Origin of the sequence: Streptomyces sp. 8L, from assembly GCF_020176795.1 — a bacterium.
Lineage (GTDB): Bacteria > Actinomycetota > Actinomycetes > Streptomycetales > Streptomycetaceae > Streptomyces.
The window spans coordinates 1-51148 of the sequence record NZ_JAIUKE010000027.1; the positions used below are offsets into that span (position 1 = coordinate 1).

Below are 51148 nucleotides of genomic sequence, written 5' to 3' on the forward strand. Positions count from 1 at the left end.
CCGCGCGGGGCCGCGGCGGGGGCGAGCAGGACGGCGCGCCGCCGGCGGGTGGTGAGCAGCATCCCTCACCGCTACCGGGGCGCGCGGGGGGGGGGGGGGCGGCGCGCGATCCCCTCAGCCGAAAGGGGTCGGCCCGGGGCCGTAGGTGGACGCGCGGGGCGGGCCGGCAGGCCGGTGGCGGTCCGCCCGGTTCACGCCTCCGCGGACTGCTGGGCGCGGCTGACGTCGTAGACGCCCGGCACGTCCCGCATGGCGCTCATCAGGCCGGGCAGCATGGCGGCATCGGGGAGTTGGACGGTGTACGTGTGCTTGACGCGCTGCCGGCTCGGCGGTTCCACGGTGGCCGAGATGATCGCGGCGCCGGCCGTCGACATGGCGTCCGTCAGGTCGGCCATCAGCCGGGGGCGGCCGAACGACTCGGCATGCAAAGTGACTTGGCATTCAGCGGTGTCGCCCGCGGCCCAGTCGACCGCGACGGGCGAGCGTTTGAGGGTCATCCGCCCGACAGCGGGGCACTCGCTGCGGTGCACGGTGACGGTGCCGCCACGCACCTGGAAAGCGGTGATCTCGTCGGGCGGCACCGGTGTACAGCAGCCGGCGAGCCGTACGGGCGCGTCCGGCAGTTCGCTGACGACGCCGACCGCGCCGCGCGGTCCCGCGGAGACGGCCGCGGGCGGCCGGGGCGAGGCGTCCGGGAGGGCGGCCGCGTCGGGGTGCGCGGCGAGCCAGCCGGTGATCGCGATCCGCGCGGCGGGCGTACGGGCGTGCTCAAGCCACTCGGGCGAAGGCCCGGAGGACGCGTCGTGGGCGAGCAGGATCTGTACGGTGTCGCCGTCCTTGAGGACGGTGCCCAGCGCGACGAGCCTGCCGCCGACGCGGGCGCCGAGACATCGGTGGGCGGCCTCGCCGTACTGCGCGTACGCGGCGTCCACGCAGGTCGCCCCGGCGGGCAGGCCGAGCATGCCGCCCTCGGCGCGGAAGACCGTGATCTCGCGGTCCTGCGCGAGGTCGGCGCGCAGCGTCGTCCAGAAGGTGTCCGGGTCGGGCGCGGACTGCTGCCACTCCAGCAGCCGGGAGAGCCAGCCGGGCCGCGTCGGGTCGACGCGCTCGCCGTCCGGCCCCTCCACCCCCGGGTCGCCGGCGGCGGGGCCGGGCGCGTACGGGTTGCCGAGCGCGACGACGCCCGCCTCCGCGACCTTGTGCATCTGGTGCGTGCGGATCAGCACCTCGGCGACGGCGCCGTCGGGCCCCACGACGGCGGTGTGCAGCGACTGGTACAGGTTGAACTTGGGCGCGGCGACGAAGTCCTTGAACTCGGAGATCACCGGCGTGAAGCAGGTGTGGAGCTCGCCGAGGACGGCGTAGCAGTCCGCGTCCTCCGCGACGAGGACGAGGAGCCGGCCGAAGTCGGTGCCGCGCAGCTCGCCGCGTTTGAGGCGCGAGCGGTGCACGGAGACCAGGTGGCGCGGCCTGACCAGGACTTCGGCGGAGATGTCGGCCTCGCGCAGTACTCGCCGCATGTCGTCGGCGGTCGCGGCGAGCGCGTCGCCAGCCGAGGCGTTCTCGGAGATGAGGGCCCGGGTACGGGCCGCGTCCTCGCGGCAGAGGATGGCGAAGACGAGGTCCTCCAGCTCGGACTTGATGGCCTGCACGCCGAGCCGTTCCGCGAGGGGGACGAGGACGTCGCGGGTGACCTTGGCGATCCGCTCCTGCTTCTCGGGGCGCATCACGCCGAGCGTGCGCATGTTGTGGAGCCGGTCCGCGAGTTTGATCGACATGACCCGGACGTCGTTGCCGGTGGCGACGAGCATCTTCCGGAACGTCTCGGGCTCGGCGGCGGCCCCGTAGTCGACCTTCTCCAGCTTGGTCACGCCGTCGACGAGATAGCGGACCTCCTCGCCGAACTCGGCGCGGACCTGGTCGAGGGTCACGTCCGTGTCCTCGACGGTGTCGTGCAGGATCGCGGCGGTCAGCGTGGTGGTCTCGGCGCCCAGCTCGGCGAGGATCAGCGTCACCGCGAGCGGATGTGTGATGTACGGCTCGCCGCTCTTGCGGTACTGGCCGCGGTGCGACGCCTCCGCGAGCACGTACGCCCGGCGCAGCACCGACAGGTCGGCGTCCGGGAAATGCGCCCGGTGTGCCTCGGCGACATGCCCTATGGCGTCGGGCAGCCGGTCGCGCGAGGCGGGGCCGAGCAGCGCCGCCCTGCCCAGCCTGCGGAGGTCGATACGGGGCAGGCCGCGCCTGCGGCCGTGGACACCAGGGCTGGTGGCCTCTGCACTCATGGGCACCTCCGGGCAGGATCGACCGGCGGTACGAGGGACAGGGCTACGCCCTCCGGGCCGGTGCTTGATGCTATCGAGCCCACCACGTGGACCAGACCCGCACTCGTTCAGCGTGAAACGGATCACCCGTTCAAGCGAACACCCGCATAACTCAACCGAAGGACGATTCGAGCCATTCCGCGGTGATGTGTCCTTCGGCCACGATGACGGCGGGCCCCGTCATCTCGATCTCGCCGTCGGGGTGTTCCGTGATCAGGAGCCGGCCGCCCGGCAGGTCCACCGTGTACGTGACGGGCGTGCCGCTCAGGGCCGGGTCGGCGCCGTCCCTGCGGGCCGCCGCGACGGCCACGGCGCACGCGCCGGTGCCGCAGGACCGGGTCTCGCCCGAACCGCGCTCATGGACCCGCATCGCGACATGGCGCGGGCCGCGGTCGACCACGAACTCGACATTGACGCCGTCGGGATAGGCGCTCCCCGGGGCGTACGCGGGCGCGGTGAGCAGGTCTCCCGCATGGGCCAGGTCCGCCACGAAGGCGACCGCGTGCGGATTGCCCATGTTGACGTTGTAGGCGGGCCAGCGGCGGTCGCCCACGGTGACCTCCACGCCGTCGTCCGGGAGGACGGCACGGCCCATGCGGACCGTGACGTCACCGTCCTTGGCGAGGTGGACGCGCTTGACGCCACCGCGGGTGGCGATGGCGAGGTCGCCCGGGGTGACGTGTCCCGCCCGCTGGAGATGGCGGGCGAAGACGCGGACGCCGTTGCCGCACATCTCCGCGACCGACCCGTCCCCGTTGCGGTAGTCCATGAACCACTCGGCCTCGTCCGCCATCGCGCGGGCCTCGGGGTGGGCCGCGGACCGCACCACGTGCAGCACGCCGTCCGCGCCGATGCCCGCCCTGCGGTCGCAGAGCGCGGCCACGACGCGCGCGGGCAGATCGAGGGCGTTGTCCGGGTCGGGCAGGATCACGAAGTCGTTCTCCGTGCCGTGTCCCTTGAGGAAGGCCAGGGGCGTGGTCGGTGTGGTGGTCACGCCTTCCATCGTAGAAGGCACCGCCGACAACCGGCGACGTCACCCTCGCACGCAGAACCGCCGCAGCCGGAAGCGGAGCGCCCGGCGCGGGTGTCGCTCAGCGCAGTCGGGCGACGCGCCACACGGCCAGCGCGACGATGATCGCGGCGATCGCCGTGTACAGCACCACGAAGCGCCAGTCGGCGCGCTCGCCGGAGGCCTTGGAGGGCAGGCCGGGCCAGGTGTAGCCGACCTTGCGGGCGGCCGCCATGCCCCAGCCCGCGGCGCAGCAGCCGAGGAGCAGGCCGAGCATGGCCGTCACGGAGCCGCCGTCCCCGGTGCCGAAGGCGAGCGGGAAGGCGAACATCAGGGAGCCGACGCCCGCCAGTACCACGATGGGCGCGATCTGCCAGATCCGGAACTTGCCCTGCGGTCTGAGCTCGACCTCGATCTCGGGGGTGGCCTGCTCGGCCGAATCCTCTTCGTCGGGGCCGTCCGAGGTGAGGCCGTCGGAGGTGAGGCCTCCTGAGGCGCCGCCCCCTGCGAGCGGCCCGCCGTCGCCAGGACCGTCGGACGCCGGGCCGTCCTGGACAAGACCGTCAGAGAGAGGGCCGCCGTCGGGAAGGCGGCCGCCCCGCGGGAGGGATTCGCAGTCCGCGTGCGGGCCGCTCTGCGGCGGAGCGTCGCCGTCCGCGTGCGGGCCGTCCTGCGAGGGGTCACCGACGGGAGGCGACGTCTCCGACGGGGCCGGGACGGACGGCGGGACGGCAGAAGGACCCGAGCCGTCCTCGTCGGACGCTCCCGGCACGTCCCGCGTCGCCGACTGAGGATTGCGAGGGCCGGCCTCCATAGCCACGCGCCCTCCCAACTCGGACTCCACGGGTGGATAGATGCTCGATGATGGCACGCCCCCAGGGGCCGGAATGACGGCCGGAGCGTCCCGATGCCATCACGTGATCAGCCTGTGACCGCTCGTTCGATCAACGCCAGAGCGCCGTCGCGCAGTTCCCCCGCGGACCCTTCCGCGCCGCCGAGCCAGTGCACGCGCGAGTCCCTGCGGAACCACGAGTCCTGGCGCCGGGCGAAGCGCTTCGTCGCCCGTACGGTCTCCGCGCGCGCCTCGTCCTCCGTGCAGTCACCTGCGAGCGCGGCCAGCACCTGCTGGTAGCCCAGGGCGCGGGACGCCGTGCGGCCGTCCCGCAGGCCGCGCCCCTCCAAGGCGCGCACCTCCTCGACGAGGCCCGCCTCCCACATCCGGTCGACGCGGAGCGCGATCCGCGCGTCCAGTTCGGGGCGCGGCACGTCGACCCCGATCTGCACGGTGTCGTAGACCGCGTCGTGACCCGGCAGGTTGGCCGTGAAGGGCCGCCCGGTGATCTTGATCACCTCCAGCGCCCGCACGATGCGGCGGCCGTTGCTCGGCAGGATGGCCCGGGCCGCGGGGGGATCGGCGGCGGCGAGGCGCGCGTGCATCACGCCCGAGCCGCGGAGCGTCAGTTCGGCCTCAAGACGCGCGCGTACCGCCGGGTCCGTGCCGGGGAAGTCGAGCGCGTCGATCACCCCGCGTACGTACAGGCCAGAGCCGCCCACCAGGACCGGGACGCGGTCGGCGGCCAGCAGGCGGTCGATCTCGGCGCGCGCGAGCCGCTGGTACTCGGCGACGCTGGCGGTCTCCGTGACGTCCCAGATGTCCAGCAGGTGGTGCGGCACGCCGCCACGCTCCCCGTGGGCCAGTTTGGCGGTACCGATGTCCATGCCCCGGTAGAGCTGCATGGAATCGGCGTTGACCACCACGCCGCCGAGATGACGGGCGAGGTGGACGCCGAGATCCGACTTGCCCGCCGCGGTGGGACCGACGACGGCGATGACCCGGGGGGCGGGAGCTGCGCTTGTCACCGCACCAGTCTCGCAAACGCGCCGGGCAGGTCAGGACCGGCTTCGTCCCTGTGCGTGGCACACCTCGCGGTCGTACCCTTTGGTCGTGTATGGAGTGTTTCACCGATCTTCGGGACGGATGGTGCCGCGATGGGCTTGAAGGATTCACTGATGGCGAGGCTCGCGCCGGCGCGGGACAAGGTGTCCGACCTCGCGGCACAGCACGGTGACCGGATCGGCCAGGGACTCGAGAAGGTCGCCCGTACGGTCGACGAGAGGACCAACGGCAAGTACAGCGACCGCATCGACGCGGGTACGGACAAGACCAAGGACGCGATCAACCGCATGTCCCAGAAGGGCGACGAGGGCGGGTCCGGCGGCGTCCAGCACCCCGACGAGCCGCGCTAGCCGGTCGCTTGGGGCGCGGACGCGCGTACGTGCGTCACGACCAGGCCGCACCCGTACGCTCGTTACGACCAGGCCGCGACGAAGTAGCCGACGCCATAGGGCGCGTCCTCGTACAGCAGCCGTCCGCCGAGGCCGGTGCCCTCGGCGGCGCCCGCCAGCAGCTGCCAGGGCGCGCGCCCGACGGCCCCCAGCTCACGGGCGAGGGTCACGTCGAGGCCGGCGAGGGCGCCGATGTCGGCGGTGGCCAGGGCCGCCGCGACGGACGCGTCGAAGCCCTCCGCCCGTTCATCGAGGTAGCCGGGCGCCTTCAGGGTGCGGCAGGCGCTGCCGTCCCCCATCACCAGCAGGGCCGTACGCGGTGCCTCGGCCGCGATCTCGCGGCCCGCGCGCAGGCAGGCCTCCGGGTCCAGGTCGTCGGCCACCGCCAGTGCGCCGGACACCGGCAGGGGCCGGCCGGCGTGGCCGAGGAGCCAGGCCGCGACGGCGAGGGACGGGGGCAGTTCCCCGGCGGGCGGCGGGCTCGCGTCCGGCGTCGGGAGGACCACGTCGACCGGTACGCCGAAGCCGCGGAAGGAACCCGTGGCGCCGGGCCGGCGGGGCCCGGGTGCCGCGGAGCCCGCGGGGCCCACCACGACGAAGCGGTCCGCCCGAGCGGCGGCCAGCACGGCCAGCGCGTCGGAGGCGGCCGTGCGCGCGGCGTCCAGTTCGGGCGCGGCACCCGCGGCGACCTCGGGCACGAGCAGCGGCGGGCAGGGGCATACGGCGGCGGCGACCAGCATGCTGCGACCCTAACCCGCGACGATCACCCGGAGACGGGCACCTGGGACGGTCGGGGGGACACGGCCACCAGGGGTCAGGGCGCCGCGCAGCCGTGTGCGGCGGCCGGGAGCGGGGCAGGGGCCCCGACCGTGGGCAGTCCGAGCATCACGCCCTTGCGCTCGGTCTCCTGCGTCGTACGGCGCTGCCAGGCATCACCCGCGGCGGTCCTTCGCACCGCGGTTGTCGGCCCCTCGGCCAGCAGGTGGTGGGGGGCCGCGTAGGTGATGTCCACGGTGGCCATGTCACCGGGGCGCACCTCCTGCTCCGGCTTGGTGAAGTGCACGAGGCGGTTGTCCGGCGCACGGCCGGAGAGCCGGTGGGTGGCGTCGTCCTTGCGGCCCTCGCCCTCCGCGACCAGGACTTCCAGGGTGCGTCCGACCTGCTTCTTGTTCTCGTTCCAGGAGATCTCCTCCTGGAGGGCGACGAGCCGCTCGTAGCGTTCCTGGACGGTCCGCTTGGGGATCTGGCCGTCCATGCCGGCGGCCGGGGTGCCGGGCCGCTTGGAGTACTGGAAGGTGAACGCCTGCGCGAACCTGGCCTCGCGCACGACGTGCAGCGTCTGCTCGAAGTCCGCGTCGCTCTCGCCGGGGAAGCCCACGATGATGTCGGTGGAGATGGCGGCGTGCGGGATGGCGGCGCGGACCTTCTCGATGATGCCGAGGTAGCGGTCCTGCCGGTAGGAGCGGCGCATGGCGCGCAGCACCGCGTCCGAGCCGGACTGGAGCGGCATGTGCAGCTGCGGCATCACGTTCGGGGTCTCGGCCATCGCGGCGATCACGTCGTCGGTGAAGTCGCGGGGGTGCGGCGAGGTGAACCGCACGCGCTCCAGGCCCTCGATGGTGCCGCAGGCACGCAGCAGCTTGGAGAACGCCTGCCGGTCGCCGATGTCGGAGCCGTACGCGTTCACGTTCTGGCCGAGCAGGGTGATCTCCGAGACGCCCTCGCCGACCAGGGCCTCGATCTCGGCGAGGATGTCCCCGGGGCGGCGGTCCTTCTCCTTGCCGCGCAGCGCGGGCACGATGCAGAAGGTGCAGGTGTTGTTGCAGCCGACGGAGATCGAGACCCACGCGGCATAGGCGGACTCGCGACGGGTGGGCAGCGTGGAGGGGAAGGCCTCCAGCGACTCGGCGATCTCGATCTGCGCCTCTTCCTGGACGCGGGCGCGCTCCAGCAGGACGGGCAGCTTGCCGATGTTGTGCGTGCCGAAGACGACGTCCACCCAGGGCGCCCTCTTCAAGATGGTGTCGCGGTCCTTCTGGGCGAGGCACCCGCCGACGGCGATCTGCATGCCCGCCCTGCGGGTCTTGGCGGGGGCGAGCCGGCCGAGGTTTCCGTACAGCTTGTTGTCGGCGTTCTCCCGCACGGCGCAGGTGTTGAAGACGACGACGTCGGCCTCCTCCTCGCCCTCGGGGGCGCGGACGTAGCCGGCGTCCTCCAGCAGTCCTGAGAGCCGTTCCGAGTCGTGGACGTTCATCTGGCACCCGTAGGTACGGATCGCATAGCTTCGGTTGGCGCCCACGGTCTGGACCGGCTCACTGCTGCTCATACGAACAAGGGTAGGCGGTACGGGTGGCTGCCCCCGCCGGGGCGGGCGGAGGGCCGCTCCGGCCCGCCGACGCGGCGGCTGACGGGACGGCCGGGCTGTCTGCCGGCTGTCCACCTGGCGCAGCCCCAACCCGGGACCGCACTCGTTGGAGTGAACTTCAGGGCGTTGTCGGGGAGGCCGTCCGCGTCGCTGAGCCGGACAGGGCGGCCGGTTCCGTCGGCAGTGCGACCGCGACGCCCCGCCGGTCCGGACGTACGCCTCGCCGCCTCGCGAGTAGGCTGACGGTTTTCGCGGCCCGGCTGTGACCGGGCCTCGGCGCGGAACCGTCCGACGTACGGTCGTCCGGAGCGGCGCGGTCGCCGCCCGGGCGGGGCCGCACGCACCGACCGGTCCGGCGGGGCCGCACGCACAGAACCGGACGATCACAGTCGACCAGGTACGAGGGGCACCGCCACCCGCACCGTCAGCGCGACGCCGTACATGCGTCCCGGCTCCTCCCGCCCGGCCTCCCCGAACGGGGTGGCTGAGAGAGAAGTGACGGGGGATCACTTCCGGGTCTGGCCGAGGGTGTACGCGCCGCCGAGGCTGTCGCTTGACGCGAGATCGCCCAGTCGGTTGCATACGTTCTGTGATCACTCACCGGGCGCCAGCAGCCACCGACCGCAAGACCGCACGGGCCCGGGAGGCGACCCCGTGGACCCGGTGATCATCGTCGGAGCGGGCCCCGTGGGCCTCACGCTCGCCCTGGCTCTCGCGGCGGCGGAGGTCCCGTCCGTGGTGCTCGACGAGACCGCCGGCGCGGACGACGCCCGCGCGGCGCGGACAGTGGTGCTCCGGCCGGACACGGCGGCACTGACGGCACGTCTCGGATGCACCACCCTCAGTGACGAGGGGGCCCGGTGGGACGGCTGGCGGCTGATGCGGCGCAAGCAGCCGGTACGGGCTCTGCCGCTCGGCGTCGAGGGCTTCCCCTCTCCCGTCCACATCGCGCAGCACGTACTCGTCCGGGGCCTGCGCGAGGCGATCGCGAAGACCTCGCTCGTGAAGGTCGTCACCGAAAGCCGCCTCGACTCGCTGGAGCAGGACGGCACGGGCGTGACCGCGCACACCCGCGGCCCCGGCACGTCCTACTGGCGCGGCAGTTACCTGGTGGGCTGCGACGGCGCCAGGTCCACGGTCCGCAAACTGCTCGCCGTCCGGTTCCCCGGACGTACGGCCGTCGAACGGTACGCGGTCGCCGCGCTGCGCGTCGAGCTGCCGTGGCCCCGTGAGGCGGTGCTGCACCGGCAGCCGCCGTGGCGCTCGGGCGGCGACGAGGTGTCGGCGCGGCCCCTGCCAGGCGGTACCTGGCGGCTGGACTGGCTGCTGCCGCCGCGCGGGGACCTGGTCACACCCGACGCGCTGGTGGCGCGCGTGAGGGAGGCCCTCGCGGGCTGGTGCGGCGAGACCCCGCCGTACGAACTGCTGGACACCGGCGTCCACACGATCCACCACCGGCTGGCGCAGCGGTGGCGGGTCGACCGGGCCTTCCTCGCGGGCGAGGCGGCGCATCTGCTGGGCGCCGTCGGCACCCAGGGTCTCGACGAAGGGGTCAGGGACGCCGAGAACCTCGCCTGGAAGCTGGCGCTCGCGTGGCACCACGGCGAGACGAAGGCCCTCCTCGACAGCTATCAGGCGGAGCGGCGGACGGCGGTCGCGGCCCGGCTGCGCGCGGCGGACCAGTCGCTGCCGATACTGCGCGGCGGAGGCGGTCTGCGCGGTCTGCTGCCGGGTTCCGCGAGCGGGCGCGAGACCCTGCTCGCCGACGGGCACCTGGGCCAGGGGCCGCTGGGCGCGCCCCCCTCGTACCCGCACTCCCCGCTCGCCGCGCCGCCCGGGGAGGCGTGGGCCGCCGTCGGCACGGCGGTGGGCGGCCCCGTCACGGATGTGCGCGTGACGACCCCCGACGGCACGGCGGGCAGGCTGCGCGACCGGCTCGGGCGGGGCAGGCTCCTGGTGGTGCTGGTGGCGCCGGGCACGGCCGTATGGGACCGGCGGCACTGGCTGAAGGCCGGCGTGATGCCCCGCCTCGCCTCGGCCGTCGCGGACCTGCCGGTGGACGCGGAGCTGCTGGTGACGGAGGCCTATCCGGGCGCGTCCGCGCACAACGTGCTGCTCGTACGGCCCGACGGACACCTGGCGGCGGCCTTCGGCGGCGTGCGGCCCGAGGAGCTGCGGGCCGCCGCGGCGGCGGTCCGCGGCGGAACGCCGTCGGACGCGCGCGCGAACGCCGAGGACCGTGCCGCGCACATGAATTGACCGATCCGGGCACCCGTGGTGTACTCCGGAACGTGACCGACACCTGTGTGCGCCTGTGGCGGAGGGTCCATATGGACCTCCTCCGCTATGCGGGCTGCGTGTGTCGCCCGTCCTGCTGATTCGCCTCTCTTCCCTCTTTTCGCGCACCGCGCCGCCTCCGTGTGCCCCGAGCCGGGCAGCGGCGGCCCGAGCGCGTACCCGCGAACCTCATCAGGACGGCGCCATGTCTGTTTCCGCTTCTCCCGCCTCACCCTCCGTCTCCCCCGGCACCACCACCGCTCCCGCGGGCCCGTCGCCGGCCGAACTCCTCGCTTTCGTACGGGCGACGGCCGCGGACACCGCGCTCGTCGCCTCGCTGCCCCTGGACCCCGAGGGCCGCACCTGGACCCGTCTCGACGGCCCCGCGGGCAGCGAGGCGTGGCTCATCGGCTGGCCGCCCGGCACCGGCACCGGCTGGCACGACCACGGCGGTTCGCACGGCGCGTTCGCCACTGCGGCGGGCGTGCTGAAGGAGGACTCGCTCGCCGCACGACTGCCCACCGAGGGCTGGAAGACACTCGAACTCGCCGAGGACGTCGACCGCCACCGGGTGCTGGAGGCGGGTGACGCCCGCGCCTTCGGCGAGCACCATGTGCACGAGGTGCGCAACGAGTCGGACGCGGCACACGCCGTGTCGGTGCACGCGTACTACCCGCCGCTGCCGCTGATGCGCCGTTACAGCAGGACGGGCCCCGTGCTGCGGCTCGAAGAGGTCGAACTTCCCGAGGAGTGGCAGTGAGCGAGCCCACCGGCACCGCGGACCCCGCCGCACCGGCCGGCCCCGCGTCCATAGAGGAGGTCCTGGACAGGGCCAGGACCGGCCTGCGCCGGATCGGCCCCGTCGAGGCGCGGCGCGCGGTGCGGGAGGACGGCGCGCTGCTCGTCGACATCCGCTACCAGCAGCAGCGCGAGCGCGACGGAACGATCCCCGGCGCGCTGCAAATTGAGCGCAATGAGCTGGAGTGGCGCCTCGACCCGCGGGGCAGCCACAAGATCCCGGAGGCGACGGACCACGACCGCAGGATCGTCGTGTTCTGCAACGAGGGATACGCGTCCTCGCTGGCCGCCGCCTCCCTCCAGCAGCTGGGTCTGCACCGCGCGACGGACCTGGAGGGCGGTTTCCAGGCCTGGCGCGAGGCGGGCCTCCCCGTCGAGCACTGAGGCGCACGGCGAGGTTTGGCGGAGGCAGGCCTCATCGAGCACTGACGTGCACCGCCGGGATGGGCATGGCCGGGTGGGCACGTTCGGATACGGCGCGACCACACCTCCGCGCACGCCCGGTCCGCGTCCGCCCGGTACGCACGCCCGTCCGCGCGCCCGGTTCGCGCATGCCGGGCCCCCGAGGCCGTGAGCCCTGGACGGGGCGAGGTCGTTCCCGGGTGGTCAGTCCGGGAACGCCTCGTCCAGGCCGTCCGCGTCCTCCCCCTCCTCTTCCAGTGCCTGGCGCACCACCCGCAGCGCCAGCCCCTGGCCGTATCCCTTCCGCGCCAGCATGCCGACCAGGCGGCGCAGCCGGCGGTCGCGGTCCAGGCCCCGTGTCGAGCGGAGCTTCGAGGCAACCAGGTCGCGCGCCGTGGCCTCCTCACGCTCCGCGTCGAGCTGCCCGACCGCCTCGTCGATGACCGCGGACTCGACCCCCTTGGTGCGCAGTTCGCGGGCGAGCGCGCGGCGGGCGAGGCCCCGGCCGTGGTGGCGTGACTCCACCCAGGCCCCCGCGAACGCCGCGTCGTCGATCAGTCCCACGTCCTCGAAGCGGGAGAGCACCTCTTCCGCGACGTCGTCGGGGATCTCCCGCTTCCTCAGCGCGTCCGCGAGCTGCTTGCGCGTCCGCGGCATGCCGGTGAGCTGGCGCAGGCAGATCGCCCGCGCCCGCTCGGCCGGGTCCTGGGGCGGCAGCTCCTGCCCGGCCCTCGACGGGTCGGAGCTCCCCCCCGGCCGTGCCGTCCGTCCCCGCTTCCCGGCCCGGCGTCCGGCTCCGGCGCGGGAAGGCTCCTCCTCGGGCACGGACGGATCAGCTCTTGGCCGCCGCGGCCTTGGCCGTCTTGGCCCTGCCCGCGGGCGCCGCCGAAGCCGGGGCCGCCGCGGGGGCGGGCACCGCCTTGGCCGCGTCGCCGGCCGGGGCCGCCGGATCGGCCGCCGCCTCGGTGGCGGGCTCCTCGGGCCGGACCCCGACCCCCAGCTTTTCGAGGATCTTCTTCTCGATCTCGTTCGCCAGGTCGGGGTTGTCCTTGAGGAAGTTGCGCGCGTTCTCCTTGCCCTGGCCGAGCTGGTCGCCCTCGTACGTGTACCAGGCACCGGCCTTGCGCACGAAGCCGTGCTCCACGCCCATGTCGATCAGACCGCCCTCGCGACTGATCCCCTGCCCGTAGAGGATGTCGAACTCGGCCTGCTTGAACGGCGGCGCGACCTTGTTCTTGACGACCTTGACGCGGGTGCGGTTGCCGACCGCGTCCGTGCCGTCCTTCAGCGTCTCGATGCGCCGGATGTCGAGGCGGACCGACGCGTAGAACTTGAGCGCCCGGCCACCCGTCGTGGTCTCCGGCGAGCCGAACATCACACCGATCTTCTCGCGGAGCTGGTTGATGAAGATCGCCGTCGTCTTCGACTGGTTGAGCGCGCTCGTGATCTTCCGCAGCGCCTGGCTCATCAGCCGGGCCTGGAGGCCCACGTGCGAGTCGCCCATCTCGCCCTCGATCTCCGCGCGCGGCACGAGCGCAGCGACGGAGTCGATGACGATCAGGTCGAGCGCGCCGGAGCGGACCAGCATGTCCACGATCTCCAGCGCCTGCTCGCCGTTGTCCGGCTGCGAGAGGATCAGATTGTCGATGTCGACGCCCAGTTTCTTGGCGTACTCGGGGTCGAGGGCGTGCTCCGCGTCCACGAAGGCCACCGCTCCGCCCGCCCGCTGCGCGTTCGCCACGGCGTGCAGCGTGAGGGTCGTCTTGCCGGAGGACTCCGGGCCGTACACCTCGACCACGCGGCCGCGGGGCAGCCCGCCGACACCGAGCGCGACATCGAGTGCGGTCGATCCCGTGGGGATGACCTCGACCGGCTCATTGGGCCGCTCGCCCAGCCGCATCACGGCGCCCTTGCCGAACTGCCGCTCAATCTGTGCGAGTGCGGCGTCCAGCGCCTTCTCGCGGTCCGTTCCTGCCATGGGTTCCACCCGATTTGCTTGAGTCGATCGCTTCACGTCAACGACGCTATCCCCTGCCACTGACAATGGGTCCCGACGACCGGCAGTGCCTGTGGGGTCCGCACTCACATAAGAATGGATGTTCGATTTTGATGTCAAGCGCACCACGCGGCGCGAGCGCGGCCGTCGTACTCGGCGGCACCCTGAGCGTCCCGCGTATCGGTTTCGGCGCCATGCACCTGCCGGGGCGGTGGGGAGGCCCCGTCCGCCCGCCCGAGGAGGCGATCGCCGTCGCCCGCCGCGCCGTCGGGCTCGGCGCCCTCCACATCGACACCGCCGCCTTCTACTTCGCGGGCGACGTCCGCGCGAACGACCTGCTCCGCCGCGCGCTCCACCCGTACGCGGACGGCGTGTCCATCGCCACCAAGGTCGGGCCCATCCGCAACCGGGACGGCGAGATGATCGGCGAGGCGGAGCCGGGCCAGTTGCGCGCCGCCGTGCGGCAGAACCTCACGGACCTGGACCTCGATGTACTCGACCTCGTCTATCTGCGGGTCGGCAGGCTCAGCGGCTCCGCCGCCGCCCCGCTCGGCGACCGCTTCGCCGCCCTCGCGGAGCTGCGCGAGGAGGGTCTGATCCGGCATCTCGGCGTCAGCAATGTGACGGGGCCGCAGCTCGCCGAGGCCCGCGCGATCGCACCGGTGGCGGCCGTGCAGAACCGCTACAGCGTGCTCGACCGCGCGGACGACGCCCTGGTCGGCACCTGCGCGGCGGCCGGGATCGCCTTCATGCCGTTCTTCGCCCTCGGCGGGGCCGGCGGGTCCCTCGCGAGCGACGCTCTCGGCAAGGTCGCGGAGCGGCACGGCGCCACCGTGCGTCAGATCGCCCTCGCCTGGGGGCTGGCGCGCTCGCCCTCGATCGTGCAGATTCCGGGCACCGCGTCGCTCGCGCACTTGGAGGAGAACATGGCGGCCGCGGACATCGCCCTGACGGACGAGGACATGGCGATGCTGGCCGCCTGACGGTCTCCTGCCGGGAAGAGCGGTCTCCCGCTGGGAAGAGCGCTCTTCTGACGGGAAGAAACGGTCACCTGCCGCCTGCCGGAAGGAAGCGGTCTTTTATCGGGAAGTTCGGGAAGTTCGGGAAGCCCAGGAAGAAGGGCCTTGTGTCAGAAGACGCGGATCGCGGTCTCCGCCGGGTCCTCCAGCAGCCCGGTGATCTCGTCGTCCAGCCGTACCAGGGTCAGGGAGCAGCCCGCCATGTCGAGCGAGGTGCAGTACTCGCCGACGTACGAGCGGCCGATCTCGATGCCCCGGGCCGCGAGTTGCCGGTGGGCGAGGCCGTAGACCAGGTACAGCTCGCCGACCGGCGTGCCGCCGAGACCGTTGATCATCAGCGCGACCCGGTCGCCCGACGTGTACGGCAGGTCGTCCGCGACCGCCGACACGAGTTCCGTCACGATGTCGTTCGCGGAGCGCAGCTTCTCCCGCCGCCTGCCCGGCTCGCCGTGGATGCCGACGCCCATCTCGATCTCGTCGTCGGACAGTTCGAACAGCGGCGAGCCCTTGGCGGGCGGCGTGCACGCGGTCAGCGCCATGCCCATGGTGCGGGTGACGGAGTTGACCTTCTCGCCGATCCGGTACACCTCGTCGAGGTCGGCACCGCGCTCGGCCGCCGCGCCGCAGGCCTTCATCACGAAGAAGTTGCCCGCGACGCCCCTGCGGCCGACGGTGTACGTCGAGTCCTGGACGGACACGTCGTCGTCGATGAACAGGGTGCGCGCGACGATGCCGTCGGCCTCGGACAGCTCCTGTGCCATCTCGAAGGCCATCCGGTCTCCCGTGTAGTTGTTGACCAGCAGCAGCACGCCCTTGGGGGACGCCACCAGCTTGACCGTCTCGTACACGTAGTCGGTGGGAGGCGCGGAGAAGACGTCGCCGGGGCAGGCGGCGTCCAGCATGCCCTTCCCCACGGACATCACATGGGACGGCTCGTGCCCGGAGCCCGAGCCCTGGACCAGAGCCACCTTGTCGAGGTCGGGAGCGTCGGACCGCATGATCAGGTTGAATTCGGGGACGTACCTGAGGCTGTCGGGGTTGGCGAGCGCCAGCCCTTCCAGCATCTCGGACACGTAGTCCTTGGGATCGTTGACGAACTTCTTCATGCGATCGCTCCTGTGTCTCGTCATCGAGGTGGGAAGCTGAATGCCCTTGCGGGGAAGCCCTGTCGGGGCACACCCCGCGGCGGGACTGGCTGCCGCGGGAGATCCGGTCCGCGGAGCCCGGCCGGGAAAGCCCGTTCAGGGGCGGTCCGGCCACGCGTCGGCGATCCGCTCCGCCATGACGGCCACCGCCACCGCGCCCGCGTCGGGCGAGCCGATGCTGCGCTCCCCCGTGTAGCTGGGCCGGCCCCGCAGGGCCTGCATGGTGGTGGTCGCGTCGGCGGCGGTACGGGCGGTGGACGCGGCGACCCGGGCGAGTTCCGCGGGGGTGCGCGCGGTGTCGGCGGTCCCGCCGCGCACCTGCTTGTCGAGCGCTTCCGTCATCGGGATCAAGGCGTCGAGCAGGGTCTTGTCCCCGAGGTCGGACTTGCCGCGCGCCTTGATGCCCTCGATGGCGGCGCCCAGCATCGCCACCGCGTCGTGGGCGGTGAGGGACTCCATGTCGGGGCGGTCGTTCACGGCGGACGCCGCCCGCAGGAAGGCCGTCCCCCACAGGGGTCCTGACGTCCCGCCGACCCGCTTGGAGATGATCAGCGCGACCTTCTTCAGGAACTGCGCGGGCGTGCTGCGGTCGAGTTCGTCCCAGTCGGCCAGGACGATCTCGAAGCCGCGTGCCAGTGAGAAGCCGAAGTCGCCGTCTCCCACGACGCCGTCGAGGTCACAGAAGTACCGCTCGTTGTCGACGGCCGTGCCGGCGATGGTCCTGACGACGTATTCGAGATCACTGACTGTGGACGGCATATCGCTCTGTCTCCCTTGGATTCTCGCCCTTCGCCACGCGACCGCGGACGGGGGCGTACTCAACTCCTGCCGCGTACGCCTCCCTCTCCGAGCAGTGCCGCCAGGTCGGCGAGCCGTACGTACGGCTCGGGGCGCAGGCCGAGCGGGTCGGCCCGTACCTCCGTCACGGTCTCGTCGGGCGGTGGATCGCCGAGCGAGGAGACGACGAGCGAGGCGCCCGTGAAGTCCTCCTCCGCCGTGTACGTACTGGTCGTGACGGCGCAGCCGAGGCCGGCCGCGAGCGCCGCCAGCATGCCGTTCCTGCTGTCCTCGACCACGACGGCGTCGGCGGGGCCGAGCCCGAGGCTCGAAACGGTCAGCTCGTAGATGTCGGGGGCGGGCTTCTTGTGGGCGACGATGTCCCCGGCGAAGACGCCGAAGCGGAGGGCGAGGGCCTTGCCGACAGCGAGGTCGAGCACGCCGCGCACGGACGGCTCCGCCGAGGTGGAGGCGACCGCGAGGACCCAGCCGGCGTCGGCGGCCTCCTCCGCGACACGCCGGACGCCGGGCCGGAGCCGGATGGCGCCGCTCGCGATGATCCCGGTGTAGATCTCGGTCTTGCGCCGGTGCCACTTCGCGACCTCGGCGTCCAGCGCTGCCGGATCGTCCGGCAGCCCGGCCTCGGCCACGAACTCGGGGGTCAGCAGCGTCTTCATCCGCTCCTTGCCTCCGCCGACCTTGACCCGCCGCGCATACTCGGCGTCGCTCCAGCGGGCCGGAAGCCCGAATTCCGCGAAGGTCCTGTTGAAGGCGGGCAGATGGCCGTCGCGCTCCGTGTCGGCGAGGACGCCGTCGCAGTCGAAGATGAGGGCGGGCACGGTCCTCACCCGGCCTTCCCGGCGGCGACCGGGGCGTGGCCCGCGCTGCCGAACAGCGTCATCAGAGATCCGGCCAGCTCACTGACGTCCCCGCGCACGGCGCGGAACAGCGACGGAGGGTCCCACTTCCGCCGCTGTTCCGCCTCCTTGAGGAAGGCGAGGTTGGACTGCATGTACGTCTCTTTGAGCGCGGTCGAGATGTTCACCTTGGCGCACCCCCGCGAGATCAGTTCGCGGAACTGCTCGTTCGACATGCCGCTGCCGCCGTGCAGGGCGATGGGCAGCGGATGGGCGGCGACGATGTCGGAGACCCGGTCGAAGTCGAGGACGGGTGCCCGCTTGTAGTGGCCGTGGGCGTTGCCGATGGCCGGGGCGAAGACGTCGACGCCGGTGGTGGTGAGGAACTCGAGGGCGACGGCCAGATCCTGCCGCGCCGCCTCCGTGTCGCTGCCGACGCCGTCCTCGACGCCGGTGATCGACTCGATCTCGCCCTCGACGTCCGCGCCGTGGCGGCGGGCCTCCGCGACGACCTCGACGGTCTGCCGCATATTCTCCTCGACGGGCAGGTGGGAGGCGTCGAACAGGACCGAGTTCCAGCCGGCGCGCAGGCATTCGGTGATCACCTCGCGCTCGGGGCAGTGGTCGAGATGGAGGGTGACGGGCACCTCGATGCCCGCGGTCATCGCCTCCCACATCGCGTAGAGCACGTCGCTCCCGATGGATTTCACGGTCTTGACGGAGGTCTGCACGATGAGGGGCGACGCCTTCTCCACGGCGGCGCCGAGGACCGCCTCCAGCGTCAGGTCGTTGACGATGTTGATCGCGGGGACGCCGTAACGCTGGTCGAAGGCGTCGGACAGGATGTCGGTCAGCGGTACGACGGGCACGGCACGCTCCAGGGTTCTTGCGCCGCGTCGCGCGCGACGGGTCGAGATCACCTGACCCTTATGACGGTAGGCACCGGCCGTCCGCGCGTCGGGAGGGAATCCCCCCATCTGTGCGGAGGGAATCCCCTCACGCGCGCCCGGCACCCCCTTCGATGCCGGGCGGCGCGATCGGCTCAGCAACGTGCGGCGCGGCAGGCTCAGCGCCGGGCTACCAGCAGGCTCGCAGGCAGGCGGCCCGGGACTCAGCGGCGGGCGGCCCGAGCTGCTCAGCGCCGGGCGGCGGCCCGGTGGGCGAGGGCCGTGCGGTTGGGCGCGCCGGTCTTGCGGAGCACGGCGCCGACGTGCTTCTCGACGGTCTTCACCGCGATCCCGAGCACCGAGGCGATCTTCTTGTCCGGCAGTCCGCGCTCCACCAGGGCGCGCACCTCGCGCTCCCGGTCCGTGAGCGCCTCGGGCGCCGGCCGGTCCCGGTCGGCGAATCCGCGCAGGACGCGCTCGCTGAGCAGCGCGTCCCCGCGGGCCGCCGCGAGAACGGCCCGCACCACGGCAGGCCCGTCGAGTTCGGTGCCCACGCAGCCGCGCGCGCCCGCGTGCACGGCCTCCTTGAGCAGGTCGTCCCCGAGGTCGTCCGTCATCACGAGCACGGCGGTCGCCGGATTCGCCGCGCGTACGTACGAGGTGAGCCTGGCGCCGTCGAAGCCGGGCATCCTGAGGTCGAGCAGCACCACGTCGGGCTCCAGGACCCGCACCGCGTCCAGGGCCTCGCGGGCGTCCGCGACCTCCCCGACCACCTGGACGTCGGGCTCGGCACGGCCCAGCAGGCGTACGAGTCCGGCCCTGACGACGGGCCGCCGGTCCACCACCAGGACCCGGCAGGCGGTCCCCGCGGCCACGCCGGCGACGGCCCCTTCGGGGGCGTACGGGACCCGCAGCCGGATGCGGGTGCCCCAGCCCGGTGTGGACTCGATGCCCAGCTCGGCGCCGAGCCGCCGGGCGCGGGTGACGATCCCCGTCAGGCCCAGACCGGCCCGCCGCACGGAAGCGTCGTGGGGGTCGAAGCCGCGTCCGTCGTCCTCGACGACGACGGAGAGCTCGTCGGCGCCGTACATCACGCCGACGCGGACGTGGGAGGCCGCCGCGTGGGTGACGACATTGGTCAGCGCCTCCTGCACCAGCCGGAGCGCGACGGCTTCGAGGTCGGCGTCGAGGGGGCGGCGCTCCCCGGTGGCGACAAGGCCGGTACGGATGCCCGCCGTGGAGCGGACCCAGTCGAGTTCCACCGCGAGGGCGTCGTCCAGGGTGGGCAGGTCGAGGAGGGAGGGCCCGAGCCCGAGGACCGTGCGCGCCGGGTCGCGCCGCCCGGCGCGGGGGGGGGGCGGCCCCGCAAAAGCCCGACCCCACAACCGAGGTGGGGTTGTGGAGACCGGGCCCCCCGCCAGGAAGTTTAGTTAAGCCCCAAGGGGGGGGGGGCCCGGGGGGGGCGGGGGGCGGGGGGGGGCCCCCCCCCCCCCCCCGGGGCCCCGGGGCCCCCCCCGGGGGGGGGGGGGGGCGCCCGGGCCCGCGTCCAGGCGTCCCGCGGGGTCGTGGACCTCCGCCGCGTCCATATGGGTGATGATCGACCCGAGTGCGCGGGCGACGGTGTCGTGCACATCCCTTACGACGCGCTCGCGCTCCGCGCCGACGGCGAGGCTCCGGGTGCGCTCCTCGGCCTCACGGTGCAGGCGCGCGTTGGTGATGGCGATGGCCGCGTGCCGCGCGAAGAGGCCGAGGAGATCGACGTCCTCGCCGGTGAAACGCGTCGTCGGGTCCGTACTGAAGACGACGCACACGCCGATGACGTCGCCGCGCCACTCGATGGGGACGGCGACCGTCGCGTGCAGCCGTTCGCGGTCGGCCGGGTCGACGTGGCCGCCGCGGACCTCGCTGTAGCTGTCGAAGACGCAGGGGCCCCGGCGGGCGACGACCGCCCCTGTGGCCCCCTCCGCGAGCGGGAACACCCGGCCCTCCTGGCAGCCGACCCCGAGGTCGGCCTCCTTGCGGTACGTACCGGCCCGCTCGTCGACGGTGCTGATGGAGCCGGCACCCGCCCCCAGCAGTGCGACGGCCCGGCGCAGGATGCGGTGCAGCAGCGGTTGCAGCGCGAACTGCCCGGCCAGGTCCTCGACGGCGCCGCTCAGCGCGTCGAGCTGCGCGCCGGTGCTGACGCGACCGCTCCGGGCACTCCGTACGGGTTCGCCCGCGAGCCCGCCGACAGATCCCATGGAGTCAGCGTAATCGCGCCCGGCCGGGGCCGCCCCGGCTGCGGCGGGGCACCGGTCTGGATGCGGCGCCGCCCACGCGGGGGCAGACTGCCAGCACGGAAGGCTCTGCGGGTACCGGCCGGAGGAGGCAGCCATGGCAAGGCCTGGAATCCTCATACCGGCCCTGATACCGGCGCTGGCGCTGGGCGGTGCCTGGTGGTGGGCGGTGGCGCGGCTGGTGTTCGCGCCCGAGCACACGGGCACGGTGGCGAGGGTGGTCGTGGCGGGTGGCTGGGGGCTGAGCCTGCTTCCCGTCCATGTGACATCCAGGACGGCGCGCGCGGCGGAGGCCGCGGAGCGGGCGCGGCGCAGGCGCCGTCCGGCGCACGGGACGGGGCGGGGGCCGCAGGACGAGGCGCGGCCCTCCTGAGCCCCGGTACCAGCAGCCCCGGCACCGGCGGCCGCCCCCGGTGCGGGCATCGGCCGGGACCGCCGTACGCGGAGAGCCCGGAGCGGAGAGCCCGCGGATCGCGGAGAACCGAGGCGCGGAGAACCGGGGGCGCGGAGACCCGCCCGGATCGGGGAAAGGCCGGGGATCGCGAAGAGCGCCCCGTGCCGTCGGGGCCGGTCACGCGCTCCCACGCGGGCCGTGCGCCCGCGCGGGCCCCGTTCCCGCGCGAGCTCCGCTCCGGTGCGGTGGCGGATGCGGTCAGCCGGCGTCCCGTGCCGCGAGTACGGCCTTGCGGTGGCTGAACGTCTCCATCGAGTACGGACCGTGGTAGTTTCCCATGCCGCTCTCGCCGACACCGCCGAACGGCAGGTCAGGCACTGTCAGATGGGCGACGGGCAGACCGAAGGTGACCGCTCCCGACGACGTCTCGGCGAGCAGCCGCTCCCGGGTCGCGCCGGACCGCGTGAAGGCGTAGAGGGCGAGCGGCTTGTCGCGGGCCACGATGAAGTCGATTGCCTCGTCCAGGTCTTCGACCTCGACGACCGGCAGGATGGGGCCGAAGATCTCCTCGCACATGACGGGTGAGTCCGGAGACACTCCGGTCAGTACGGTCGGCTCGATGTAGCGCGCGGAACGGTCGCTGCGGCCGCCGGCGGCGACGGTACCGGACGCCAACAGTCCGCTGAGGCGGTCGAAGTGGCGCTCGTTGACGATCCGTCCGTAACGCGGCGAGGCCGCGGGGTCGTCTCCGTATACGGCGGGTATCTCGCGGGCGAGCGCCGCCACAAGGCCGCGGGCCGTGGCCGGATCGGTCAGCACGTAGTCGGGGGCGACGCAGGTCTGGCCCGCGTTCAGGAACTTCGTGGCGACGAGGCGGGCCGCCACCTCGGCGACGTCGGCGTCCCGGTCCACGAACACCGGTGACTTGCCGCCCAGTTCGAGGGTGACCGGCGTCAGATGCTCGGCCGCCGCACGCATGACGATCCGGCCGACACCGCCGTTGCCGGTGTAGAAGATATGGTCGAAACGCTGCTCCAGCAGCGCCGTCGTCTCCGGAATCCCGCCCTCCACGACGGCGACCGCGTCGGGGTCGAGGCGGCGCGGCAGCAGCCGGGCCAGCAGCGCGGAGGTCTCCGGTGCGAGCTCGCTCGGTTTGGCGACGACGCAGTTGCCGGCCGCGAGCGCGCCGGCCATCGGCGCGAGGAGCAGTTGCGCCGGGTAGTTCCACGGCCCGATGACGAGGACCACGCCGAGCGGTTCCAGCACGCTCCACGCCCGCGCGCCGGCCAGGTGCTCGGGCACGGGTGCGTCCGTGGGCCGCATCCAGTCGTCCAGATGGCCCAGCATGTGGTCGATCTCCCGGACGGTGAACACGACCTCGGTACGGAGCCCCTCCTCCTTGCTCTTGCCCAGGTCGGCGTTGAGCGCGGCGGCGAACTCCCCCTCGTGCTCCGTGAGCACGGTGCGCAGAGCGGTCAACTGCCGGACCCGCCAGTCCCTCTCCTTCGTACGGCCGGTACGGAAGGTCGCACGCAGCCGGGCGACGGTGTCGGTGGCGAGGTCGGACACGGGTTCCACACATCCTTCGGGTTCTGGTTTTCCTCAGGTGCCTCTGGGTACGTCCGGGTACCCCCGAGCGGCCTGAGTCGCTCTGTGTCGATATGCGTTGCTATACGTTGCTCTACGTCGCTACATGTCGCTCTGAGCCACTTCGAGTGGCTCGCTCGTGGCTCTCCCCCGCCGGCCGCGGCGAGGTGGTTCAGACGTTCCGGCCCCACCGCCTCCGGCCCGAGAACCGGCCCGGGACGGACTGATCCGGGACGGACTGATCCGGAACAGACTGGTCCGGGACAGCGGGGGGCGCCTGGGGCTCACCGTGGTCCGGAGCCGACGCCGAGGCCGCGTTCCGGCGCTGGTCCCGGTCCGGGTCCTGGTCCCGGATACGGTCACGGGCACGCCCGCCCCCGCCCCCCGGCCCCCGCGGCCGCCGGGCGATCCTGCGCAGCAGCGGTCCGCCGGTCCGCGGCGCCGGCGCGCCCGCGCCGCCCCCCCCCCCGCCCGGCGGCCCGCCGACCGGGGCCAACGGGTCGTCGAGCACGTCGTAGCGCCGCACGTACGCGCCCAGGAAGGCCTGGAGTGTGGCGACGGCCGGGATCGCGACGAGCGCGCCCACCGCCCCCAGCAGCGCCGTACCGGCGATCACGGAGCCGAAGGCGACCGCCGGATGGATGTCCACGGTCTTCGCGGTGAGTTTCGGCTGGAGCAGGTAGTTCTCGAACTGCTGGTAGACCACGACGAAGGCGAGCACCCACAGCGCGTACCAGGGGTTCACGGTGAACGCCACCAGCATCGGCAGCGCGCCCGCGAGATAGGTGCCGATCGTCGGTACGAACTGCGAGATCAAACCCACCCACACGCCCAGCACGGGCGCGTAGGGGATGCCGAGGATCTGGAGCAGAACGTAGTGCGCGACGCCGGAGACCAGCGCCATCAGGCCACGGGAGTAGAGGTACCCGCCCGTCTTGGCCACGGCGATCTCCCAGGCCCTGAGCACCTCGGCCTGCCGCGCGGGGGGCAGTACGGAGCACAGGGCGCGGCGCAGCCGGGGGCCGTCGGCCGCGAAGTAGAACGAGAAGAGGAAGATCGTCAGCAGCCGGAACAGGCCGCCCAGCACGGTGGTGGAGACGTCGAGCACACCGCTGGCGCTGTTCTGGACGTACTGCTGGAGCCAGTCGGAGTGGAGCAGGCTGTCCTGGATCTGGAGCCGGGACAGGCTGGTGTGGAAGTGGCCGTTGGTCCAGCTGATGACGGAGTCCAGGTACTGCGGGAAATCGTCGATCATCTGCGTGATCTGACCCGCGAGCATCGATCCGAGCAGCACCACGAAGCCGACGCTGAAGGCGACGACCCCCAGGAAGACCAGGAAGGTCGCGAGTCCGCGCCGCACCCCGCGCGCCGCCATCCGCCCCACTGCGGGCTCGACGGCGAGCCCCAGGAAGAAGGCGATCAGAACATTGATCAACAACCCCACGAGCTGGTGGAACGCCCAGCTTCCGAGCTGGAAGCAGGCGTAGAGCCCGAGGACCAGCACAGCGGCGCGCGGCAGCCAGCGCGGCATGCGGACACGGCCGCCCGCCTGCGGTGCCGAAAGCTGTGAGGTGGTCGGCGGCGGTGTGTGCGCGGCGGTGTCCCGCGCGGTCTCGTCTGTCGGTGCCACGGTGCAAGTCTCACCTACCGGCGGAGTGAATCCCGCACGCGGTGATCACGGACGCCGTCCGAGGAGCCACGCGAGCGTCACCGAGACCGTCCTGAGGAGCCACCCGGTGCTCACCGACCCCGCCCCGACGGGGCTCGTCGGCCTTTCCCGCTCACCGCTCCTCCGGTGGGATTCCCATCACGTCGCAGACGGCGCGCCACACGTCCTTCGCGTCCCAGCCCGCGGCCAGGGCCTCGTGCACCGTACGGCCACCGAGTTCGGCCATCACGTGGTCACGGGCGAAGGAATCGGCGTAGGCCGGCCCGAAATGCTCGGCCATACGCTCCCAGAAAATCGTCAACCGCATGCGCACCAGTATCCCGCCCCGGGGCGAGCCGCCGTCCGTACGCGGTGATCAGCCGCCGAGTGCCCGTACCCCCGCGGTGACCACCACGGCCGCCGCGACCATCAGCAGGAACGGGGCCCGCACGACCAGTGCGAGCGCCGCGGCCGCGAGTCCCGCGGCCCGCGCGTCGAGCATCAGCGCGCCGTTCGTGCTGAACGTCTGCTGCGCGGTGAGAGCGGCGAGCAGCGCCACGGGCAGCAGCGCGGCGAGCCGCCGCACCAGCGGACGCTCCAGCACCCCCGCGGGCACCAGGAGCCCCAGGAGTTTCATGAGGTAGCAGCCGACGGCGGTGACCGCGACGGCGATCCAGACGTTCACGCGTCTCCTCCTTTACGGCTACGGCTATGTGCACGACCACGGCCGCCTCCACGGCCCCGGCGGCCCTCGGCACAGAGCGCGGCGGGCGCGGCGCGCGCCCCCCCCAGGACCGGTACGCCCGCCGGGAGGACGGGCAGCAGCCCGAGTCCCAGCAGGACCGCGAGGCCCGCCACCGCCCGCTCCGTGCGGGTGCGCAGCATGGGCGCGAGCAGGGCGAGGAACACGGCGGGCCCGGCCGCGTCCAGCCCCCACGCGCTCGTGTCGCCCAGCGCCCGGGCGCCGAGGGCGCCCACGAGCGTGGTCAGGTTCCACAGCACGTACAGCGTGAGGCCGGTGACGGTGAAGCCGATCCTGGCGCCTCTTCGGTCCCTCTGGGCGAGGGAGACGGCGGTCGTCTCGTCGATGACCCAGTGCGCGGCGAAGGGCCGCACCGCGCCCGGCAGGCGCAGCAGTTGCGAGAGGCGCAGGCCGTAGAACGTGTTGCGTACGCCGAGGAAGAGCGCGCCGGCCGCCGCGGCGAACGGTCCCGCGCCCCCGGCGAGCGCGGCGACCAGGGCGAACTGCGAGGCGCCCGTGAAGACCAGCAGGCTCAGCAGGCAGGTCTGCCACACCGAGAGGCCCGCGCCAGCCGAGGTGACGCCGAAGGCGAACCCGGACAGGCCGACCGCCACGCCGACCCCGAGGGCGTCCCGTACGACGGCCGCGTCGGGGCGCGGCAGGGCGCCGGGCGGAGGGTTCGGGGCCGGGGAGGTCGCACGCGCGGTTCGTTCCACGCTCGCACGCTACGGACGGGCGGATCGCGCGGTCTTGTACGTTCTTGCGGCCGCCAGCCGTTCCCCGCGGTACGCGCCGGGCGGCACGCCCACGATGCGGCTGAAGTGGCGGTTCAGGTGCGGCTGATCCGTGAAACCCACCTCGGCGGCTGCCCGCGCGGGCGCGTGGCCCGCGTCCAGGAGCCGCTTGGCCGCGCGCCCGCGCGCGTCGGTCAGCCAGGCGTGCGGCGGCAGCCCGTACGCCTCCTTGAAGGCGCGCAGCAGTGCGAACGGGCCGGTGCCGACGGCGTCCGCAAGCGCCTGGAGCGAGGGCGGGTCGGCCATCCGCTCCAGCAGCAGGCCGCGCGCGCGGGCGGCGGCGGCACCGCCCGCGCCGCGCACCGCCCGTACCGGCAGCGGGCCGCCGTTCAGGCGCAGGAGGCGGGTCACGACCATCCGCAGCAGGGTGTCCGCGGCCAGCGCGTTGCCCTCGTCGGCGGCGCGCAGCACCGCGTGGACCAGCCGCGCGGTGTGCGCGTCGTCGAGGACGGGCGAGACGAAGCCCGGGGTGCCGCGCAGGGCCGTCGTCTCGGCGGCGATGCCGGCGACGATGTCCACCGCGGGATAGAGCGCGCCGTAGCGCCAGCCCTCCGGTTCCTTCGCGAAGCCGGTGTGCGCGGTGTCCGGGTTGATCAGGGCGAGTCCTCCCGGGCCCGCGTACCGGTCGGTGCCGCCGTGGTGGAAGCCCTCGACGCCGTGCGAGATCGCCGCGATGACGTAGGTCTCGTGGGTGTGCCGGAGGAACGTCTTGCGCACATAGCGTGCCCGCAGCAGGTCCACGCCCGGCAGGTCGGGGAACAGCCAGTGCCGCGCCTGCTCCCGGACGGCCGCCTGCCGCCCGCCGGCGCCGGGCCCCGCGCCCGTGCCTGGCAGCCGGCGCGTGCCCCGGTCCGCCTGCCCGCTCGTCCCACCGCCGCCTCGCGGCTCGCTCCCCATCCCGCCATTCTGCGACGTTGTCAGTGGCGGGGTGCACGATGGGTGACATGGCAGGCAGTGCGCTCGACTCGTTCTCCCCGGCGACCCGGAGCTGGTTCTCGGGTGCCTTCTCCGCGCCCACGCCGGCCCAGGACGGGGCGTGGCGCGCCATCGGCGAGGGCTCGGACGTGCTGGTGGTGGCGCCGACGGGCTCCGGCAAGACGCTCGCCGCGTTCCTCGCCGCGCTGGACCGGCTGGCGTCCGTACCGCCGCCCGCCGAGGCGAAGAAGCGGTGCCGGGTACTGTACGTGTCGCCGCTGAAGGCGCTCGCGGTGGACGTGGAGCGCAATCTGCGCAGCCCGCTCACGGGCATCAGGCAGGAGTCGGCGCGGCTCGGGCTGCCCGAGCCCGAGGTGCGGGTCGGTATCCGCTCGGGCGACACCCCGGCGGCCGAGCGCCGGTCGTTCGCGACCCGCCCGCCGGACATCCTCATCACGACGCCGGAGTCGCTGTTCCTGATGCTGACGTCGTCCGCGCGGGACGCGCTGGCGGGCGTCGAGACGGTGATCCTGGACGAGGTGCACGCGGTGGCGGGCACCAAGCGCGGCGCGCACCTCGCCCTGTCCCTGGAGCGGCTCGACGAGCTGCTGCCGCGGCCCGCCCGGCGGATCGGCCTGTCGGCGACGGTCCGGCCGGTTCAGGAGGTGGCGCGTTTCCTGTCGCCGCAGCGCCGCGTGGAGATCGTCCAGCCGCCGTCGGGCAAGGAGTTCGACCTGTCGGTGGTCGTGCCCGTGGAGGATCTCGGGGAGCTCGGCGGCTCGCCCGCCTCGGACAGCGGCGGGGACGGGCCCGCGGGCGGCGAGAAGCCGTCGATCTGGCCGCATGTCGAGGAGCGCATCGCCGATCTCGTCCAAGCCCACAGATCGACCATCGTCTTCGCCAATTCGCGGCGCCTCGCGGAGCGCCTGTGCAACCGGCTGAACGAGATCGCCTACGAGCGGGCGACGGGCGAGGCGCTGCCGGCCGACCACTCCCCCGCCGAGGTCATGGCGCAGGCGGGCGCCGCGCAGGGGGCGCCGCCGCTGCTCGCGCGCGCCCATCACGGCTCGGTCTCCAAGGAGCAGCGCGCCCAGGTCGAGGAGGACCTCAAGGCGGGCCGCCTGCCGGCCGTGGTGGCGACGTCCAGTCTGGAGCTCGGCATCGACATGGGGTCGGTGGACCTCGTGGTGCAGGTGGAGTCGCCGCCGTCGGTCGCCTCGGGACTCCAGCGCGTGGGGCGCGCGGGCCATCAGGTCGGCGCGGTGTCGACGGGTGTCGTCTTCCCGAAGTACCGGGGCGACCTGGTGCAGGCGGCGGTCGTGACGGAGCGCATGCGGGACGGGTCTATCGAGGCGCTCCGGGTGCCCGCCAACCCGCTGGACGTGCTGGCGCAGCAGCTCGTCGCGATGGTCGCGCTGGACACCCGGCAGGCCGACGACCTGCTGGAGACGGTGCGCAGGGCCGCGCCGTTCGCCTCGTTGCCGGAGTCGGCGTTCACGGGGGTGCTCGACATGCTGGCGGGCCGCTATCCGTCCGACGCGTTCGCGGAGTTGCGCCCGCGCGTGGTGTGGGACCGGGTCGCGGGCACGGTGACGGGGCGTCCGGGCGCCCAGCGTCTCGCCGTCACCTCGGGCGGCACGATCCCGGACCGGGGCCTGTTCGGCGTCTTCCTCGCGGGCGCGGACCCGAAGAAGGGCGGCGGCCGGGTCGGCGAGCTGGACGAGGAGATGGTCTACGAGTCCCGCGTGGGCGACGTCTTCACCCTGGGTACGACGTCCTGGCGGATCGAGGACATCACCCGCGACCGGGTCCTGGTGACGCCCGCGCCCGGCACACCGGGGCGTCTGCCGTTCTGGAAGGGCGACCAGCTGGGCCGGCCGCTGGAGCTCGGGCGTGCGGTGGGCGCCTTCCTGCGCGAGGTGGGCGCCCTGCCCGAGGACGACGCGCGGCTGCGGCTGATGACGGCGGGCCTCGACACCTGGGCCGCCGACAACGTCCTGTCGTATCTGGAGGAGCAGCGCAGGGCCTGCGGCCATGTCCCCGACGACCGCACGATCGTGGTGGAGCGGTTCAGGGACGAGCTGGGCGACTGGCGCGTGGTGGTCCATTCGCCGTTCGGCGCCCAGGTCCACGCGCCGTGGGCGCTGGCACTCGGCGCCAGGCTCGCCGAGCGGTACGGCATGGACGCCCAGGTCATGCACGCGGACGACGGCATCGTGCTGCGTCTGCCGGACGCGGACCTGATGGGCTTCGACCTGCTGGACGAGGACCCGACGAAGACGGAGGCCACGTACGACAGCGAGCAGGCGCCGGTGGGCGCGGGCGACGTCGCCTTCGACCCCGGCGACGTCAGCGGCGTCGTGACGGACCAGGTCGGTGGCTCCGCGCTGTTCGCGGCCCGCTTCCGGGAGTGCGCGGCGCGTGCCCTGCTGCTGCCGCGCCGCAGCCCCGGCCGGCGCACCCCGCTGTGGCAGCAGCGCCAGCGGGCCGCCCAACTGCTCCAGGTGGCCAGCGAGTTCGGCTCCTTCCCGATCGTCCTCGAGGCGGTGCGGGAATGTCTCCAGGACGTGTTCGACGTACCGGGCCTCACCGAGCTGATGGGCGACATCGAGTCGCGCAGGGTGCGGCTCGTGGAGGTCACGACGACGGAGGCGTCGCCGTTCGCGCGCTCCCTGCTCTTCGGTTATGTCGCGCAGTTCCTGTACGAGGGCGATTCGCCGCTGGCGGAGCGCAGGGCCGCCGCCCTGTCGCTGGATTCACGGCTGCTCGCCGAGCTGCTCGGCCAGGCGGAGCTGCGGGAGCTGCTCGACCCCGAGGTGCTCGCGGAGCTGGAGCGGGAGCTCCAGTGGCTCACGGACGACCGGCGGATCAAGGACGTCGAGGGCGTGGCGGACCTGCTGCGGGTGCTCGGACCGCTCACGGACGCGGAGTTGGCGCGGCGCGGCGCCGAGCCGGGCTGGGCGGAGGAGCTCGCGCGGGCCCGGCGCGCGATCCGGGTGCGGATCGGCGGCGCGGACCACTGGGCGGCGATCGAGGACGCGGGCCGGCTGCGGGACGCGCTGGGTACGGCGCTGCCCGTCGGGGTGCCCGAGGCGTTCACGGAGCCCGTGAAGGACCCGCTCGGCGATCTGCTCGCGCGCCACGCCCGTACGCACGGGCCGTTCACGTCGGCGACGGCGGCGGCGCGCTTCGGCCTCGGTACGGCCGTCACGGACGGCGGGCTGCAGCGGCTGGCGGCGTCGGGCCGGGTGGTGCAGGGCGAGTTCCACCCCGAGGGCATCGGCCAGGAGTGGTGCGACGCGACGGTCCTGCGGCGGCTGCGGCGCCGCTCGCTGGCCGCGCTGCGCGAGGAGCTCGAACCGGTCGCCCCGACGGCCCTCGCGTCGTTCCTGCCGCAGTGGCAGCATCTGGGCGCCCACCGGCTGCGCGGGATCGACGGACTCGCGCGGGCCGTCGAGCAGCTCCAGGGCGCGGCCGTGCCCGCGTCCGCGCTGGAGCGCCTCGTCCTGCCCTCGCGGGTCGCCGGCTACACCCCGGCCCTGCTGGACGAGCTGACGACCACCGGCGAGGTGGTGTGGGCGGGCGCGGGCGCGCTGCCGGGGAAGGACGGCTGGGTCTCGCTGTATCCGGCCGACCACGCTCCGGTGCTGCTGCCGCCTCCGCACCCGCTGGAGCTGACGGCGCTGCACGAGTCGGTGCTGGCGGCGCTGAGGGGCGGGTACGGGCTGTTCTTCCGGCAGATCGCGGGCGAGGTGCGGGCCACGACGCATCCGGAGGCCACCGATCCCCAGCTCGCGGACGCCGTCTGGGACCTCGCCTGGTCGGGCCGGCTGACCAACGACACACTGGCGCCGCTGCGCTCCTTCCTCGGCTCGGGCCGCACGGCCGGGTCCACGGCCCACCGTGCCCGCAAGTCCGTGCCCCGCGGGCGGTACGGGTCGCTCACGGCCGCCGCGCGGCCCGCGTCGCGCTCGGGCCCGCCGACGGTCAGCGGCCGCTGGTCCCTGCTGCCGGACCGGGAGCCGGACGCCACCCACCGGGCGCACGCGCTGGCCCGCGCCCTGCTCGACCGGCACGGCGTGGTGACGCGGGGCGCGGTCGGCGCCGAGGGCGTCGAGGGCGGCTTCTCCGCCGTGTACCGGGTGCTGTCGGCGTTCGAGGACAGCGGGCAGGCCCGCCGCGGCTATGTGGTGGAGGGCCTCGGCGCGGCGCAGTTCGCCATGGACGGCGCCGTGGACCGGCTGCGCGCCGCGGCCACCGCGCGGGAGCGCGCCGAGTCGTCGGACGAGCCGCGGGCGGTGCTGCTTGCGGCGGCCGACCCGGCCAACGCGTACGGCGCGGCCCTGCCCTGGCCCCAGCCGCCGGAGGGCGCGAACCACAAGCCAGGGCGCAAGGCGGGGTCGCTGGTCGTCCTCGTCGACGGCGAGCTGACGCTCTACATGGAGCGCGGCGGCAAGACGCTGCTGTCGTGGGCCGCGGACCCCGAGGGCCCGGCCCTGCGCGCGGCGGCCGGGGCGCTCGCGTCGGCCGCCGCCTCGGGCTCCCTCGGCACGATCACGGTGGAGCGGGCGAACGGCACCGCGGCGCTGACGTCCCCGCTCGGCCGTGCGCTGGAGGCGGCCGGGTTCCACGCGACGCCGCGCGGCCTGCGGCTGAGGGCGTGAGGCGGTGCCCGAGGGAGACACGGTGTGGCGCGCCGCCCGGGCCCTGCACGAGGCCCTGGCGGGCCGGGTGCTGGTCCGCTCCGACCTGCGGGTGCCGCGCTTCGCCACATCCGACCTGACGGGCCGCGCGGTGCTTGACGTCACACCGCGCGGCAAGCACCTCCTGACCCGGGTGGAGGGGGGCCTCACCCTCCACTCGCACCTCGGGATGGAGGGCGCGTGGAAGGTGTACGGCCCGGGCCGGCGCTGGGGCGGCGGGCCGCCGCACGAGATCCGCGCGATCCTCGGCACGGAGGGCGGTGCGGCCGTCGGCTACCGGCTGAAGGTGCTCGAGCTCATCCGCACAAGCCAGGAGGACCGCGTAGTCGGCCACCTGGGGCCCGACCTCCTCGGTCCCGACTGGGACGCCGAGAGCGCGCTGCGCAACCTTCTGGCCGACCCGGCGAGGCCGGTCGGCGAAGCCCTGCTCGACCAGCGCAATCTGGCGGGGGTCGGCAACATCTTCAAGTCGGAAGCGTGCTTCCTGGCCCGCGCCGACCCGTGGGCCCCGATCGGGGAGCTCCGCGCGCCCGAGCGCCTGGTGGACGCGGCGAAGCGCCTGCTCGAACTGCACAAGAGACTCTCCAGCGGCGCCCGCCGTCTGCACGTCTACGGCCGCAGGGGGCTGCCCTGCCCGCGCTGCGGGACCCTGATCCGCAAGGCCCCGCAAGGGGACCGTCCCACCTACTGGTGCCCCCGCTGCCAGCCGGAGCGCGGCCCCGCGTAGGCCCTGAGACAGGTGAACCGGCCGAGGAGACGGACGAACGGCGGGACGGACGAACCCCCGGCCGGTACCGCTCTCGGGTACCTGCCGGGGGTTCGTCTCGAACCTGGGGGATCACTCAGGCGGCGACCACGTCGACCGCTTCTGTCGGAGCCTTGATCGTCACCCGTTCCGCCGGCACCTTCGGCACCGATGTCACGGCGATGGAACCCAGCATCGGACGTACTGCTGCGGGTACAGGCTCATCAGCCGCAGCCGACGCAGCCAGCTCCGCCAACGACAGTTCGTCGCTCACTTCCCGCATGAGCTCGGACATCCGTACGTCAAGCGCGTCGCAGATGGCGGAGAGCAGTTCGGAGGACGCCTCCTTCTGCCCCCGCTCCACCTCGGAGAGATAGCCGAGTGAGACTCGGGCGGACGAGGAGACTTCGCGCAGAGTACGGCCCTGGCGTTGGCGCTGCCGACGCAGCACGTCACCCAGCAGGCGACGGAGCAGAATCATCGGTGGCTCCCTCCTCGGACCGCGTAGCCGCAACCTTTACGCCCCACCGTACCGCCTCGCGACGCGGCCGTGCGGGGAGCGATGTCGTGTTCACTCAGGGCTGCAAACATCAAGTCCCCCCGTTCTGTTCCGTATCCTGTGCCCGCTCATTCCCCAGGAGTTCGCCCAGCAGGAGCGCGAGTACGGACCGGACGCTCTCCTTACGAATGTCCGCACGGCCGCCGTTCAATCGCAGCGCCCGCACTTTGTCCTCGCCGCCGGGGCCGGAAACCGCCACATACACGGTCCCCACGGGCTGCCCGTCCTGCGGATCGGGGCCCGCGACCCCGGTGGTCGAGGCACCCCAGTCGGCGCCGAGCACCCGGCGTGCACCGGCGGCCATCGCCCGCGCCACGTCCGGGTCGACCGCGCCGCGCTCGGCGAGCAGCGTCCCGTCGACGCCGAGGACGTCCCGCTTGAGCTCGGTGGCGTACGCCGTCACGGACCCGCGGAAGGCACGCGAGGCGCCGGGGACCGCGGTCAGCTCCGCGGCCACCAGGCCGCCCGTGAGGGACTCCGCGACGGCCAGCGTCGCCCCGAGCGCCGTGAGCCGCTCCACGGCCGCCCGCGCGGCGGCGGCCTCGTTCCGAGGACCCGCATCGTGGCCGGTACTCACTGGCGCTTCCCCGGGGAACCCGGTGTGGCCGGCGGACTGCCGGCCGCGCGCTCGGCGGCCAGGCCCCGGCGCCGCAGCGTCACGGCCTGGCGTACGTAGTCGAGCCCGGTGACGACCGTCAGGACGACGGCGACCGCCATCACCCAGAACCGGAACGTGCCCCACCAGTCCACCAGTGCCAGCACGTACATGCCGACGGCCGTTCCCTGCGCGAGCGTCTTCAGCTTCCCGCCGCGGCTCGCCGCGATCACGCCGTGCCGGATCACCCAGAACCGCATCAGCGTGATCCCCAGCTCCCGCACGAGGATCACCGCCGTCACCCACCAGGGCAGGTCGCCCAGCGCCGACAGGCAGACCAGAGCCGCGCCCATGATCGCCTTGTCGGCGATCGGGTCCGCGATCTTCCCGAAGTCGGTGACGAGGTTGTACGTACGGGCCAGATGCCCGTCGAACACGTCGGTGATCATGGCGACGGCAAAGGCCGCCCACGCCCAGGCCCGCCAGACGGGGTCGTATCCGCCGTTCTGGAGCATCAGTACGACGAAGCCGGGGACGAGCAGCAGGCGGACCATGGTCAGGAGGTTCGCCACGTTCCACAGACTGGCCTGGTCGGCGGCACCGGCCCCCAGCTTCCCGGCGGGCGCCGGCTTCGCGCCGCCACCGCCCGTCGTGGACGCGGGGACTCCGGTCATCTGGCGGCCTCCTCGGCGGCGGTCCGGAGAGGGTCCCCCGGACGGGTGCTCACGTGCTCGGCGACCAGGTCCACGCCCTCGCTGCCGGTCACCTTCGCCTCGACCATACGGCCGGGGAGCAGATCCGTGTCCGACATGAGGACCACCTGGCCGTCCGTCTCGGGGGCCTGGTGCGCCGCGCGGCCCACGGCGACGGCCCCCTCGACTCCGGTGTCGGACACGTCGGCCGACTCGACGAGGATCTCCAGCGTCTCGCCGACGCGGTCCTGCGCCCGCTGGGACGTCAGTTCCTCGGCGAGCCGGGAGAGATGCGCCAGGCGCTCCGCGATGACGTCCTCGTCCAGCTTGGTGTCGTAGCCCGCGGCCTCCGTGCCGTCCTCGTCCGAGTAGCCGAAGACGCCGATCGCGTCGAGCCGAGCCCCGGTCAGGAACCGCTCCAGTTCGGCGAAGTCGGCCTCGCTCTCGCCGGGGAAGCCGACGATGAAGTTCGAGCGGACCCCCGCCTGGGGCGCCTTGGCCCGGATGGTCTCCAGCAGGCCGAGGAACCGGTCCGTGTCGCCGAAGCGCCGCATCGCACGCAGCACGCCGGGCGCCGAGTGCTGGAAGGACAGGTCGAAGTAGGGGGCGACCTTCGGTGTGGAGGCGAGGACGTCGATGAGGCCGGGCCGCATCTCGGCGGGCTGGAGGTAGCTGACCCGGATGCGCTCGATGCCGTCGACGGCGGCCAGTTCCGGCAGCAGGGTCTCCAGCAGCCGGATGTCGCCGAGGTCCTTGCCGTACGAGGTGTTGTTCTCGGAGACGAGCATGACCTCCTTGACGCCCTGCTCGGCCAGCCAGCGAGTCTCGCCGAGCACATCGCTCGGGCGGCGCGAGATGAAGGAGCCGCGGAAGGACGGGATGGCGCAGAACGAGCAGCGCCGGTCGCAGCCGGAGGCGAGCTTCACGGACGCGACGGGGCTCGTGTCGAGCCTGCGGCGCAGCGGCGCGCGCGGCCCGGAGGCCGGGGCGAGCCCCTCGGGAAGGTCCGCGGGGGCCGGGGCGACGTCGCCGTGCCCCGGGAGCGCGACACCGGCGGCGTCCTGCCGCTCAACGGGGCTGAGCGGCAACAGCTTGCGCCGGTCCCGGGGCGTGTGCGAGGCGTGGACGCCGCCGCTCAGGATGGTCTGGAGGCGATCGGAGATGTCGGCGTAGTCGTCGAAGCCGAGCACGCCGTCGGCTTCGGGAAGGGCGTCGGCGAGCTCCTTGCCGTACCGCTCGGCCATGCAGCCGACGGCCACCACGGCCTGGGTTCTTCCCCGGTCCTTGAGATCGCCCGCTTCGAGGAGGGCGTCGACGGAGTCCTTCTTCGCGGCTTCGACGAAGCCGCAGGTGTTGACGACGGCCACATCGGCCTCTGAGGCTTCCTGGACGAGGTCCCAGCCGTCCGCCGCCAGGCCCCCGGCCAGCTCCTCCGAGTCCACCTCGTTACGGGCGCAGCCAAGCGTGACGAGAGCGACGGTACGGCGTTCGGGCATGGGCTCAAGACTACTTTGTCCCGGCGCCGCCCAGCTCGCGCAGGGTCGAGGCGCCGCCGGGACCCCGCGCGAAGCCCCGCCGTCAGCCGACGGAGGGGTCGCCCTGCGTGTAGGACAGCCGCTCCACCTGGCCCGGCTGGAACGTGTCGTCGACCTTCTTGCCGTTGACGTAGAGCTCTATGGCTCCGGCGTTGCCGAGGATGAGGTCGACCTGCTTGTCGTCCTGGAAGGTCTTGGACTCGCCCTTGGCGAGGATGCCGTCGAACAGCGTCTTGCCGTTGTGCGCCTTGGCCGAGATCCAGCTCTTGTCCTCCACCGCGGACAGCTTCACCGTCACCTTGTCGCGGGGCGCTGCGGCGATGGCGCTGTCCGAGGGGCCCGGATGCGGCTGCGCGGGCTTCCCCGAGGGGGCGTGTGTGCCGGAGGAGGAGGCGGAGGTGGGTCCCTTGGCCGGTTCCACGGTCTTCCCCTTGGCCGTGTCGCCGGAGTCACCGCTGCCGTGGACGGCGGTGAAAGCGACGAAGCCGGCGACGGCGACGATCGCAGCGACCATGGCCGCCGTCCAGTTCGGCCGGCGCCGCTCGGGCCGGATGCGCTCGGCCTCGAACAGCGGTGCGGCCGGGGTCGCCGTGGGCTCGGGCCGCCCGCCGTGATCCGCGTCGAACCGGTCCACGAGGGGTCCGGGGTCGAGGCCGACCTCCCGCGCGATCATGCGCAGGTGCCCGCGGGCGTAGACGTCGCCACCGGAACGGCTGAAGTCGTCGTCCTCTATGGCGCGGACGATGGGCACGCGGACGCGGGTGGCCTCGCTGACCTGGTCGACCGTCAGGCCGGCCCCGATCCGTGCCTGCCGGAGGGCTCGGCCGATCGAGAAACGGTCCTCGGGTGCGGGAGCCGAGGTATCCGGGGCTTCTTCTGGTGAACTGCCGTCAGATGAGCTGCCGATGGACACGGGTGGGCCTTTCGAGCGTGTAGCCACCTGCTGGACGTCCAGTCTAGGGGTGGTACGAAAGGGTGGGGCAAGCGGAAGGACTCACTTCGTACGCCGTCCGTACGGGCGGTCGGCGCATGCGGTCAGGGCTGTGCTGTCCCTCCCTTCCCACCTTGACGTACGGGTGTCGAAAAGGGTTGCCCCGCCACCAGCCTCTACGAAGACTCCCCCCGGATGACCGACAGCACACCGTCGAGTTCGTCCGCCTTCACCAGGACGTCCCGGGCCTTGGAGCCCTCGCTCGGCCCCACGATGCCGCGCGACTCCATCAGGTCCATCAGCCGGCCGGCCTTCGCGAAGCCGACGCGCAGCTTGCGCTGGAGCATCGACGTGGAGCCGAACTGCGTCGAGACGACCAGCTCGACGGCCTGGCACAGCAGGTCGAGATCGTCGCCGATGTCCTCGTCGATCTCCTTCTTCTTCTGGGTGCCGACGACGACGTCCTCCCGGAAGACCGGCGCCATCTGGTCCTTGCAGTGCTGGACGACGGCGGTGATCTCCTCCTCGGTGACGAACGCGCCCTGGAGCCGGGTCGGCTTGTTGGCTCCCATCGGGAGGAACAGCCCGTCGCCCTTGCCGATGAGCTTCTCGGCGCCGGGCTGGTCGAGGATGACCCGGCTGTCGGCGAGGGAGGAGGTGGCGAACGCGAGCCGTGAGGGCACGTTCGCCTTGATCAGGCCGGTGACGACGTCCACGGACGGCCGCTGGGTGGCGAGCACCAGGTGGATGCCGGCGGCGCGGGCCAGCTGGGTGATGCGAACGATGGAGTCCTCGACGTCGCGCGGGGCGACCATCATGAGGTCCGCCAGCTCGTCGACGATCACCAGCAGATACGGGTAGGGCTGGAGCTCCCGCTCGCTGCCCTCGGGCAGCTTCACCTTGCCCTCGCGCACGGCGTGGTTGAAGTCGTCGATGTGGCGGAAACCGAACGCCGCGAGGTCGTCGTAGCGCAGGTCCATTTCGCGGACCACCCACTGGAGGGCTTCCGCGGCCCGCTTGGGGTTCGTGATGATCGGCGTGATCAGGTGCGGAATCCCCTCGTACGCGGTGAGCTCGACGCGCTTGGGGTCGACGAGGACCAGCCGGACCTCCTCCGGCGTGGCCCGCATCATGATCGAGGTGATCAGGCAGTTGATGCAGGACGACTTGCCGGAGCCGGTGGCGCCCGCGACCAGCACGTGCGGCATCTTCGCCAGGCTGTGCATGACGTAGCCGCCCTCGACGTCCTTGCCGAAGGCGACGAGCATCGGATCGGTGTCGTCGTCGCCGGCGAGCCGGAGCACGTCGCCGAGGTTGACCATCTCCCGGTCGGTGTTGGGGATCTCGATGCCGACGGCCGACTTCCCTGGGATCGGCGAGATGATCCGCACGTCGGGGCTGGCCACCGCGTAGGCGATGTTCTTGGCGAGCGCGGTGATGCGCTCGACCTTGACCGCGGTGCCGAGCTCGACCTCGTAGCGCGTCACCGTCGGGCCGCGGGTGAAGCCGGTGACGGCGGCGTCCACCTTGAACTCGGTGAAGACGGTCGTCAGCGAGTGGGCGATGGCGTCGTTGGCGGCGGTGCGCGCCTTGCCGGGGCCGCCGCGCTCCAGCAGGTCTATCGACGGCAGCGAGTAGGTGATGTCGCCGGAGAGCTGGAGCTGCTCCGCGCGGCGCGGCAGCCCTTCGACGGGTTCCGGCGCCGGCTTGGTGAGGTCGGCGAAGCCTCCCTGCGCCGCAGGCGCGTCCTCCTCCGGGCTCTCGCTCTTGCGGAGGCCCGCCTTCTTCCGCGCGGGCGGCACGGGCGCGGAACGGTCACCGGACGCGGCCGGCGCGTCGCCCGCGGAGGCGGCCGGCTCCTCGTCCTCGCCGGTTCCGGGGCGGCGCACGCCGCCGGTGACGCCCTGGCTGAGGTCGGCGACGACCGACGAGGGCGGCATGCCGTTCATGACGGCTCCGTCGAGGGCCGCGGCGGCTGCCGCCGCCACGTCCACCGGGTCCATGTGCCGGCCGAACCGGGGCTCCGAGGAGGACCTCCGGGGCTTCTTGCGCCGCGCCAGCGCCGCGGCCTCCGCCTCCTCGTGGTCGAAGACGCCCCCTGAGCCGCGCCGGGGCGGGCCGGCCCGGCCGCCCGCCCGGGCCGGCGCCGCGTCGCGCCACCCGTCGTCGTACGGTCCCTCGTCCTCGCCGTCGGCCTCCGCGAGCTCGGCCGCCTCCTCCTCCGTGGGCGCGATGACGCGCAGCCTGATCCCGAGCAGCCGCAGCCGCTGCGGGATGGCGTTGACGGGCGTCGCGGTGACGACGAGCAAACCGAAGATCGTCAGCAGCAGCAGGACGGGTACGGCGAGCGCCTCGCCCATCGAGAAGATCAGCGGCTCAGAGACCGCCCAGCCGATCAGCCCGCCGGCGTCCCGCATGGCCTGCGTGCCCGCGTCACGCCCCGGCGCGCCGCACGCGATGTGGACGAGCCCGAGCACGCCGAGCACCAGTGCGGACAGCCCGATCACGATGCGGCCGTTGGCCTCGGGCTTCTGCGGATAGAGAATGAGCCGGACGGCGATCGCGCCCAGCAGTATCGGCACGAGCAGGTCGAGCCGGCCGAAGGCGCCCGTGATGAGCATGGTGACCAGGTCGCCGACCGGGCCCTGGAGGTTCGACCAGGTGCCCGCGGCGACGATGAGGGCCAGCGCGAGCAGCAGCAGGCCGACGCCGTCCTTGCGGTGGGCCGGGTCGAGGCCCTTGGCGCCCCGCCCTATGCCGCGCATGGCGCCCCCGACGCTGTGCGCCGCGCCGAGCCAGACGGCCCGGGCCATGCGGTAGACGCCGCCGGTCGGGGACGGTGCCGGCCTCGGAGCCGGCCTGGCGGCCTTCTTGGCCGGGGCCCTTTTCGCGGGCGCCTTCTTGGCGGTCGTCTTCTTCGCCGGGCCGGACTTCTGCGTGGTCCTGCCGGTCGGCGGGGCCGCCGCCTTCTTCGCCGCTCCGGTCGTACGGCCGGAGCGCGCGGTGCCCGTCGCTCCCTGAGAACCCTTGCCGGACGTACGTGAGGCCATGGTGGTGAGGTTACCGGTGCCCGGCGCCGGGGACACGTGTGACCGCTGCTTCACCCGTTCGTGTCGATGCCGGGCGGGGCCGGGGCTGAGAGCCCGTCAAAGCCGTACGGACGTCATCAATTCCGCCCGTATCACTCCACGGTGCGGGACGCCCGGGCGGCGACGGAAGGGTCAGACCTGCGGCGGGAAGACCGGAGCCGTGCCCGCGGAGCCGGGGCCCAGCGCGTCCAGCGCCCTGCGCAGCGCCGTGAGTTTGCGCTCCAGGTGTGCGGCGGTGGCGACGGCCGACGCGTCCGCCGCGTCGTCGTCGAGCTGCTTGGACAGCGCCTCCGCCTGCTCCTCGACCGCCGCGAGCCGCGCGGACAGCTCCGCCAGCAGACCGGCGGGCTCCTTGGCCTCACCGGCGCCCGCGAGTTGCAGCCTCAGCAGCTCGGCCTGCTCCTTCAGCTGGCAGTTCTTCATGTACAGCTCGACGAAGACGGACACCTTCGCGCGCAGCACCCAGGGGTCGAACGGCTTGGAGATGTAGTCGACGGCGCCCGCCGCGTATCCCCGGAACGTGTGGTGGGGGCCGTGGTTGATGGCCGTGAGGAAAATGATCGGGATGTCCCGGGTGCGCTCGCGGCGCTTGATGTGCGCCGCGGTCTCGAACCCGTCCATCCCCGGCATCTGGACGTCCAGCAGGATGACCGCGAAATCATCCGTCAGAAGCGCCTTGAGTGCTTCCTCCCCTGACGATGCCCGCACCAGCGTCTGATCGAGCGCGGAGAGGATCGCCTCCAGCGCCAGCAGATTCTCCGGCCGGTCATCGACCAGGAGGATCTTGGCCTTCTGCACCATGGCCGCCCGCCCTCCTCGCCCCGGCGCCGACCGCGTCCCCTGCGCGGCGCCCGGTCCACGACCGCGCTCCCCGCCGGGCGACGTCATCCGCGCGCCGTCCGTCCTTGTGCCGGTCATGGTAGCCGCACCCCGCCCGTCGCCACACCCTGTCACCGTGATGTCACGGCCCACGAACGGATAACGCGGCACGGGCACGGAACGTTCCCGGCCCTTCTGTCACGGACACGGTGCCACATCGCCCCTACCACGGCCGGGGGCGCCCCCCGCGGGGCACCTCCCGGCCGTGCGGAGCGCTCAGTCCTCCCGCATGTAGTCCGCCATCATCGACAGCAGCTCGTCGGAGTCGACGGGCTTGGTCACATAGTCGGACGCGCCCGACTCGATGGCCTTCTCCCGGTCGCCCTTCATCGCCTTCGCGGTCAGGGCGATGATCGGCAGCCCCGCGAACTGCGGCATCCTGCGGATCGCCGTCGTCGTCTCGTAGCCGTCCATCTCCGGCATCATGATGTCCATCAGGACGACGGTGACGTCGTCGTGCTGCTCCAGCACCTCGATGCCCTCGCGGCCGTTCTCCGCGTACAGCACGGTGAGGCCGTGCGCCTCAAGGACGCTGGTGAGGGCGAAGACGTTGCGTACGTCGTCGTCCACGATCAGCACCTTCTCGGCGTTGAAGGAGACCGCGCGGCGCGGGGCCCCGGAGCTCTCCTCCGATTCCGCCTCGGCCGCCTCCTCCTCGGGGACGACGGCCGGCACCTGGCCCGCGTCCTCCGTGCGCGCCGTACCGCCCTCCGTGCGCGCCGTATCGCCGGCCGCCCCGCCGGGCGCCTCCTGCGGCTGCGCGCCACCGCCCGCGGGCAGTTCGGGCAGCCGCTCGGCCGTCTCGATCCCGGTGGGCGCCTCGGCCGCCGCCCGGCCCGCGGAGGCGGCGCGCGACGCCGAGTCCCGGCTCGCGCGGGCCGCCTGCGAGTAGCCCTGCGGGGGCAGTTCGCTCGGGTGCAGCGGGAGGTAGAGGGTGAACGTGGAGCCGCGGCCCGGCTCGCTCGCGGCGTGGATCTCACCGCCGAGCAGGCGGGCGATCTCCCGGCTGATGGACAGGCCCAGGCCGGTCCCGCCGTACTTGCGGCTCGTGGTCCCGTCCGCCTGCTTGAACGCCTCGAAGATCACCCGCATCTTGCTCGCGGCGATCCCGATGCCGGTGTCCGTGACGGAGAACGCGATCAGGTCGCCGTCCGCCTCGCGCAGCGAGCCCGCCTCGAGCAACTGCTCCCTGATCGCGATCGGCACGTCCGCGCCGGCCGGCCGGATCACCAGCTCGACGGCTCCGGTGTCGGTGAACTTCACGGCGTTCGACAGGAGGTTGCGCAGCACCTGGAGGAGCCGCTGCTCGTCCGTGTGCAGCGTCGCCGGCAGCTCGGGCGACACCCGCACGGAGAAGTCGAGGCCCTTCTCCGCGGTCAGCGGCCTGAACGTGGCCTCCACGTAGTCGACCAGCTGTACCAGCGCGATCCGCGTCGGGCTGACATCCATCTTGCCCGCCTCGACCTTCGACAGGTCGAGGATGTCGTTGATGAGCTGGAGCAGGTCGGAACCCGCGCCGTGGATGGTCTCCGCGAACTCGACCTGCTTCGGCGACAGGTTCGACTCGGCGTTGTCCGCGAGGAGTTTCGCCAGAATCAGCAGCGAGTTGAGCGGGGTGCGCAGCTCGTGCGACATGTTCGCGAGGAACTCCGACTTGTAGCGCATGGAGACCGCGAGCTGCTCCGCACGCTCCTCCAGCACCTGCCGCGCGTCCTCGATCTCGGTGTTCTTGAACTCGATGTCGCGGTTCTGGCGGGCCAGCAGCTCGGCCTTCTCCTCCAGTTCCGCGTTGGACGCCTGGAGCGCCTTCTGCCGGTTCTCCAGCTCCGCGGAGCGCTCCCGCAGCTGCTCCGTCAGCTCCTGCGACTGCTTCAGCAGCACCTCCGTCTTGGAGTTGACGCTGATGGTGTTCACGCTGGTCGCGATCATTTCGGCGATCTGCTTGAGGAAGTCCCGCTGGATCTGCGTGAAGGGCTGGAACGAGGCCAGCTCGATCACGCCGAGGACCTTTCCGTCGAACAGGACCGGCAGCACGATCACATGGGCCGGAGACGCCTCGCCGAGCCCGGAGGAGATCTTCAGGTAGCCCGGCGGGACGTTGACCTGGATGGTGCGCTTCTCCTCGGCCGCCGTGCCGATCAGCCCCTGGCCCGGCCGGAACGACGTGGGCATCGAGCCCGCCGAGTAGCCGTAGCTCCCGCGCAGGCAGAGCTCGAAGCTGCCCTCGCGCCCCGAGTCCGCGCCGAGTTCCGCCCCCGGCCCCGTCTGCATGGCGAGGAAGAACGCGCCGTGCTGGGCGGAGACCACCGGCGTCAGCTCGCTCATGATCAGCGACGCCACGTCGGCCAGGTCCCGACGTCCCTGCATGAGGCCCGAGATGCGAGCGAGGTTGCCCTTCAGCCAGTCCTGCTCCTCGTTGGCGATCGTGGTGTCCCGCAGGTTGGCGATCATCGTGTTGATGTAGTCCTGGAGATCGCCCATCTCGCCTGCGGCGTCGACATCGATCTTCACGCCGAGGTCGCCGCGGGTCACCGCCGTGGCCACGTTCGAGATGGCGCGCACCTGGCCGGTGAGGTTCCCGGCCATCTCGTTCACGGACTCGGTCAGGTCGCGCCACGTGCCGTCCACCGCCCGCACGCGCGCCTGGCCGCCCAGGATGCCCTCCGTGCCCACCTCGCGGGCCACGCGCGTGACCTCGTCGGCGAAGTTCGACAGCTGGTCGACCATGGTGTTGACGGTGTTCTTCAGCTCCTGGATCTCACCGCGCGCGTCGATGTCGATCTTCCGGGTCAGATCGCCCTTCGCGATGGCCGTCGTGACCGTCGCGATCTGGCGGACCTGCCCCGTCAGGTTGGACGCCATCAGGTTCACCGAGTCGGTAAGGTCCTTCCACGTGCCGGACACGCCCGGGACGCGCGCCTGGCCGCCCAGTTCGCCCTCGGTGCCGACCTGCCGGGCGACCCGCGTCACCTCGTCCGCGAACGACGACAGCGTCGTCACCATGGTGTTGACGGTGTCCGCGAGTTCGGCGACCTCGCCGCGCGCCTCGACCGTCACCTTCTTGGTCAGGTCTCCGTGCGCGACCGCGGACGACACCCGCGAGATGTTGCGCACCTGGCTGGTCAGGTTGTTCGCCATCGTGTTGACGTTGTCGCTGAGGTCCTTCCAGATGCCGACGACGCCACGCACCCGCGCCTGGCCGCCGAGGATGCCCTCGGTGCCGACCTCGCGCGCCACGCGGGTCACCTCGTCCGCGAAGTTCGACAGCTGGTCGACCATCGTGTTGACGGTGGTGACCAGGTCGAGGATCTCGCCCTTCGCGTCGACCGTGATCTTCTTCGACAGGTCGCCCATGGCGACCGCGGTGGTGACCTCGGCGATGTTGCGGACCTGCGACGTCAGGTTGTTCGCCATGAAGTTGACGGACTGCGTCAGGTCCTTCCACGTACCGGCGACGCCCTTGACCTCGGCCTGCCCGCCGAGCATGCCCTCGGTGCCCACCTCGCGGGCCACCCGCGTCACCTCGTCGGCGAAGCTGGAGAGCTGGTCGACCATCGTGTTCAGCGTCGACTTCAGCTCCAGGATCTCGCCCTTGGCGTCCACGCTGATCTTCTGCGAGAGGTCACCTCGCGCGACCGCCGTGGCGACCTGGGCGATCGAGCGGACCTGGTCCGTCAGATTGCCGGCCATGCCGTTCACGGAGTCCGTCAGGTCCCGCCAGACACCGGCCACGCCCGGCACCTGCGCCTGGCCGCCCAGCCTGCCGTCCGTACCCACCTCGCGGGCGACGCGGGTCACCTGGTCGGCGAAGGCGGAGAGCTGGTCGACCATCGTGTTGATGGTGTTCTTCAGTTCGAGGATCTCGCCCTTGGCGTCGACCTCGACCTTCTTGGACAGGTCGCCGCGCGCGACGGCCGTCGTCACCTGGGCGATGTTGCGGACCTGGTTCGTGAGGTTGTTGGCCATGAAGTTGACGGAGTCCGTCAGCTCCTTCCACGTACCGGAGACACCCGGTACGCGGGCCTGGCCGCCGAGGCGCCCCTCGGAGCCGACGTCCCGGGACATCCGGGTCACCTGGTCCGCGAAGCTCGACAGCTGCGCCACCATCGTGTTGACGGTGTTCTTCAGCTCCAGCATCTCGCCCGCGACCTCGACCTTGACCTTCTGCGACAGGTCGCCGTTGGCGACCGCCGTGGTCACCTGCGCGATGTCGCGGACCTGGCCCGTGAGGTTGCGGAACGCGTTGTTCACCGAGTCGGTGAGGTCCTTCCAGGTGCCGGCCGCGCCGGGCACGTGCGCCTGGCCGCCGAGCCGGCCCTCCGCGCCGACCTCCCGCGCGACGCGGGTCACCTCGGAGCCGAACGACTGGAGCTGGTCCACCATCGTGTTGACGGTGTTCTTGAGCTCCAGCATCTCCCCGGCGACCTCGACTTCGACCTTCTGCGACAGATCGCCGCTGGCCACCGCCGTCGTCACCTGCGCGATGTCACGCACCTGCGTGGTCAGGTTCCTGAAGACCGTGTTGACGGAGTCCGTCAGGTCCTTCCACGTGCCGGCCGCGCCGGGCACCTGGGCCTGGCCGCCCAGCAGGCCCTTCGCGCCGACCTCGCTCGCCACGCGCGTGACCTCGTCCGCGAACGTGCGCAGCGTCTCGGTCATCTGGTTGATCGTGTCGGCGAGCCGCGCGACCTCGCCGCGTGCGCTGACCGTGACCTTCCGCGACAGGTCGCCGTTGGCGACGGCCGTCGTGACCGAGGCGATCCCCCGCACCTGGCTGGTCAGGTTCGTCGCCATCGTGTTGACGGAGTCGGTCAAGTCCTTCCAGACGCCCGCGACCCCGGCGACCTCAGCCTGGCCGCCCAGCTCACCCTCGGTACCGACCTCGCGCGCCACGCGGGTCACCTCGGAGGAGAACGACGACAGCTGGTCGACCATCGTGTTGACGGTGTTCTTCAGCTGGAGCATCTCGCCGGCCACATGCACCGTGACCTTGCGCGACAGGTCGCCCTTCGCGACAGCGGTCGTCACCAGAGCGATGTCCCGCACCTGCGCGGTCAGCCGGTACGCCATGGTGTTGACGGAATCCGTCAGGTCCTTCCAGGACCCCGACATGCCCCGCACCTTCGCCTGGCCGCCGAGCTTGCCCTCCGTACCGACCTCAAGCGCGACCCGCGTCACCTCGTCCGTGAACGCGGACAGCTGGTCGACGAGGTTGTTGACGGTACGGGCCACCTTCAGGAACTCGCCGCGCAGCGGCCTCTCGGCAACCGCGCCCTGGGCGCCCTCCCCCGGCGAACGCAGGTCCATCCGCTGCGACAGATCGCCCTCGGCCACGGCCGACAGCACCCGGCCCACCTCGGACACCGGCCGCGCCAGATCGTCCACGAGCGCGTTGGCCGCGTCGATCGCGGAGGCCCAGGAGCCCTCACAGGTGCCGGTCTCCAGGCGTTCCGTGAGTTTTCCCTCACGGCCGACCACCCTGCGTACCCGCGCGACCTCACCCGTCAGGTGGAGATGGCGGTCGGCGACCTCGTTGAAGAGGGCGGCGATCTCCGCCATCGTGTCGTCGCCGGTCACGGTCAGGCGTTTGCGGAAGTTGCCGTCCCGCATCGCGACCAGCCCCGTCAGCAGTCTGTTCAGGGCCGCCGAGTCCACCTCGGTCGTCCCGCCGCTCCGGGATCGTCCGCCTTTCGCGCGCGATCGCTCGCCGCGCGCCGCCACGCCAGACTCCACCGCGTGTCCCTCCCAAGGGGGGTCGACCGTACTGTCCGGTCTTTCACCGGAAGCCTGCCCAGTGTTTCACCCTGCTCGAACCAGGTGATAACAGTTCGGCAGCTTCCTCCAGCGTCGCATCCTCCTCGAAGGACGTAATCAGACCGACCGGTATCCACCGGGACAGCGAAGGTAAGTAACCTGGCATGCGGCTGTCCACCCGTCCCGGTCGCCCGGCAAGGGGCGGTGTGACCGACGTACTACACCGGGCACCGGGAGGGGCGGGGCCGTTCCATGGCGGAGCCGGGCGTGGAAACGCTAACGAGGAGTTCTGTGATCACCGCGCGGGCGGCTGCCACCTTCGACCCCGAGGGACGGTCCGTCGCGGCGGCCCGGGCCTTCGTCCGCGACACGCTCCAGGGCTGGGGCTGTTCCGACGTCGTCGACGACGCCGTGGTCCTGACCAGCGAACTCGTCACGAACGCCATCATCCACGCGGGCACAGCCGCCGACGTGCGCTGCCTGCGGACCGCGGACGGCGTACGGGTGGAGGTCGCGGACCGCTACCCCGAGCGCGAAGTGCCCGTCCAGGCCACCGGCCAGTCCTTCGGCAACCTCGACAGCGAGCACGGCAGGGGCCTGCTCCTGTGCGCCGCCCTGGCCTCTCGCTGGGGCGTCGAGTACACGCCCTCGTTCAAGCAGGTCTGGTTCCAGCTCGACATGCCCGAGCGGCCCGTCGGCATGCGCTCGGCGGGCCCCGCCCTGCCGACGGCACTGCTGCCCGTCGCCGAGGACGACCGCGTGCGGGTCGCGGTGATCCAGGTCGACCAGAACGCCGCGGTGGCGGCCTGGAACGAGGACGCGACGGCTCTGTTCGGCTACCCGCCCGAGCAGACCGTGGGCAAGCCCCTCACGGACTTCGCGGCCTGGCCCGGGGGCCCCCCCGCCCGGCGGGGCGGGGGGGGGGCGCCGCCGCCGCCCCCCCCGCGGCGGCGCGCCCCCCCCCGCGGGCGCGGCCCCCGCCCCCCCGCCCCCGGCGGGGGGGGCCCCCCCCCCCCCGCCGGCGCCGGCGCGCCCGGCGCCGGCGGGGACGCTGCGGGGGGGCCGCGGAGGCCCTCCAGCTCTCCCGCTGGGAGGGCAGCTACGGCATCCGGGGCGCCGACGGCAGAGTCGTCCCCGTATACGCGTCGCACCTGCGCGTACGCGACACGCGCGGTGAGCCGTCCACGGTGTGCCTGCTCGTCCGGGACAGCGAGCGCGCGGTGATCCAGGCCCCGCCGCGCCAGTCCAAGGAGAACAACGGCGAGAACCGGAGCGCGGACCCGTTCGAGGTGTTCATCGGCTCCCCCGCCCCCGACGACCTCGACGGCCTCCTCCAGCGCACCGTGGAGCGCTCGCGCGACATGCTCGACGGGGACGCCGCCTTCCTCCTCCTCGCGACCGACGACGAGACCGAGCTGGAGGTGCGGGCCACCACCGGCCTGCCGTCCGCCCGCCAGCGCTTCGCACGCGTCCCCGTCGAGGCGGGCACGGGCCGTTACGGCTCCGCACGGCTGCCGGCCGTCCACGACGACCTCAGCGCGGTGCCCGGCGCCGTCCCGCTCCTGACCGGCACCGGCATGCGCTCGGTGGTCACGGTCCCGCTGAAGGTCGAAGGCCGTCTCACGGGCTCACTCGGCGTCGCCGCCGAGGCCCCCGGGCGCTACTCGAACGAACAGGCCCTGAGACTTCAGTTCGCGGCGGACCGGATCGCCCTGGCCGTCGAGTCGGCGCGCCTCGGCGAGCTGGAGCGCCTGCGGCGCGGTTCACTGTCGTTCCTGGTCGAGGCGTCCGACCTGCTCGCGGGCACCCTGGACCGCGACCAGACCCTCGCGCTGATGGCGCAGATGACCGTCCCCACCCTCGCCACCTGGTGCGCGGTCTACACGATCGCCGACCAGTCCTCCGAGCCCGAGCTGTCGTTCGTCCTGCACGAGGACGAGGAGCGCATCGACGGCCTGAAGTCGCTCCTGTCCAAGATCAGCCCGCCGGAGCCGGTGCCCGCGCCCGGCGCCAGGATCTGGACGGCCCCGGCCGACGCCGCGCACCAGTCCGCGCTGCGTACGTCCATGCGGGAGCTCACCAGCGGCTCCGCCGCACCGGGCTCGGGGGTGGGCCCCGCGCTCGCGACGGCGGCGGCCGTCGGCGGCGAGACGGTCGTCCTGCCCCTGGTGGCGCGCAACCGCGTCATCGGCATGCTGACGCTCGGCAAGCCGTCCGACGACCACTTCCGCCAGGAGATCCTGGAGCTCGCGGAGGACCTCTCCCGCCGGGCCGCCCTGGCGCTCGACAACGCGCGCCTGTACTCGGAGCGCACGGCGATCAGCCAGTCCCTCCAGCGCAGCCTGCTGCCCCCGGAGCTGCCGATCGTCCCGGGCGTCGAGGTCGAGGTCATCTACCGCGCCGCGGGCGAGGGCAACGAGGTGGGCGGCGACTTCTACGACCTGTTCCCGATCAAGGACGGGAACTACGGCTTCGCCATCGGGGACGTCTGCGGCACGGGCCCGGAGGCCGCCGCCGTGACGGGCCTCGCCCGGCACGCGCTGCGCCTCCTCGCCCGCGAGGGGCTCGGCGGCCCCGCGGTGCTGGAGCGCCTCAACGCGGCCATCCTGGACGAGGGCCCCCGCAGCCGGTTCCTGACGCTCCTGTACGGCGAACTGCGGCCGCAGGACGACGGCAGCGCCCGGCTGAAGATGGTCTGCGCCGGCCATCCGCTGCCGCTGCGCCTGCGCCCGGACGGCTCGGTCGAGCCCGCCGCCGAACCGCAGACCCTGCTGGGTGTGATGGACGACCTGGACCTGTACGAACAGACCGTCACGCTCGACCCGGGCGACGTCCTGCTGTGTGTCACCGACGGTGTCACGGAGCGCCGCGAAGGCACCCGGATGCTGGGCGACGACGGCCTCGCCGAGGTCCTGGCCACGTGTACGGGTCTGACGGCCGGCGCGGTCGCGGCCCGCATCCTGCGCGCGGTGGAACGGTTCGCCGCGGCGCCCGCCTCGGACGACATGGCGATCCTCGCGCTGCGCGTCCCGCACCCGCATCCCTAGCCGAGCCCGGGAGCCGGACCGCACGCCACGCGGAGGCCGCGCGCGCACCGCCCGTACGTCTCCCGAGCCGTGCTCAGTCGCCCCGGGCCGCGTCATACGCCTCGCGGGCGCGGAAGACGTCTTCGAGACTGCTCTCGGCCCAGCGCGCCAGCGCCCACACCTGCGCGGCGGCCTGCTCGCCCAGTGCGGTCAGCGAGTAGTCGACGTGTGGCGGGATGACCGGCTTGGCGTCGCGGTGGACGAAGCCGTCCCGCTCCAGGGTCTGAAGCGTCTGCGCGAGCATCTTCTCGCTGACCCCCGAGACCTCGCGGCGCAGTTCACTGAACCGGAAGGACCGCTCGCGCAACACGGCCAGCACCAGCACACCCCATCGGCTGGTCACATGCTCCAGCACGAGACGTGACGGGCACCCCGCCCGGTTCACGTCCGGCGGGCGGTGACCCGGCGGGGGCTTGTGGTCCGCGAGGTAGCGGCCCACCTCTGACTTCGCACTCACGCTCACACCAGTACCTTACTTCGAAGTGGGTACTTACGAAATAACCTGTACCCCACCTACGGTGAGTTGTGGGGCGCTTCGGCGCCTCCGCCCGGGCGCTCTGGTCCGGGCGGCGTCCCGAACGGAGAGAAGCAACTCGATGAGCATCGTGATCACCGGAGCGACAGGACAGCTCGGGCGGCTGGTCGTCGCCGATCTGCTGGCGGCCGGGGTACCGGCGGACGGCGTCACGGCGGTGGCCCGTTCCAAGGAGAAGGCCGAGGACCTGGCGGCGGCCGGCGTACGGGTGCACATCGCCGACTACGACGACCCGGCGTCGTTCGCGGACGCGTTCCGGGCCGGGGACCGGGTTCTGCTGATCTCCGGCACGGACATCGGTCGGCGCGCGGCACAGCACGCCGTCGTGATCGACGCGGCGAAGGCCGCGGGCGTGGCGCAGCTCGCCTATACCGGTGTGTTCGGCGGTCCCGAGGCGGATTTCCTGCTTGCCGCGGACCACCGGGAGACGGAGCAGCTGATCCTGGACTCGGGGCTGCCGTACACGTTCCTGCGGAACAACTGGTATACGGACGCCCCGTCGTTCACAGCGGATCTCGCGGGCATCCTGGAGCGCGGCACGGTCGTGAGCAGTACGTCGCCGGGTGCGCGCATCGCGACGGCGCCGCGCACGGACTACGCGGAGGCGGCGGCACGCGTGCTCCGCGAGGACGGCCATCTCGGCAAGGCGTACGAGCTGAGCGGCGACGTGGCGTGGACGCTGGACGAGTTCGCCGGCGAGGTGTCACGCCAGTCGGGGCAGAGCATCGTGCACCGTTCTCTGACGCCCGCCGAGCACAAGGCGGTTCTCACAGGCGCGGGCCTCCCGGAGGAGCTGGCGGACGTCCTGGTGGATGTGGACGCGGCGATCAGCCGTGGCCTGCTCGCGGGCACGCCGGGCGACCTGTCGCGGCTGCTGGGCCGGCCGGCGACGCCGTTGGCGGACTCGATCCGCGGGGCACTGGCCGAGCTGGACGCGAAGTGAGCCGCTGATCGGCGGGACGTAGCGACGCGTACCCGCGCATGCCCGCACATACAAGGAAGGCCCCCCCCGACGGGGGGGGCCTTCCTTCATTCGGAGCCCCAATACGGAATCGAACCGTAGACCTTCTCCTTACCATGGAGACGCTCTGCCGACTGAGCTATTGGGGCGCAGCGACAGATAAAAGCATACCCGACCTGCGGCCGCCGCAGAACCAGTTCAATGGGTCTGGATATATGGGTCTGGATATGCGGAAAGGGCCTGCACACCGTGCAGACCCTTCCCACATACTCAACAATTGTTCGGCGGCGTCCTACTCTCCCACAGGGTCCCCCCTGCAGTACCATCGGCGCAGTAAGGCTTAGCTTCCGGGTTCGGAATGTAACCGGGCGTTTCCCCCACGCTATAACCACCGAAACACTATGAAACAATCAAACAACCAGCAATAGCTGTTCGTGGTTTCAGAACCAACACAGTGGACGCGAGCTCCCTTCCGGATAGAAAAAGAATATCCGAAAAGGGCCCAATATGGACAAGCCCTCGGCCTATTAGTACCGGTCAACTCCACCAGTCACCTGGCTTCCATCTCCGGCCTATCAACCCA

At 72.6% G+C, this 51148-nt stretch carries 39 protein-coding genes, 1 tRNA gene, 1 rRNA gene and 2 pseudogenes; 12 read left to right on the plus strand and 31 right to left on the minus strand.

Translation table 11 applies throughout. The annotated features are described in order from the left end of the window. Positions 1-191: 191 nt before the first annotated feature. From LCE31_RS03250 to miaA, 4 genes and pseudogenes are all read right to left on the minus strand, one after another. Entirely contained in the window at positions 192-2285 is a 2094-nt protein-coding gene (locus LCE31_RS03250) for a RelA/SpoT family protein (RefSeq protein WP_225012410.1), read from the minus strand. A 151-nt stretch (positions 2286-2436) separates the two neighbouring features. Next, a complete protein-coding gene (gene dapF, locus LCE31_RS03255; RefSeq protein WP_225012411.1) occupies positions 2437-3318 on the minus strand; it encodes a diaminopimelate epimerase in 882 nt (293 codons plus the stop codon). A 97-nt stretch (positions 3319-3415) separates the two neighbouring features. Next, a pseudogene (locus LCE31_RS03260) lies at positions 3416-3802 on the minus strand (hypothetical protein); the annotation flags it as partial. A gap of 452 nt (positions 3803-4254) precedes the next feature. Further along, positions 4255-5193 carry a tRNA (adenosine(37)-N6)-dimethylallyltransferase MiaA gene (gene miaA / locus LCE31_RS03265; RefSeq protein ID WP_225012412.1) on the minus strand — a complete coding sequence of 313 codons (939 nt, stop codon included), beginning with the start codon at positions 5191-5193 and terminating at the stop codon, positions 4255-4257. A gap of 129 nt (positions 5194-5322) precedes the next feature. Here miaA and LCE31_RS03270 point away from each other — a divergent pair, with 129 nt between their 5' ends. Continuing rightward, a complete protein-coding gene (locus tag LCE31_RS03270) occupies positions 5323-5580 on the plus strand; it encodes an antitoxin (protein ID WP_225012413.1) in 258 nt (85 codons plus the stop codon). 62 nt (positions 5581-5642) lie between these two features. Here LCE31_RS03270 and LCE31_RS03275 read toward each other — a convergent pair whose 3' ends face one another. Continuing rightward, complete coding sequence (locus LCE31_RS03275; RefSeq protein ID WP_225012414.1) at positions 5643-6359, minus strand: class III extradiol dioxygenase subunit B-like domain-containing protein; 717 nt, start codon at positions 6357-6359, stop codon at positions 5643-5645. A 74-nt stretch (positions 6360-6433) separates the two neighbouring features. Continuing rightward, entirely contained in the window at positions 6434-7945 is a 1512-nt protein-coding gene (gene miaB, locus LCE31_RS03280; protein WP_225012415.1) for a tRNA (N6-isopentenyl adenosine(37)-C2)-methylthiotransferase MiaB, read from the minus strand. A 693-nt stretch (positions 7946-8638) separates the two neighbouring features. Here miaB and LCE31_RS03285 point away from each other — a divergent pair. The 4 genes from LCE31_RS03285 (at position 8639) to LCE31_RS03295 (ending at position 11443) form a co-directional block, all read left to right on the plus strand. After that, positions 8639-10243 (plus strand): FAD-dependent monooxygenase, encoded by a 1605-nt coding sequence (locus LCE31_RS03285; RefSeq protein ID WP_225012416.1) that lies wholly within the window; start codon positions 8639-8641, stop codon positions 10241-10243. 71 nt (positions 10244-10314) lie between these two features. Next, on the plus strand, positions 10315-10362 hold the full coding sequence (locus tag LCE31_RS41100; protein ID WP_311314449.1) for a hypothetical protein: 48 nt from the start codon (positions 10315-10317) through the stop codon (positions 10360-10362). 104 nt (positions 10363-10466) lie between these two features. Further along, the gene (locus LCE31_RS03290; protein ID WP_225012417.1) at positions 10467-11021 is read left to right on the plus strand and encodes a cysteine dioxygenase family protein; all 555 of its coding nucleotides are present in this window, start codon (positions 10467-10469) and stop codon (positions 11019-11021) included. Next, positions 11018-11443, plus strand: a complete 426-nt coding sequence (locus LCE31_RS03295; RefSeq protein ID WP_225012418.1) for a rhodanese-like domain-containing protein — start codon at positions 11018-11020, stop codon at positions 11441-11443. The genes LCE31_RS03290 and LCE31_RS03295 overlap by 4 nt, the downstream gene beginning before the upstream one ends. A 222-nt stretch (positions 11444-11665) precedes the next feature. Here LCE31_RS03295 and recX read toward each other — a convergent pair whose 3' ends face one another. Continuing rightward, positions 11666-12286 carry a recombination regulator RecX gene (recX, locus tag LCE31_RS03300; protein WP_225012419.1) on the minus strand — a complete coding sequence of 207 codons (621 nt, stop codon included), beginning with the start codon at positions 12284-12286 and terminating at the stop codon, positions 11666-11668. 7 nt (positions 12287-12293) lie between these two features. Next, positions 12294-13439, minus strand: a complete 1146-nt coding sequence (gene recA / locus LCE31_RS03305; protein ID WP_225012420.1) for a recombinase RecA — start codon at positions 13437-13439, stop codon at positions 12294-12296. Between the two features lie 131 nt (positions 13440-13570). On the opposite strand from recA, the gene LCE31_RS03310 reads away from it, so the two are divergent. Further along, the gene (locus LCE31_RS03310; RefSeq protein WP_225012421.1) at positions 13571-14440 is read left to right on the plus strand and encodes an oxidoreductase; all 870 of its coding nucleotides are present in this window, start codon (positions 13571-13573) and stop codon (positions 14438-14440) included. Positions 14441-14586: 146 nt separating this feature from the next. On the opposite strand, the gene dhaK is transcribed toward LCE31_RS03310, so the two are convergent. The 6 genes from dhaK to LCE31_RS03340 all read right to left on the minus strand — a co-directional run bounded on the left by dhaK (position 14587) and on the right by LCE31_RS03340 (position 20385). Further along, the gene (gene dhaK, locus LCE31_RS03315; RefSeq protein ID WP_225012422.1) at positions 14587-15582 is read right to left on the minus strand and encodes a dihydroxyacetone kinase subunit DhaK; all 996 of its coding nucleotides are present in this window, start codon (positions 15580-15582) and stop codon (positions 14587-14589) included. 135 nt (positions 15583-15717) lie between these two features. Beyond that, positions 15718-16380 (minus strand): dihydroxyacetone kinase subunit DhaL, encoded by a 663-nt coding sequence (gene dhaL / locus LCE31_RS03320; protein ID WP_225012423.1) that lies wholly within the window; start codon positions 16378-16380, stop codon positions 15718-15720. Between the two features lie 59 nt (positions 16381-16439). Then, entirely contained in the window at positions 16440-17246 is an 807-nt protein-coding gene (locus LCE31_RS03325; RefSeq protein ID WP_225012424.1) for an HAD-IA family hydrolase, read from the minus strand. Next, on the minus strand, positions 17243-18124 hold the full coding sequence (locus LCE31_RS03330; protein ID WP_225012425.1) for a class II fructose-bisphosphate aldolase: 882 nt from the start codon (positions 18122-18124) through the stop codon (positions 17243-17245). Before LCE31_RS03330 ends, LCE31_RS03325 begins: the two co-directional genes overlap by 4 nt. Before the next feature lie 266 nt (positions 18125-18390). Next, positions 18391-19527 (minus strand): helix-turn-helix transcriptional regulator, encoded by a 1137-nt coding sequence (locus LCE31_RS03335; protein WP_225012426.1) that lies wholly within the window; start codon positions 19525-19527, stop codon positions 18391-18393. 45 nt (positions 19528-19572) lie between these two features. Then, positions 19573-20385, minus strand: a complete 813-nt coding sequence (locus LCE31_RS03340; protein ID WP_225012427.1) for a GAF domain-containing protein — start codon at positions 20383-20385, stop codon at positions 19573-19575. A gap of 133 nt (positions 20386-20518) precedes the next feature. On the opposite strand from LCE31_RS03340, the gene LCE31_RS03345 reads away from it, so the two are divergent. After that, complete coding sequence (locus LCE31_RS03345) at positions 20519-20794, plus strand: hypothetical protein (protein WP_225012428.1); 276 nt, start codon at positions 20519-20521, stop codon at positions 20792-20794. 279 nt (positions 20795-21073) lie between these two features. On the opposite strand, the gene LCE31_RS03350 is transcribed toward LCE31_RS03345, so the two are convergent. From LCE31_RS03350 to LCE31_RS03375, 6 genes are all read right to left on the minus strand, one after another. Beyond that, positions 21074-22393 (minus strand): aldehyde dehydrogenase family protein, encoded by a 1320-nt coding sequence (locus LCE31_RS03350; protein ID WP_225012429.1) that lies wholly within the window; start codon positions 22391-22393, stop codon positions 21074-21076. A gap of 181 nt (positions 22394-22574) precedes the next feature. Next, positions 22575-23933 carry an AI-2E family transporter gene (locus LCE31_RS03355; protein WP_225012444.1) on the minus strand — a complete coding sequence of 453 codons (1359 nt, stop codon included), beginning with the start codon at positions 23931-23933 and terminating at the stop codon, positions 22575-22577. A 250-nt stretch (positions 23934-24183) separates the two neighbouring features. Next, positions 24184-24378, minus strand: coding sequence for a DUF3046 domain-containing protein (locus tag LCE31_RS03360; protein WP_225012430.1), 195 nt, complete (start codon positions 24376-24378; stop codon positions 24184-24186). A gap of 48 nt (positions 24379-24426) precedes the next feature. Beyond that, positions 24427-24735, minus strand: a complete 309-nt coding sequence (locus LCE31_RS03365) for an AzlD domain-containing protein (protein WP_225012431.1) — start codon at positions 24733-24735, stop codon at positions 24427-24429. Next, positions 24732-25508 carry an AzlC family ABC transporter permease gene (locus tag LCE31_RS03370; protein ID WP_225012432.1) on the minus strand — a complete coding sequence of 259 codons (777 nt, stop codon included), beginning with the start codon at positions 25506-25508 and terminating at the stop codon, positions 24732-24734. Before LCE31_RS03370 ends, LCE31_RS03365 begins: the two co-directional genes overlap by 4 nt. Before the next feature lie 9 nt (positions 25509-25517). Further along, positions 25518-26483: an AraC family transcriptional regulator gene (locus tag LCE31_RS03375; protein ID WP_225012433.1), complete on the minus strand. Its 966-nt coding sequence runs from the start codon at positions 26481-26483 to the stop codon at positions 25518-25520. A gap of 47 nt (positions 26484-26530) precedes the next feature. Between LCE31_RS03375 and LCE31_RS03380 the strand changes: the two genes are divergently transcribed. Next, on the plus strand, positions 26531-31165 hold the full coding sequence (locus tag LCE31_RS03380) for an ATP-dependent helicase (RefSeq protein ID WP_225012434.1): 4635 nt from the start codon (positions 26531-26533) through the stop codon (positions 31163-31165). Positions 31166-31169: 4 nt separating this feature from the next. Continuing rightward, positions 31170-31931, plus strand: coding sequence for an Fpg/Nei family DNA glycosylase (locus tag LCE31_RS03385; RefSeq protein WP_225012435.1), 762 nt, complete (start codon positions 31170-31172; stop codon positions 31929-31931). 115 nt (positions 31932-32046) lie between these two features. On the opposite strand, the gene LCE31_RS03390 is transcribed toward LCE31_RS03385, so the two are convergent. The 8 genes from LCE31_RS03390 to LCE31_RS03425 all read right to left on the minus strand — a co-directional run bounded on the left by LCE31_RS03390 (position 32047) and on the right by LCE31_RS03425 (position 45962). After that, positions 32047-32430 carry a helix-turn-helix domain-containing protein gene (locus tag LCE31_RS03390; protein ID WP_225012436.1) on the minus strand — a complete coding sequence of 128 codons (384 nt, stop codon included), beginning with the start codon at positions 32428-32430 and terminating at the stop codon, positions 32047-32049. A 109-nt stretch (positions 32431-32539) separates the two neighbouring features. Beyond that, a complete protein-coding gene (locus tag LCE31_RS03395) occupies positions 32540-33028 on the minus strand; it encodes a CinA family protein (RefSeq protein ID WP_225012445.1) in 489 nt (162 codons plus the stop codon). Positions 33029-33081: 53 nt separating this feature from the next. Continuing rightward, positions 33082-33777: a CDP-diacylglycerol--glycerol-3-phosphate 3-phosphatidyltransferase gene (gene pgsA, locus LCE31_RS03400; protein ID WP_225012437.1), complete on the minus strand. Its 696-nt coding sequence runs from the start codon at positions 33775-33777 to the stop codon at positions 33082-33084. Next, positions 33774-35291 (minus strand): 30S ribosomal protein S12 methylthiotransferase RimO, encoded by a 1518-nt coding sequence (rimO, locus tag LCE31_RS03405; RefSeq protein ID WP_225012438.1) that lies wholly within the window; start codon positions 35289-35291, stop codon positions 33774-33776. The genes pgsA and rimO overlap by 4 nt, the downstream gene beginning before the upstream one ends. Positions 35292-35373: 82 nt before the next feature. After that, the gene (locus LCE31_RS03410; protein ID WP_225012439.1) at positions 35374-36270 is read right to left on the minus strand and encodes a helix-turn-helix domain-containing protein; all 897 of its coding nucleotides are present in this window, start codon (positions 36268-36270) and stop codon (positions 35374-35376) included. Between the two features lie 167 nt (positions 36271-36437). Next, positions 36438-39311 carry a DNA translocase FtsK gene (locus LCE31_RS03415; RefSeq protein WP_225012440.1) on the minus strand — a complete coding sequence of 958 codons (2874 nt, stop codon included), beginning with the start codon at positions 39309-39311 and terminating at the stop codon, positions 36438-36440. 171 nt (positions 39312-39482) lie between these two features. Next, positions 39483-40151, minus strand: a complete 669-nt coding sequence (locus tag LCE31_RS03420; protein WP_225012441.1) for a response regulator — start codon at positions 40149-40151, stop codon at positions 39483-39485. Between the two features lie 294 nt (positions 40152-40445). Then, entirely contained in the window at positions 40446-45962 is a 5517-nt protein-coding gene (locus LCE31_RS03425) for a HAMP domain-containing protein (protein ID WP_225012442.1), read from the minus strand. Between the two features lie 273 nt (positions 45963-46235). Between LCE31_RS03425 and LCE31_RS03430 the strand changes: the two are divergent. Next, a pseudogene (locus tag LCE31_RS03430) lies at positions 46236-46883 on the plus strand (ATP-binding protein); the annotation flags it as partial. Positions 46884-47170: 287 nt separating this feature from the next. Further along, positions 47171-49030, plus strand: coding sequence for a SpoIIE family protein phosphatase (locus tag LCE31_RS03435; protein WP_374118388.1), 1860 nt, complete (start codon positions 47171-47173; stop codon positions 49028-49030). 73 nt (positions 49031-49103) lie between these two features. On the opposite strand, the gene LCE31_RS03440 is transcribed toward LCE31_RS03435, so the two are convergent. Continuing rightward, positions 49104-49508 carry a winged helix-turn-helix transcriptional regulator gene (locus tag LCE31_RS03440; RefSeq protein WP_225012446.1) on the minus strand — a complete coding sequence of 135 codons (405 nt, stop codon included), beginning with the start codon at positions 49506-49508 and terminating at the stop codon, positions 49104-49106. Positions 49509-49665: 157 nt separating this feature from the next. Between LCE31_RS03440 and LCE31_RS03445 the strand changes: the two genes are divergently transcribed. Further along, on the plus strand, positions 49666-50547 hold the full coding sequence (locus tag LCE31_RS03445) for an SDR family oxidoreductase (protein ID WP_225012443.1): 882 nt from the start codon (positions 49666-49668) through the stop codon (positions 50545-50547). 94 nt (positions 50548-50641) lie between these two features. Here the strand turns inward: LCE31_RS03445 and LCE31_RS03450 are convergent. Continuing rightward, positions 50642-50714, minus strand: a tRNA-Thr gene (locus LCE31_RS03450). A gap of 130 nt (positions 50715-50844) precedes the next feature. Further along, a 5S ribosomal RNA gene (rrf, locus tag LCE31_RS03455) occupies positions 50845-50961 on the minus strand. Between the last annotated feature and the right edge of the window lie 187 nt (positions 50962-51148).

Coding starts and splice junctions, on each gene's coding strand:
- LCE31_RS03250 (WP_225012410.1), bottom strand. CDS start 2,285: ATGAGTGCAGAGGCCACCAGCCCTGGTGTCCACGGCCGCAGGCGCGGC.
- LCE31_RS03270 (WP_225012413.1), top strand. CDS start 5,323: ATGGGCTTGAAGGATTCACTGATGGCGAGGCTCGCGCCGGCGCGGGAC.
- LCE31_RS03275 (WP_225012414.1), bottom strand. CDS start 6,359: ATGCTGGTCGCCGCCGCCGTATGCCCCTGCCCGCCGCTGCTCGTGCCC.
- miaB (WP_225012415.1), bottom strand. CDS start 7,945: ATGAGCAGCAGTGAGCCGGTCCAGACCGTGGGCGCCAACCGAAGCTAT.
- LCE31_RS03290 (WP_225012417.1), top strand. CDS start 10,467: ATGTCTGTTTCCGCTTCTCCCGCCTCACCCTCCGTCTCCCCCGGCACC.
- recA (WP_225012420.1), bottom strand. CDS start 13,439: ATGGCAGGAACGGACCGCGAGAAGGCGCTGGACGCCGCACTCGCACAG.
- LCE31_RS03310 (WP_225012421.1), top strand. CDS start 13,571: ATGTCAAGCGCACCACGCGGCGCGAGCGCGGCCGTCGTACTCGGCGGC.
- dhaK (WP_225012422.1), bottom strand. CDS start 15,582: ATGAAGAAGTTCGTCAACGATCCCAAGGACTACGTGTCCGAGATGCTG.
- dhaL (WP_225012423.1), bottom strand. CDS start 16,380: ATGCCGTCCACAGTCAGTGATCTCGAATACGTCGTCAGGACCATCGCC.
- LCE31_RS03340 (WP_225012427.1), bottom strand. CDS start 20,385: ATGGGATCTGTCGGCGGGCTCGCGGGCGAACCCGTACGGAGTGCCCGG.
- LCE31_RS03345 (WP_225012428.1), top strand. CDS start 20,519: ATGGCAAGGCCTGGAATCCTCATACCGGCCCTGATACCGGCGCTGGCG.
- LCE31_RS03355 (WP_225012444.1), bottom strand. CDS start 23,933: ATGCCGCGCTGGCTGCCGCGCGCCGCTGTGCTGGTCCTCGGGCTCTAC.
- LCE31_RS03360 (WP_225012430.1), bottom strand. CDS start 24,378: ATGCGGTTGACGATTTTCTGGGAGCGTATGGCCGAGCATTTCGGGCCG.
- LCE31_RS03375 (WP_225012433.1), bottom strand. CDS start 26,483: ATGGGGAGCGAGCCGCGAGGCGGCGGTGGGACGAGCGGGCAGGCGGAC.
- LCE31_RS03380 (WP_225012434.1), top strand. CDS start 26,531: ATGGCAGGCAGTGCGCTCGACTCGTTCTCCCCGGCGACCCGGAGCTGG.
- LCE31_RS03390 (WP_225012436.1), bottom strand. CDS start 32,430: ATGATTCTGCTCCGTCGCCTGCTGGGTGACGTGCTGCGTCGGCAGCGC.
- pgsA (WP_225012437.1), bottom strand. CDS start 33,777: ATGACCGGAGTCCCCGCGTCCACGACGGGCGGTGGCGGCGCGAAGCCG.
- rimO (WP_225012438.1), bottom strand. CDS start 35,291: ATGCCCGAACGCCGTACCGTCGCTCTCGTCACGCTTGGCTGCGCCCGT.
- LCE31_RS03415 (WP_225012440.1), bottom strand. CDS start 39,311: ATGGCCTCACGTACGTCCGGCAAGGGTTCTCAGGGAGCGACGGGCACC.
- LCE31_RS03420 (WP_225012441.1), bottom strand. CDS start 40,151: ATGGTGCAGAAGGCCAAGATCCTCCTGGTCGATGACCGGCCGGAGAAT.
- LCE31_RS03445 (WP_225012443.1), top strand. CDS start 49,666: ATGAGCATCGTGATCACCGGAGCGACAGGACAGCTCGGGCGGCTGGTC.